Annotated in this window: 47 protein-coding genes and 3 pseudogenes (1 of these 50 only partly in view); 22 read left to right on the plus strand and 28 right to left on the minus strand. The window is 61.0% G+C overall.

Annotated elements, in window-relative coordinates; genetic code table 11:
* The 3 genes in view from ILFOPFJJ_RS26545 to ILFOPFJJ_RS26555 are tightly spaced (at most 37 nt apart) and all read left to right on the plus strand, a layout consistent with a single transcriptional unit that may run on beyond the window.
* Positions 1-397, plus strand: partial view of a GMC oxidoreductase gene (locus ILFOPFJJ_RS26545; RefSeq protein ID WP_173513550.1) — the 3' end only. 1,046 nt of this gene lie to the left of the window's left edge; only the last 397 of its 1,443 coding nucleotides appear in the window; its start codon lies off the left edge, out of view; the stop codon is at positions 395-397.
* 11 nt (positions 398-408) lie between these two features.
* Positions 409-852 (plus strand): hypothetical protein, encoded by a 444-nt coding sequence (locus tag ILFOPFJJ_RS26550; protein ID WP_173513551.1) that lies wholly within the window; start codon positions 409-411, stop codon positions 850-852.
* Between the two features lie 37 nt (positions 853-889).
* The gene (locus tag ILFOPFJJ_RS26555; protein ID WP_173513552.1) at positions 890-1,897 is read left to right on the plus strand and encodes a phosphoribosyltransferase family protein; all 1,008 of its coding nucleotides are present in this window, start codon (positions 890-892) and stop codon (positions 1,895-1,897) included.
* Between the two features lie 132 nt (positions 1,898-2,029).
* Here ILFOPFJJ_RS26555 and ILFOPFJJ_RS26560 read toward each other — a convergent pair whose 3' ends face one another.
* On the minus strand, positions 2,030-3,526 hold the full coding sequence (locus tag ILFOPFJJ_RS26560) for a lipopolysaccharide biosynthesis protein (protein ID WP_173513553.1): 1,497 nt from the start codon (positions 3,524-3,526) through the stop codon (positions 2,030-2,032).
* Between the two features lie 555 nt (positions 3,527-4,081).
* On the opposite strand from ILFOPFJJ_RS26560, the gene ILFOPFJJ_RS26565 reads away from it, so the two are divergent.
* Entirely contained in the window at positions 4,082-5,560 is a 1,479-nt protein-coding gene (locus ILFOPFJJ_RS26565) for a thiol-disulfide oxidoreductase (RefSeq protein ID WP_173513554.1), read from the plus strand.
* 117 nt (positions 5,561-5,677) lie between these two features.
* Here ILFOPFJJ_RS26565 and ILFOPFJJ_RS26570 read toward each other — a convergent pair whose 3' ends face one another.
* The 3 genes from ILFOPFJJ_RS26570 to ILFOPFJJ_RS26580 all read right to left on the minus strand — a co-directional run bounded on the left by ILFOPFJJ_RS26570 (position 5,678) and on the right by ILFOPFJJ_RS26580 (position 7,551).
* A complete protein-coding gene (locus ILFOPFJJ_RS26570; protein WP_173513555.1) occupies positions 5,678-6,100 on the minus strand; it encodes a DCC1-like thiol-disulfide oxidoreductase family protein in 423 nt (140 codons plus the stop codon).
* Positions 6,097-6,285 (minus strand): hypothetical protein, encoded by a 189-nt coding sequence (locus tag ILFOPFJJ_RS26575; protein ID WP_173513556.1) that lies wholly within the window; start codon positions 6,283-6,285, stop codon positions 6,097-6,099. Before ILFOPFJJ_RS26575 ends, ILFOPFJJ_RS26570 begins: the two co-directional genes overlap by 4 nt.
* Before the next feature lie 225 nt (positions 6,286-6,510).
* Positions 6,511-7,551 (minus strand): acyltransferase family protein, encoded by a 1,041-nt coding sequence (locus ILFOPFJJ_RS26580; protein WP_173513557.1) that lies wholly within the window; start codon positions 7,549-7,551, stop codon positions 6,511-6,513.
* 1,145 nt (positions 7,552-8,696) lie between these two features.
* On the opposite strand from ILFOPFJJ_RS26580, the gene ILFOPFJJ_RS26585 reads away from it, so the two are divergent.
* Positions 8,697-9,473 carry a sulfite exporter TauE/SafE family protein gene (locus ILFOPFJJ_RS26585; RefSeq protein WP_173513558.1) on the plus strand — a complete coding sequence of 259 codons (777 nt, stop codon included), beginning with the start codon at positions 8,697-8,699 and terminating at the stop codon, positions 9,471-9,473.
* Positions 9,474-9,642: 169 nt separating this feature from the next.
* On the opposite strand, the gene ILFOPFJJ_RS26590 is transcribed toward ILFOPFJJ_RS26585, so the two are convergent.
* The 6 genes from ILFOPFJJ_RS26590 to ILFOPFJJ_RS26615 are packed head-to-tail and all read right to left on the minus strand — an operon-like array spanning position 9,643 to position 16,210.
* A complete protein-coding gene (locus tag ILFOPFJJ_RS26590) occupies positions 9,643-10,722 on the minus strand; it encodes an ABC transporter ATP-binding protein (protein ID WP_173513559.1) in 1,080 nt (359 codons plus the stop codon).
* Position 10,723: 1 nt separating this feature from the next.
* Positions 10,724-11,920: a glycoside hydrolase family 172 protein gene (locus ILFOPFJJ_RS26595; RefSeq protein ID WP_173513560.1), complete on the minus strand. Its 1,197-nt coding sequence runs from the start codon at positions 11,918-11,920 to the stop codon at positions 10,724-10,726.
* 31 nt (positions 11,921-11,951) lie between these two features.
* Entirely contained in the window at positions 11,952-12,800 is an 849-nt protein-coding gene (locus ILFOPFJJ_RS26600; protein WP_173513561.1) for a carbohydrate ABC transporter permease, read from the minus strand.
* A complete protein-coding gene (locus tag ILFOPFJJ_RS26605) occupies positions 12,790-13,734 on the minus strand; it encodes a carbohydrate ABC transporter permease (protein ID WP_173513562.1) in 945 nt (314 codons plus the stop codon). The genes ILFOPFJJ_RS26600 and ILFOPFJJ_RS26605 overlap by 11 nt, the downstream gene beginning before the upstream one ends.
* A gap of 56 nt (positions 13,735-13,790) precedes the next feature.
* Positions 13,791-15,146, minus strand: a complete 1,356-nt coding sequence (locus tag ILFOPFJJ_RS26610) for an ABC transporter substrate-binding protein (protein WP_173513563.1) — start codon at positions 15,144-15,146, stop codon at positions 13,791-13,793.
* 59 nt (positions 15,147-15,205) lie between these two features.
* Positions 15,206-16,210 carry a LacI family DNA-binding transcriptional regulator gene (locus ILFOPFJJ_RS26615; protein WP_173513564.1) on the minus strand — a complete coding sequence of 335 codons (1,005 nt, stop codon included), beginning with the start codon at positions 16,208-16,210 and terminating at the stop codon, positions 15,206-15,208.
* Between the two features lie 278 nt (positions 16,211-16,488).
* Between ILFOPFJJ_RS26615 and ILFOPFJJ_RS26620 the strand changes: the two are divergent.
* Positions 16,489-16,728, plus strand: a pseudogene (locus tag ILFOPFJJ_RS26620) (MscL family protein); the annotation flags it as partial.
* A gap of 70 nt (positions 16,729-16,798) precedes the next feature.
* Here ILFOPFJJ_RS26620 and ILFOPFJJ_RS26625 read toward each other — a convergent pair.
* The 6 genes and pseudogenes from ILFOPFJJ_RS26625 to ILFOPFJJ_RS26650 form a co-directional block, all read right to left on the minus strand.
* A pseudogene (locus ILFOPFJJ_RS26625) lies at positions 16,799-17,095 on the minus strand (ABC transporter substrate-binding protein); the annotation flags it as partial.
* Complete coding sequence (locus tag ILFOPFJJ_RS26630; RefSeq protein WP_246299793.1) at positions 17,031-17,705, minus strand: hypothetical protein; 675 nt, start codon at positions 17,703-17,705, stop codon at positions 17,031-17,033. The pseudogene ILFOPFJJ_RS26625 and the gene ILFOPFJJ_RS26630, both read right to left, overlap by 65 nt.
* A 95-nt stretch (positions 17,706-17,800) precedes the next feature.
* Positions 17,801-18,073, minus strand: a pseudogene (locus tag ILFOPFJJ_RS26635) (recombinase family protein); the annotation flags it as partial.
* A 25-nt stretch (positions 18,074-18,098) separates the two neighbouring features.
* Complete coding sequence (locus tag ILFOPFJJ_RS26640; protein ID WP_173513565.1) at positions 18,099-18,527, minus strand: type II toxin-antitoxin system VapC family toxin; 429 nt, start codon at positions 18,525-18,527, stop codon at positions 18,099-18,101.
* Positions 18,524-18,772: a FitA-like ribbon-helix-helix domain-containing protein gene (locus ILFOPFJJ_RS26645; RefSeq protein WP_173513566.1), complete on the minus strand. Its 249-nt coding sequence runs from the start codon at positions 18,770-18,772 to the stop codon at positions 18,524-18,526. Before ILFOPFJJ_RS26645 ends, ILFOPFJJ_RS26640 begins: the two co-directional genes overlap by 4 nt.
* 86 nt (positions 18,773-18,858) lie before the next feature.
* Positions 18,859-19,023, minus strand: coding sequence for a hypothetical protein (locus ILFOPFJJ_RS26650; RefSeq protein ID WP_173513567.1), 165 nt, complete (start codon positions 19,021-19,023; stop codon positions 18,859-18,861).
* A gap of 40 nt (positions 19,024-19,063) precedes the next feature.
* On the opposite strand from ILFOPFJJ_RS26650, the gene ILFOPFJJ_RS26655 reads away from it, so the two are divergent.
* Positions 19,064-19,318 carry a type II toxin-antitoxin system Phd/YefM family antitoxin gene (locus ILFOPFJJ_RS26655; RefSeq protein ID WP_173513608.1) on the plus strand — a complete coding sequence of 85 codons (255 nt, stop codon included), beginning with the start codon at positions 19,064-19,066 and terminating at the stop codon, positions 19,316-19,318.
* Between the two features lie 63 nt (positions 19,319-19,381).
* On the opposite strand, the gene ILFOPFJJ_RS26660 is transcribed toward ILFOPFJJ_RS26655, so the two are convergent.
* Positions 19,382-19,768, minus strand: coding sequence for a type II toxin-antitoxin system VapC family toxin (locus tag ILFOPFJJ_RS26660; RefSeq protein WP_173513568.1), 387 nt, complete (start codon positions 19,766-19,768; stop codon positions 19,382-19,384).
* Entirely contained in the window at positions 19,768-20,022 is a 255-nt protein-coding gene (locus tag ILFOPFJJ_RS26665; RefSeq protein WP_173513569.1) for a type II toxin-antitoxin system VapB family antitoxin, read from the minus strand. Before ILFOPFJJ_RS26665 ends, ILFOPFJJ_RS26660 begins: the two co-directional genes overlap by 1 nt.
* Before the next feature lie 205 nt (positions 20,023-20,227).
* On the opposite strand from ILFOPFJJ_RS26665, the gene ILFOPFJJ_RS26670 reads away from it, so the two are divergent.
* The gene (locus ILFOPFJJ_RS26670) at positions 20,228-20,440 is read left to right on the plus strand and encodes a hypothetical protein (RefSeq protein WP_246299794.1); all 213 of its coding nucleotides are present in this window, start codon (positions 20,228-20,230) and stop codon (positions 20,438-20,440) included.
* 182 nt (positions 20,441-20,622) lie between these two features.
* Here the strand turns inward: ILFOPFJJ_RS26670 and ILFOPFJJ_RS26675 are convergent, their stop codons facing one another.
* Entirely contained in the window at positions 20,623-20,826 is a 204-nt protein-coding gene (locus tag ILFOPFJJ_RS26675; protein WP_173513570.1) for a hypothetical protein, read from the minus strand.
* A gap of 238 nt (positions 20,827-21,064) precedes the next feature.
* Between ILFOPFJJ_RS26675 and ILFOPFJJ_RS26680 the strand changes: the two genes are divergently transcribed.
* A complete protein-coding gene (locus tag ILFOPFJJ_RS26680) occupies positions 21,065-21,253 on the plus strand; it encodes a hypothetical protein (protein ID WP_173513571.1) in 189 nt (62 codons plus the stop codon).
* Between the two features lie 340 nt (positions 21,254-21,593).
* Here ILFOPFJJ_RS26680 and ILFOPFJJ_RS26685 read toward each other — a convergent pair whose 3' ends face one another.
* From ILFOPFJJ_RS26685 to ILFOPFJJ_RS26715, 7 genes are all read right to left on the minus strand, one after another.
* Positions 21,594-22,529 (minus strand): MBL fold metallo-hydrolase, encoded by a 936-nt coding sequence (locus ILFOPFJJ_RS26685; RefSeq protein WP_173513572.1) that lies wholly within the window; start codon positions 22,527-22,529, stop codon positions 21,594-21,596.
* Positions 22,526-23,326, minus strand: coding sequence for an SDR family NAD(P)-dependent oxidoreductase (locus tag ILFOPFJJ_RS26690; RefSeq protein WP_173513573.1), 801 nt, complete (start codon positions 23,324-23,326; stop codon positions 22,526-22,528). The genes ILFOPFJJ_RS26685 and ILFOPFJJ_RS26690 overlap by 4 nt, the downstream gene beginning before the upstream one ends.
* A 38-nt stretch (positions 23,327-23,364) precedes the next feature.
* Complete coding sequence (locus ILFOPFJJ_RS26695; protein ID WP_173513574.1) at positions 23,365-23,826, minus strand: DUF4126 domain-containing protein; 462 nt, start codon at positions 23,824-23,826, stop codon at positions 23,365-23,367.
* A gap of 102 nt (positions 23,827-23,928) precedes the next feature.
* Complete coding sequence (locus tag ILFOPFJJ_RS26700) at positions 23,929-24,759, minus strand: alpha/beta fold hydrolase (RefSeq protein ID WP_173513575.1); 831 nt, start codon at positions 24,757-24,759, stop codon at positions 23,929-23,931.
* A 362-nt stretch (positions 24,760-25,121) separates the two neighbouring features.
* Entirely contained in the window at positions 25,122-25,676 is a 555-nt protein-coding gene (locus tag ILFOPFJJ_RS26705) for a type 1 glutamine amidotransferase family protein (RefSeq protein ID WP_173513576.1), read from the minus strand.
* An 88-nt stretch (positions 25,677-25,764) separates the two neighbouring features.
* Positions 25,765-28,557 carry an ATP-binding protein gene (locus ILFOPFJJ_RS26710; RefSeq protein WP_173513577.1) on the minus strand — a complete coding sequence of 931 codons (2,793 nt, stop codon included), beginning with the start codon at positions 28,555-28,557 and terminating at the stop codon, positions 25,765-25,767.
* Between the two features lie 250 nt (positions 28,558-28,807).
* A complete protein-coding gene (locus ILFOPFJJ_RS26715) occupies positions 28,808-29,758 on the minus strand; it encodes a LysR family transcriptional regulator (protein WP_376741454.1) in 951 nt (316 codons plus the stop codon).
* Positions 29,759-29,806: 48 nt separating this feature from the next.
* On the opposite strand from ILFOPFJJ_RS26715, the gene ILFOPFJJ_RS26720 reads away from it, so the two are divergent.
* The gene (locus ILFOPFJJ_RS26720; protein ID WP_173513579.1) at positions 29,807-30,127 is read left to right on the plus strand and encodes a nuclear transport factor 2 family protein; all 321 of its coding nucleotides are present in this window, start codon (positions 29,807-29,809) and stop codon (positions 30,125-30,127) included.
* Complete coding sequence (locus ILFOPFJJ_RS26725) at positions 30,127-30,906, plus strand: SDR family oxidoreductase (RefSeq protein WP_173513580.1); 780 nt, start codon at positions 30,127-30,129, stop codon at positions 30,904-30,906. The genes ILFOPFJJ_RS26720 and ILFOPFJJ_RS26725 overlap by 1 nt, the downstream gene beginning before the upstream one ends.
* Before the next feature lie 21 nt (positions 30,907-30,927).
* On the opposite strand, the gene ILFOPFJJ_RS26730 is transcribed toward ILFOPFJJ_RS26725, so the two are convergent.
* Complete coding sequence (locus tag ILFOPFJJ_RS26730; RefSeq protein ID WP_173513581.1) at positions 30,928-31,395, minus strand: MarR family winged helix-turn-helix transcriptional regulator; 468 nt, start codon at positions 31,393-31,395, stop codon at positions 30,928-30,930.
* Positions 31,396-31,536: 141 nt separating this feature from the next.
* Here ILFOPFJJ_RS26730 and ILFOPFJJ_RS26735 point away from each other — a divergent pair, with 141 nt between their 5' ends.
* Together ILFOPFJJ_RS26735 and ILFOPFJJ_RS26740 are read left to right on the plus strand one after the other, a co-directional pair.
* Positions 31,537-32,331: an alpha/beta fold hydrolase gene (locus ILFOPFJJ_RS26735; RefSeq protein ID WP_173513582.1), complete on the plus strand. Its 795-nt coding sequence runs from the start codon at positions 31,537-31,539 to the stop codon at positions 32,329-32,331.
* A gap of 195 nt (positions 32,332-32,526) precedes the next feature.
* Positions 32,527-34,158, plus strand: a complete 1,632-nt coding sequence (locus ILFOPFJJ_RS26740) for a GMC family oxidoreductase (protein WP_173513583.1) — start codon at positions 32,527-32,529, stop codon at positions 34,156-34,158.
* A 212-nt stretch (positions 34,159-34,370) separates the two neighbouring features.
* Here ILFOPFJJ_RS26740 and ILFOPFJJ_RS26745 read toward each other — a convergent pair whose 3' ends face one another.
* Entirely contained in the window at positions 34,371-35,303 is a 933-nt protein-coding gene (locus tag ILFOPFJJ_RS26745) for a LysR family transcriptional regulator (protein ID WP_173513584.1), read from the minus strand.
* A gap of 95 nt (positions 35,304-35,398) precedes the next feature.
* Here ILFOPFJJ_RS26745 and ILFOPFJJ_RS26750 point away from each other — a divergent pair, with 95 nt between their 5' ends.
* The 9 genes from ILFOPFJJ_RS26750 to pcaD all read left to right on the plus strand — a co-directional run bounded on the left by ILFOPFJJ_RS26750 (position 35,399) and on the right by pcaD (position 43,982).
* Positions 35,399-36,550, plus strand: coding sequence for a muconate/chloromuconate family cycloisomerase (locus tag ILFOPFJJ_RS26750; RefSeq protein ID WP_173513585.1), 1,152 nt, complete (start codon positions 35,399-35,401; stop codon positions 36,548-36,550).
* A 3-nt stretch (positions 36,551-36,553) separates the two neighbouring features.
* Entirely contained in the window at positions 36,554-36,844 is a 291-nt protein-coding gene (gene catC, locus ILFOPFJJ_RS26755) for a muconolactone Delta-isomerase (RefSeq protein WP_173513586.1), read from the plus strand.
* A 73-nt stretch (positions 36,845-36,917) separates the two neighbouring features.
* A complete protein-coding gene (catA, locus tag ILFOPFJJ_RS26760) occupies positions 36,918-37,856 on the plus strand; it encodes a catechol 1,2-dioxygenase (RefSeq protein WP_173513587.1) in 939 nt (312 codons plus the stop codon).
* A gap of 107 nt (positions 37,857-37,963) precedes the next feature.
* Positions 37,964-39,322, plus strand: coding sequence for a Rieske 2Fe-2S domain-containing protein (locus tag ILFOPFJJ_RS26765; RefSeq protein WP_173513588.1), 1,359 nt, complete (start codon positions 37,964-37,966; stop codon positions 39,320-39,322).
* Positions 39,319-39,807, plus strand: a complete 489-nt coding sequence (gene benB / locus ILFOPFJJ_RS26770) for a benzoate 1,2-dioxygenase small subunit (protein WP_173513589.1) — start codon at positions 39,319-39,321, stop codon at positions 39,805-39,807. Before ILFOPFJJ_RS26765 ends, benB begins: the two co-directional genes overlap by 4 nt.
* 41 nt (positions 39,808-39,848) lie before the next feature.
* Positions 39,849-40,874, plus strand: coding sequence for a benzoate 1,2-dioxygenase electron transfer component BenC (benC, locus tag ILFOPFJJ_RS26775; protein ID WP_173513590.1), 1,026 nt, complete (start codon positions 39,849-39,851; stop codon positions 40,872-40,874).
* Entirely contained in the window at positions 40,871-41,656 is a 786-nt protein-coding gene (benD, locus tag ILFOPFJJ_RS26780; protein ID WP_173513591.1) for a benzoate diol dehydrogenase BenD, read from the plus strand. The genes benC and benD overlap by 4 nt, the downstream gene beginning before the upstream one ends.
* A 38-nt stretch (positions 41,657-41,694) precedes the next feature.
* Positions 41,695-43,029: an MFS transporter gene (locus ILFOPFJJ_RS26785; protein WP_210267579.1), complete on the plus strand. Its 1,335-nt coding sequence runs from the start codon at positions 41,695-41,697 to the stop codon at positions 43,027-43,029.
* Positions 43,030-43,157: 128 nt separating this feature from the next.
* A complete protein-coding gene (gene pcaD, locus ILFOPFJJ_RS26790; protein ID WP_173513593.1) occupies positions 43,158-43,982 on the plus strand; it encodes a 3-oxoadipate enol-lactonase in 825 nt (274 codons plus the stop codon).
* Positions 43,983-44,194: the final 212 nt, after the last annotated feature.

A 44,194-nucleotide genomic window follows, 5' to 3' on the forward strand; every position in this document is an offset into this window, starting at 1 on the left:
GACGCTGCCCTTGGTGATCGTCGCCGAAGACCTCTTGGATTCGGAGAATTTTGTCAGCCTCGACGAAAACGACAACGCCTTTGTCAACTACAAGGGACCGGCCGATTATGCAGTGCAAGGCATGGCACGAGCTCGCGAAAAGCTACCCGAACTGCTCGGCCCGTTGCCCGTGGAAAAGATCATCGTTCACGGGCTGCGGGGGACCGAATCGCATGTTCAGGGCACGCTTCGCATGGGCAAGTACGCAAGCGAGTCCGTCGTCGATCGCGACCTCGTCCATCACGACTTCCGAAACCTGCTGGTTGTCGGCACGAGCACCTTTCCCACTTGCTCCTGCGCCAATCCCAGCCTGACCGCGGCAGCGCTCTCGCTGCGAGCCGCCAGTCGAATTGGCTGAAGGAGGGGAGAATGAAGAGTATTTCGAGACGAACGGTGCTTGCCCTGGCAGCCGGCGCGCTTGCGTCGACAGGTCTCGGCTACGCCGCCGCGCGCTCGTTGTCCGACGCGGACCTGGTGCGGGCCACGCTCGCAAGATATCTCGGTGATCTGAACATGTCGGACGATCACCTGCGCGCATTCATCCTGGAATTCCAGAAGCGCAATCCATGGGATTTCCCGACCGGGAAACTGGCGGACGCAGCGACACTTCTTGAAAGGCTGTATTTGGGAGACATGGCGCGCCCGCTCCTGCCCGGCAACGCCTTGATGCGGCTGGAGCGGTTCGAACGGCTGTTGCTGGCCGATTTTCATCTGCTCACAAATTACGCCTGGCGGAGCGGGCGCGACGATCCGATTACCTATTCCGGGAGCCAGCACTGCGTGAACCCGTTTGCAAATTTCGAGTCGGTTTAGCCTCGGCGCAGCAGCGCCCCTAGTGAGGGCAAATCAAATGCAGTATCGATCGATTGCCGATATGAGTGCCACCATAGCCAAGAACCTTCACCGTTTGCCGGGTGACATCGATCTGGTCGTCGGCATCCCGCGGAGCGGGATATTGGCCGCCAACCTCGTGAGCCTGACGGCAAACATTCAAATGACCGATCTCGACAGCTTCATGGCCGGAAAGGTCTTCTCCTGCGGGATCACGAAACGGTCAACCCTCTTGGAACGCCCATTCGATGAGATGCGCCGTGTCCTGGTTCTTGACGACAGCATCAATGGTGGCAGCGCGATGAGGGAAGCCAGGACCAAGGTGGCAACGGCGGGTATAGCCCGCGACAAGGTGATATTTGCTGCCGTATACGGCACCTACGAGCGTTACGAGGAGGCCGATCTCGTCTTCGAGGTCGTGCCACAGCCGCGCCTGTTCCAGTGGAACCTCATGCATCACAAGTTTCTTGAGCAGAGCTGCGTCGACATCGACGGTGTCTTATGTCTCGACCCGACGAACGACGAAAACGACGATGGCCCTGCCTATCTGCGTTTTCTCGCGGAAGCGTGCCCCCTTCATGTGCCGACGCGCAAGATCGCCTCTCTGGTGACCAGCCGGCTGGAAAAGTACCGGCCCCAGACGGAGGCCTGGCTCGCGCGGCGGGGCATTCAATATGGCGAACTCGTCATGCTCGACCTGCCGAGCAAGAAAGAGCGGCAACGCTTGGCCGCCCATGGCCGCTTCAAGGCGGACATCTACCGGCGTTCTGACGCCATCCTGTTCATCGAAAGCGAACACGACCAAGCCGTTAACATTGCAAAGCTCTCGGGAAAACCGGTGCTCTGCCTGGAGACGCAAGAGATGATCACACCGGCTTCAGCACTGGTGCGCGAGCGGCTGAAGGAGGCCAAGACCGCTGAGGGAAGGCATGCGATGTTGAAGGCAGCCGCGCGAGTGATGTTGGGCGAAAGAGGTTACGAGGCGTTGAAAAGCCAAGTGAAAAAGGCCGGCCTGATCTGGCAATGAGCGGCTGGCCGAAGTACGGCAAGTCATCGCATCGCACTTCAACGCAATCGCGCGATGCGCTTTTACGCCTTTGTTTTCAAGCAAGTCATCGTCCCAAGACCGCTGCGCACACTTGGGTGCCATGCACCGCATTCAGGGCCTGGTTTGTCCCCTTCCAGTCGGCTTGGCGGCTCTCGCAAGATTAACAGCCTCCCGCAGCGAGGTGCGGCCGAAAGGAAAGAGAAGTGCGATCGCAACAGTGATCGTGTAGGAGAGAAATGCGGCACCCAGGATCGCGAGGACCGCGTGGTCCGGCAGAACTGGTCTCATGAGCCATACGACCGCCAATGCCATGTGTGATCCCAGCACGAAGGGGCTTGCGGCGCGGATCATGTCGCCGACTTTCAGGGGACCTTTCTTGCCGACATAGATCCAGAGGAAGGGTGTCCGCAAATATTCGCTTGCCGCGTAAACGATCGCGACCCCCAACGCGCCATGCGGCAGCCCGATGACGAACGCCAAAGCCGACGTCGTTGCCGTGACGATGCCCCAGCGCATGAAATCTCCCGATCGGCCCTGGCTGATGAACAGCCAGCCCGCCGGATTGTTGAGAGGCTGCAGCAGGCCGGCAAAACCGAGCGCCCGGAAAATATCGGCGCTCTCCCGCCACTGTTGCCCGAGCGCGAACGGAATGAGCACATCGGCTATCGCCACGGCGGCCGCAACGCCCGGGAGCGTAACGATCAGCATCAGCGGCATCACCCGAAGATAGGCGCTGCGGTATCGGTCAGGCTCGCCGGTCAGCCGTGAGAGCGCCGGCACCATGACTTTCGAAAGCGGATTGGCGATTTGACTTAAGGGAAACAGCAGAAGCTTGTAGGCCCGATCGTAGAGCCCCAGCTGCGCTTCGCCCAAGTACTTGCCGATCAGGATATTGTCGAGATTGCGGGCGAAGAAATTGGCGAAGTTGAAGCCGGTGATCCCGGCGCCGAAGTTGAGCAAGTCGCCGACGCCTTCCACCTTGCGCGGGGTGCCTGGCCGCCATCGCGAATTCGCCCAATAGCAAAGCGTCGGGAGAACCGCACTCGTGAGCGTGCCGGCGTAAAGAGCCCAGTAGGATCGATCGATGATCGTCCAGGCGACGGCAGCGCAGAAGCCGGCAATCGCGCTGGCGATTTCGATGAGCGCGAGCCGGCGGAAGGCCATGCGGCGGTTGATAAGGGCGAGGTGCTGGGCTCCGAGACCGTAAGCCACGATCTGCAAGGCCATCGCGGAGATAAGCGGACCGACCCGAGGCTCGCGGTAAAAGGCGGCGATCAGCGGCGCTGCCCCGAGCATCAGGCAGGCGAGCGTAACACTGACGACGACATTGACCCAGAAGAGGTAATTTACCTCATCATGCGTAATGGCGCTCTTTTGCACGGTCGCCTGGGTAAGGCCGAAATCCTGGAAAAGCGCGATAAAAGCCAAGACCGGTGCGCACATCGCCACGATGCCGAAATCCTGTGGCGAGAGGAGGCGGGAAAGGACAATGACCGAAAGGATCTGGGTCGAAATCTTGACGGCCTGAGCCAGTCCCGTCGCAATGGCGCCGCGCCCCACGGACTTGCGGAGCGTACCTTCGGGTGGATCGAACGCACTGGCTTTCAAATCCTTACCCTCATACCGGTTTCGGTCTACGAGCACCCTGGAATATCGAGATATCTTTCGCCACGCAACGGGAAGGGGCGATTTCCGCCCTCAGGTCCGTAATGAGGCGGCGGGCATCTTGCGTTACACGCTCAGATGGCCGCCGCGACCCTGACGCGGCCAGGGAATGGGCCGCTCTCAAAGCCGCGCAGGCGACATTTCGACGCCTCGGGATGCGGGCCGACGATCGTCTACGGGCAGAATTCCCCATTTAAAACAAGTTGCTGATATTAAACTTCTGCGCGTGGCCGAAATTGGTCGGCCGTGACATGCCCGCGACTGAACTCAGGCGGCAATGCACTCCTGGGTCGCACAAACGTCGCGAAGAGTTAAGGTCGGGGACGACGCGAAGGAGTTTATTAAATACTACAGCGCCGCGCATTCATTCAGATTCTGAAAATGTCGCTGTAACACCTCGAAACTGCGCATTGTTCTGTCCTTGGCTTTCGATTCAAGGCATTACGCCGAAGCTTGTTCCCCGAGGACGATTAACAGTCATTTGAACTGGAATTCATGATGACGGTAAGCGCGATACCTTTCTGGAATTTCGGCCAGAGTAATCCCCCCCGTGTCAAAGAGTTGGCTTACACCTATGACGGCCTGACCGCATTCACGCCCTTCTGGGCGCTGGCCGCGATTTTCAGCATCGCCGGCGATACCCACGGCCTCATCGGATACAAAGGATCTGCCTATATGGCCCTGAGCTGGGCCGTCGTTCTGTTCAGTCTGTTGCTTCTCCTCTACCCACGGCGCACCGGGTTTCTGTTGGCGCTGGTCGCGCTCTCGCTGGCGCTATACGCCCTTCGGCTGCCTGTCGCCTCAAACAACAAGACGATCGCTACCGTCATGAACGGTGCCATCCTGCTCAGTGCCGCCGTGCTCTACGTGAAGGCGGGCCGTCGCGGATCCATAGACCGCGTGGCCCTTTACGACCAGATCCGGGTCGTCGCGCGTGCTCTGCTCGCGATCATGTACTTCTACGGCATCTTTCATAAGATCAACACCGACTTTCTCGATCCTGCCGTCAGTTGCGCTGTGGGACTCTATGTGCCGCTCGCGCGCCCGTTCGGACTTGAGGATAACTTGTTCGGCCGATATCTCGCGATTTACTCCACCTTTGTTATCGAAGCGATCGCCATCGTATCGCTCTATTGGAAACGCTATTTCGCCGTCGGCTTCATCCTTGCGCTGATCTTCCACTACATCATCCCGATCTCCGCCTATTCATGGTACATGGATTTCTCCAGCCTGGTTTTTGCACTCTACGTGCTGAGCATCCCGACGCCCGCCAGCAAGATGCTCTATGGTATCTCGCTCGGCGTCGCCAATGCACTGCGTGAAAACTTCGGACGGATCGGGACGCTCATCCCTGGCGTCTCATTGCTGCTGACGGCGGGCGCCGTCGTCATGATTTTGACCCTTGCCTTCCCGGAACGCTCCTTCGACATGATCGTCCATTCCATATGGGTCCTGGTCTGGGCGGTCGCTGGCGGTGCCGCGATGGTGGTGCTCACCTATGTGGCGCTTTGGAATCTGCCTTGCGAGAACGTTTCCCCGCCCCGCCAGCCGGCCTGGATCTACGCGGTGCCGGCCTTGTTCTTCATTTCCTGTCTGTCGCCCTATGTCGGGCTGAAGACCGAAAGCTCGATCAACATGTTCAGCAACCTGCATACCGAGGCCGGGCAGACCAACCATCTGCTCTTTTCCAAGCCGCCATATCTTTTCAATTACCAGAACGAAGTCGTGAAAGTCGTCGAGGCTTCCGATCCGCACTGGGTGCGCCAATCGCAGGCCGGCAATTTTCACATCCTGCACGACCTGAAGCGGCAGTTGCGATGGAATCCGCAAGCCTGGGTGACCTATGTGCAGGAGGGTGCCACGGTGACACGGGCAACAGCAGCAAGTCTCGCCGCTGAAATGCCGAACATACTTGAACGCAAACTGCTGATCTTCAAGCTGGTGGATTTCTCCCGGCCGAAGGTTTGCACGCATTGAAAGCGCACCACATTCGACGCGCTCATCCAGCGCGGTCTACGTCATTTTCTGTCTATGCCGTCTGCCCTTGGCGACATGGACAGAAGTGCTCTGGTTCAACCCAATTCCTGAACGCGATCACCAACCGTTGCTGGCATCCGGCGACCGATCAAGATCCGTTGGAAGCAGCGGTCGGCCGCGCATACGCAGCGTGACGCGGCGCCCGAATTTGAGCATGGGATAGATGAGCCGCGCGGCCGTCCTGTTGGAAAGAACTGCGCGGTTGAACCAGCCGAATAGCGACGAAGAGGAACTGAGTATCGCCAAAAGGTTGACGGCCTCGTCGCCATGGTAGACGCGATCGTCGAAGACGAAGAGCATTCCTTCATTCAGGTCGTAGCCCTGACGCTGGAAGGTCGCCACGCGCGGATCGCCGGAACGGGCGTCGACCAACTCGACCGCGCCCACAGTCTCGCGCAAGCGCATGAATCGAACATAGCTTTGGCAGAAGATGCAATCGCCGTCGTAGACGATGAGCGCCGGTTTCGCCGCTTCCTTCATTGTTTCACCGGGTCACTGCCAAGATCTGTGGGCGGCTCGGCGACATCGCCCAAGGAGCATTCGCCGTAGAATGTGCAGCCCGAAACAACGGGCAGGTTGGCGAGCGCGTCGAAGACCCCGACAAATGCCAGTGCGATGATACCGATGGCGATCAGCTTTTTGTAAACAGGCATGTCCTGAAGCATTCTGGTTCGTTCCCTGGCCGGGTTCACGTCATCTGACTTGCTTCGTTGACGACCAATGGACACCGCTCGATAGGTGCGACCACGGCTTTATCACCACGGTCCCAGCGGGCCGTCGCCAATCCTGTGCAATGCACAATGTCTCTCGCGACGGGTCAAAAATCAAGAAAATTCTACCTCAGAGTTGCGCCCCGGGCCAGCGTGCGCAACCGAAGGATGCTTAATGGATCATCTCGCGCGACCGGCGAGGCTTCGCCTCATGCGATCGACGCTGATCGACAGCGAGCCATGACCCAGGAACCATGGCGAAAGAATCGTCGACGACTTGAGGAGGCGATAGACGACGTAAGGCAGCCCGACGGACAGGGCGATGAGAGTCAACTCGGAGGTCACGCCTGAATCGCGCAGCGTGAAGTGAACGAACTGGTGACCGAACATGATGACGAGGGAAGCCTTGCCGAGCTCGGCAACTGGGGCGACCGGAGTGTTTCGCGCAGTGACCAGTTGAATGAGGTTGAGCACGGTGACCGAGATGGCCAAGGCGAGCAGCAGACCGAGGATCGGTGGACCGAACTTGGTGTTTTTCATCGTCACCGCAAAGTCGACGCCCGCCGAAGCCAACGCGATTGAAATGCCGAACACGGCAATCGCGGCCACGGCAATCGCACTCGCGGGGAAACTGCGCTCTCGCAGGACATGTCCAAACCAGAAGGCGCCTATGGCAAGCGGGACGTTGGTCAGGGCGAGAGGAGAGCGAACCTCCGGCCAATAGGACTGGATCACATAGGCAAGGACGACGCAGCCGGCGACGAAGATCAGCATCGCAAGGTCGGTCGGCCCGGCGGTTCTGAGCGCGACTTCGTTATAGAGAATCTGCGTCGCGAAGAGACAGGTGACGAACCAGAAGACGCCGAGCTCGCCGGTCAGGTATCTTCCGCCCAGGATAGCGTTCGTCATGAGTTCCCTGATTTGCCAGGGCGCCGGTATTTCGCCTCGAAGGACGTCGACGAAAAGCACTCCGGTGATGACGAGGCCGAGAAAGGCAACGTACGGGATGAGCAGCCCGCGCACCCGCTTCGAAAGCAGGACCTTTCGGTCGGACACCGTGAAGAGATAGCCGGAGATGACGAAGAAGAACGGCATGAAGAAGAGGGAGATCGCGAAATAAATCGCAGGTGCCCATTGCCATTCGCTGTGGAAGAGGACGTGGGCGAGAACGACGAAAACGATGCCCACCCCCTTGGCGACGTCGAGCCAAGTCTGGCGCATTGCGAGCCTCCAATGCCGTGATCGACCGAGATCGGCCTGTCGGCGTTTTCGGATCGCGGCATTGTGCAGCGTTAGGCGGAGTTGACCAACCCCAAAATGGCTCGGGACAGGCAATGCCGACACGAACAGGAAGTCCTTCACGCGGGAAAGGGCCGAAGCAAAAACGCCCTTGAGCGCCAGCATGTCACTGTCAGAGGACCGCAATAGTGTCGCTGCCGTTACCGTTCGGGCGGCAGTCTGATGGTGGCGTCACCGCGCATTTGACTCATTCAAGTTACCGTGAAAGCTGCCGGCCGCGCCTATTTCGGATACCGCCATACCGCAGAGTACCGAAAAAGTTCGGCGCAGTGCGCCGACGTCGACGGTCGATCTCGCCTGCAACGGGCTGGGGCGATGAGTCGAGCGAGTGTCTGGCGGCGATTCTCAACCACAGCGGACGGGTGCGCCCGGTCCGTATCATCGAGAATACTGGTTCCCAGCCCGACGCCTATTGAGAATCCCGCCGTGCGAGATCGCCTGCAAGCGTTTGACGCTCTCCCAAAGAAGTGAGGCTCAGGCGTGAGCGAGTGAGGTGGTCTGTTATCGAGACGGCGGGCCTGAAGGTCGTCTCCTTCTCACGGGCTGACCAGCGGAGGCGGAAAAAATCCGCCTCCGCTTGGTGCCTCTGACGCTTGTCTCTTCCAATGCGTCCCAGACAACCGCAACTCCAAGGGTTCCGTGCGCCGAGATTACTGACCGCGGCCCACGAGAGGGCGAACCGTGAAATGTCAAACTGAGCAGCGAAAACTCGAGGGCACAATGAAGAACGGTCGATGCAGGCGAGGGGGGAGCTAACGTCCTGGACAGCATCAGCCGGTGTCTCGACGATGTTTCTGTTGACCCGGTGTATTTTTCTAATATCCGAGCCGTGTGCGAGTGATGCCGAGCTGCGAGCCTTCGTTGACCATATGCGATGGGCGCTCGCACTATGAGTACACCTAGCTAGCGGATATTCCCCACCGGGGAACAAGCAGGACGCGCGGCCGTTTCCATGATGGCCGAGAGCATCACGACTGAAACTTGGTCGAACATAGAGCCTTCCGTGTCTTATACGCTCGTCAGGCTTTGAACGCGCCATGGCCCAGTGATTCAGCACGGAGGCTTGAGTGGAGGACTTCCTATTGTTCGCAGTCGTCGGGTTCCTGGCCCAGGCAGTCGATGGCGCGCTTGGCATGGCCTATGGCGTGATCTCGTCGACGGTGCTGCTGACTTTCGGAGTGCCACCGGCGCAGGCGTCTGCTTCAGCTCACGCGGCGGAACTGTTCACCACCGCGGCTTCCGGATCGGCCCATCTCTATCACCGCAACATCGATTGGAAACTGTTTTGGCGACTGATTCCGTTTGGAGTAGGCGGTGGCATGGTCGGTGCCTTCGTGCTCACCTCGTTTGAAGGCGATCAGGTCAAGCCATTCGTCACAGCCTATCTCGCGACAATCGGGAGTTGGCTTCTCTACCGCTCCTTTCATCGCATCCCCACAAACCCTGTGAGACTAGGAATCGTGGCGCCCCTCGGTGCGGCTGCCGGGTTTCTCGACGCGGCGGGCGGTGGGGGCTGGGGGCCGGTCGCGACCACAGGGCTTCTTGGCGCCGGTGGACAGCCGCGATTTGTTATCGGCACGGTCAGTGCGAGCGAATTCCTGATCGCGCTTTCGGTTTCCGTGAGCTTCCTTGCTGCGATCGTGACGGGCCATTGGGAGGTAGGTGGCGAATCCCGCGCCTATCTAACGTCTGTTGCCGGGTTGATCCTTGGGGGTGTTCTGGCCGCACCGCTGGCGGGATGGATGGTCAAGGCATTGCCGGAAAAAATGCTTCTGCGGCTTGTCGGATCTCTGATCACGCTCTTGGCCGGCTATCAGACTCTGGAACTCACTGGATTAGTCTGACGATCGCCGCGCGCGGACGATGATGGGGTTAGGGGCAAGCATGATCGGGTCATCCGCTGGCGGCCGATGGCGCGTCTTTCCGATCGACAATTCTCGGTCGAAAACAGCTCCAAATCAGGTGCAGCCTACCCGCCAAAAGCAGTGCATCCGCCCGACAATGGGAAGGGACTCACGCCTTCAGGGTGCCCTTCGTCGCGTCGCCGCTGCCTAGCCGCAGGGTGCTCTGACCGTCGAAGAAGTGGACATCGGCGGAAGCGAAGGCGAGGCCGATCTGGTCGCCGGGTGCGAGGCTGACGCGCTCGCGAAGCAACATCGCCAGCTGCGCTCCGCCGAGCTCCACCAGGAGGTGTGTTTCGTCGCCGGTCGGCTCCACGATCAACACCTTGGCGGCGGGGCCGGCGGCGCCGATTTGCAGCTTGTTGGGCCTTATTCCCGCGATCGCCGGTCCTCGATGGGCCAGATTGGCGGCGGGAATGACGATGCCGCCTGGAGCTCGGAATGTGCCGTCGACGACCTCGCCTTTGATGAAGTTCATCGAAGGACTGCCGATGAAGCTCGCCACGAAGAGATTGCGGGGATGATCGAAAAGCTCGAGCGGCGTCCCTATCTGCTCGACATTGCCGTCGCGCATCACGACGATGCGGTCGGCCATCGTCATGGCTTCGATCTGGTCATGCGTCACGTAGATGCTGGTGGTGCGCAGGCGCTGGTGCAGACCTTTAATCTCGGCACGCATCTGCACCCTGAGCTTTGCGTCGAGATTTGACAGGGGTTCGTCGAACAGGAAGACTTCCGGGCGGCGGACGATGGCCCGACCCATGGCGACGCGCTGGCGCTGGCCGCCCGAGAGCTGGCCGGGGTAACGTTCGAGCAGACCCTCCAGGCCAAGCATGGTAGCCGCTTCGCCTACCTTCTTCTTCTGCTCGTCCTTCGGGAGCCGGGCGAGGCGAAGTGCAAAGGCCATGTTCTCGGCAACAGTCATATGCGGGTAGAGCGCATAGTTCTGGAAGACCATCGATATGTTGCGGTCCTTCGGAGCGACCTCGTTGACGATATCTCCTCCGATCACGACCGCTCCGTCGGAGATTTCCTCAAGACCCGCGATCATGCGCAGAAGGGTGGACTTGCCGCAGCCCGAGGGGCCAACCAACGCCACGAACTCGCCGTCGGCGATCTCTGCCGAGACACCATGGACGACTTCCAGCGCACCATAGCGCTTGACCACATTCCTGATTTCGACGCTGGCCATTTCAGCCTCTCGCTTTCTTCATTGCCGCTTCCATGTTGTGGAATGGGCGGCGATAGGTCGGCACCCGGTCCGCGACATCCGGGAACTTGCCGAAGGGCTTATGCGGCTCCGCCTGGTACCAGAAGGCGACGGAGGAGATATCGTCGGCGCGGCGGTTGGCGTGACCATGTTCGATCGTCACCCGAATGCTCTTCTGGAAGATAGCGGGGTCTTCGATGTGCCAGCGGTAGAGCGTGACCGGCTCGGTCCAGTTGGGGCCGCCGGCCGCGATGATGCCGTGGTAGGGCGCGCTATAGTCCTGGGTCGGGCACCAGGCGGTGTTGAAATAGTCTTCCGTGCCCGTGCCGTGCAGGGTCGGCGGCCAGGCATCATTGGCGCCTGGTTCAGATTCTGGCCGCGGTTCGATCAACGCCGCTTTCGGACCGATGCGCGGGTCGGGCTTGCGAACCGTATCCGGCACCGACAACCCCTGCTCGCCGTCGATGAAGATCATGTCGTCGCCTTCGCCGTACCAATCCCAGACTTCGGACCGGCGCCGCGAATAGACGCTGTAGAGTACGCCAACGTAATGGCCGCGCCCTTCGGCTTCGAGGATCGTGTAATTCTGCCGACCGTCGACGTTCTCGCCGCCGAACAGGAACTGTTCGTTGGTCAGCCCGGCTTCGCTCATACCTGCCGGCCGTGCCTGGCGGTAGTGTGCGTGGAAACGGCCCATGTCCTCCTCGAGGACGTCGTGAAGCTCGAGGTCGATATAGTAGTAGAAGAGGAGGTCGTGTTCCGCCTCGTTGGTGACAGTGAACTTCATGTGCGAGCCGAAGGGCATCGGGAAGTAGCAGTTGAAGGCCTTGCCGTCCTCCGGGCTCGCCTGCATCGGCAGGCTGGCATAGTTGGCGGTGCGGGCGTGGCCCATGCCGAAGAGGTCGCCGATAGGCGCCTCGATGCTCGGCTCCGTCTCCCCGTCCCAGTAGGCCCTGAGAACGATCTTGCGGAGGAAATCCTCGCTCTCGCATGCGAGCGTCGCCCAGATATGGGTGACGATGCCGGCGCCTTCGTGTTCGCCGATCACCGCCGTGGTGCCGGGTTCGATGTGCAGCCTGTCGTCGTTGCCACCGGTGCGGTCATGGCTGGAGAAGCGGCGCGTTTTCGCGTTGCGCAGCTTCGCGAGACCGCGAAGGGGCGAGAGGCCGGCATTGGTCATTCGAATTGCTCCTGTGTAAATCGCTCGCAGCTCACTTGAGGCCGCTGGTCTTAAGGGAATCCATGATCTGCCTCTGGAAGATCACGAAGAGGATGAGGGTCGGGATGGCGACGATAGTGGAAGCGGCCATCATGTAGTTCCAAGACGCGGAATACTGGCTCTTGAAATTCGCAATGCCGAGCTGGACGACCCAGAGATTGGGGTCCGAGGTGATCGTGAGCGGCCACAGGAAGGAATTCCAGTTGGCCAGGAAGAACAGGATCGCTAGCGCCGACATGATGGGGCGGCTGAGCGGGAGGATGACGCTCCAGTAGATGCGCCAGTAACCCGCGCCGTCTATGCGCGCCGCCTCCTCGATCTCTTTCGGCAGCGACAGATAGTACTGTCTTAGAAGGAAGATGCCGAAGGCATTGAAAATCGCCGGGATGATCAGTCCCACGTATGAGTTGAGCATGCCCATCGCTTTTACGATGACGAAGAGCGGTACGATGATCACCGGCAGCGAGACGAGGAATGTCGAGAAGATCGACAGAAACAGTACCTCGCGGCCGGGAAATCTCAGTCGCGCCAGCGCATAGCCGGCCATGGTGTGGAAGAACAGCGCCACGATCGTGACCGTGGCCGACACGAGGAAGCTGTTGACCATGTAGCGGATGAACGGAACGCCGGTCAGCACATAGATGAAATTGTCGAGCGTCGGCGCCTGCGGGATGAGGTTCGAAGAGAACGACTCCGCCGCCGGCTTGAAGGCGATCGACACCATCCAGAGGAGCGGAAAGAGCGTCATGAAAGCGAGGATAGCCGTCACCACCATCCACAGACCTCGGACCAGCGTGACCTGCGAGCGGGAGAAATAGGGCAGGGGGCGCTTACTGCTCATGATTAAAACGTCCTCCGCGGGTCAGAGCAAAGAACACTGCCGTCACGAGCATGAGCGCCACGACCAGGATGGAGGCCATGGCAGCTGCGTAGCCGAAGGCGCCGAAACCGAAAGCCTGCTGATAGATGTAGACGATCAGCACCGACGTGGCGTTGGCAGGCCCGCCCTTGGTCATGACGTAGATGATGTCGAAGGCCTGTGCGCCCGCGACGGCCGCAACCATGGACACCATGACCACGAAAAAGCTCGTGGGTTTGAGAAGCGGCAGCGTAATGAACCAGAAGCGGGCGACAGGGCCGGCCCCGTCGATCATCGCCGCTTCGTAATATTGCCGGGGAATGTCCTGCAGACCGCCCAGGAAGATCAGCATGTAGAACCCCATCAGGAACCAGACGCTGACCAGGACGATGGTGATGAGCGCGAAGTTGGGATCGCCGAGGAAAGAGAAGCCGCCCATGTCGAGCGCGGCGGTCAGCCTGCTGATCACGCCGATCTTGTCGACCACCATGAATTGCCAAACGAGCGCGACGACCACGAGACTGACCATGTGCGGTGCAAAGAACATCGAACGCATGATGGCGTTGAAGCGGTCGGTGCGCTGCACGAGAAGGGCAAGGCCCAGCCCGCACACATAGAGCAGCGGGACCAGCATGATGGCGTAGAGAGCGGTGACCCTCGCTCCCTTCCAGAACAGCGGATCGTTCCACATGCGGAGGTAATTCTTTACGCCGACGAAGGAATAACCGCCGAAACCGTTTACCTCGAAGACGCTGAGCACGAGCGATAATGCCATCGGCACCCCGAGAAAGACGAGCAATCCCAATGCATCCGGCAACACGAAGAGGTAGCCCGCGATCCACTCGCGATGCTTGGCGGAAAGGCGGGTTCGGCCGGCGTGCCTGCGCCGCGCAGCCGTTTCGGCAATCGTTGTCATGACGTCATGTCCAGCTTGCTGAGGCGGCCGCATCATGTGCGGCCGCGGTTTGGCCGTCAAAGGATCGGTGCGCCTTGATAGCTCGAAAGAAACGCGTCGAGCTGCTGAGAGGCGGCCGTCGCCGTGGCTTGCGGATCGGCGCCGCCCAACTGGGTCTGCTGGATCGCATCGGAGATGATCTTGTAGACCTCCGGTGGAACGCGTGGCTCCGCACGGGTTCCGGGATGGATCTCTTCGGCGAATTTGCCGATCATACCTGTCGAGAAGGCCCCGCCGCCAGCCTTCAGCGCGCTGTTGCGCGGCGGCATGTCGGATTTGCCCTTGGTGCACCAGGTGGCGACCCGGTCGACAGAGCCCTGATTCATGGAGGCGAGGGCCCAGGCGCAGAATTCGCCCGCCGCGTCGGAGTTGCGGCCCTTGGCATTGGCGACGAATGCCCATCCGCCACCCACGGTCACATATTTGCCGTTCGGCGGCGTCGGCAGCCGGAAGACGCCATATGGGAAATCCTTGGCATTGCTCTGAAGCTGTGAAATGCCCCAGATGCCGACGTTCTGCATGGCCACATAGCCGGATGCAAGATTGGCGATGGTGTCATGTCCGCCCGCACCCATGATCTGTCTGGGCGCCGCGCCACTGTTGATCGCATCCTGCCAGAATTTGAGCGCTTGCACCGTTGCCGGTGAATCGAAGCTGCTCTTGCCGTCCGCCGTCTGGAATTCGCCGCCGCCCTGCCAGAGGAAGGGATACCAAGTGAAGTTCTGGTAATATCCGGGCTGGGTCTCGAACATCACCCCGAAGCGCTCGGGAGTCGTGAGCTTCTTGGCGACCTCCAGCAACTCCTCCCATGTCTTGGGAACGTCGTTCTCGTTGAGGCCGGCCTCCTCGAAGGCCTTGACGGAATAGTACATGGCCATCGGCTCGACTTCCATCGGGATGCCGAAGATCTTGCCGTCCACCATGCGGTTGGCGATGACGCTTTCGGGAAAGTCCGCCTTGGCCGCCTCGTCGATGAAGGGCGTCAGATCCTTGAGGACGCCGCCATTGTAGTAGCGCAGGAAGTCACCCGGCGAAATGATGAAGATGTCGGGCCCTTCGCCGGAGGCAAAGGCGGTGGCCAGTTTCGGGCCGCTGATATACTCGGAGTTCGGAATGAACTCGAGTTCGATCTTCTGCGGATGGCTGTCGTTCCAATCCGCGACCGTCTTCTCGAACCATTCGACCTGGCTCGCCACCGGTCCGCCGGGTGCGTAGAACTGCCAGAATTTCAGCGGCGTTTCCTGTGCCCGCACCGCCAGACGGTTGATGTAGGGAAATCCACCGAGGCCGACGACGCCGCCGGCTACCGCCGCACCGCCCTTAAGCAGGCCGCGGCGCGTCAGTCTCGGAAAAACCTTCTCTTTGTCACTCATTACTTCCTCCCGGTTTTGCTGGTAAACACCCCCGGCTCCTCTCCGGGGGCGGCTTCGTCTTACGCCGTATCGAAGGCGTGAAGGATGCAGGGGATCACCTCGGAGCGAGGCGGCCCGGAATACTCGCCCGACAGCCGTTCGAGCAGCATGGCGGTTGCTCGGTGGGCGAGCAGCGAAGGGGTGTTGCCGACACGCGCGATCCGCGGCCGCACATATTCGAGCTGTGGCTGATCACCGAAAACGGCAATCGCAACGTCGTCGGGAATGCGGACGCCGCGATCATGGAATTCAGCGATCGCTCCAGTCGCCATGAGATAATTGCCGAAAAAAATGACTGAAGGCAGGCGATCGCCTTGTGTCGCCAGCAACCAGTCTACGGCTTCCTGGCCCGACGGGCTAAGATAGGTGCCTTCGCGCCGCAACTCGGCGAGCGGTTCCACGCCGTGGTCGCGCAGTCCCTGTTCGAAACCCGCCGCCCTTGCCATGGCCTCGGCAAAGAAGGACGGGCCTGTGACATGGGCGATGCGCTTGTGGCCTTTCCTGGCGAGATAAGCGCCCATCTGATAGCCGCCGCCGAAATCGTCGATCTTGACGCTGTCGACGGCTGCATTTGGCAGATCGCCGATGAAGACGGTGGGAACGTCTATGCCGATCAATGTGTCGTGCATGCCATGCAGGGCAAAATCGCCGACGATCAACCCGTCAATCCGGCGGTTGCGTATGTGTCTCAGATATTGCTGGCTATGTTCCTGCGAGTGACCGCCGGGAACGTCGGTGTTGAAGATGAGAAGATCCAGCCCCGTCGCCTCGAGATCCGATTGCGCCGCTTTTACGAGTTCCGGATAGAACGGGTTGCGGATATCCGGGATCAGCATTGCCACCAGGTTGGTCCGCCCCGTGCGCAGGCTCTGTGCCTGGGGGTTCGGCACGTAACCTAACTCGGCTATTGCCGCTTCCACTCTCCGACGCATTTCGGCCGACACGCGGTCTGCATGATTCAACACATGAGAGACCGTGGTCAGAGATACGCCCGCTCGTTTCGCGACTTTGGCAATCGTTGTCATGGTTTCATTGCATAGACGATTACAAATCGTTTTGCAAATCGTTTTGCAAAACGATTTGCAACGCGCGAATACGAAGGCGAAGGCAGGCGGCCTGTCTTCCGGCAGAAGGTTATGGGCGCGTCATAAGGTGGATCCTTCATTTGGCGCCACGCATCGCGGATCGAGGCAGCTGACGAAGGTCACGATCAATCATGACGAAAGTCATATTCGCTTAACGTCGGCTTGCGCTTAACACAGAGACGGCGGCCTCGTTGGGCAGCTGCCAGCCGATGAAAATCGTCACGCCGCAGGATAATCCAGCGGCACGGGAGCAGGGCGCGGTCTCCGCTTACGGTAACTTCATCACCGTGCTCATCAACTTCCTGATCCTCGCCTGGATCATCTTCCTCATGGTCAAGGCCGTAAACCGCGTGCGTGCGTCGATCGAGAAGGAGAAAGCACCGGCACCTGCCGCACCGCCGCCGCAGGACATCCTGTTGCTGTCCGAAATCCGCGATCTCTTGAGGCGCCGGGCGTAAGCTTGGGGAAGGGGCGCAGGGGCGCCCCTCGTACCGTTCCCGCTTCGCGCGTGCGGGCTGGCGACGGTCGCTCGGTCGTCTGAAACACCTCCGAGGGCCGATGCATCACAAAAATGGAGGAGAAAGAGAGGGGCAGATTGGAGATCGCGCCATTCGTCTCGATGAGGACGGTAAGGGGATCGGGTGCCGAGACCGATTTGATGCCGCTCACATAGGAGCGAAAGCCGCCGCTTGGCAGATTGAGGAAGTTCCGGATGCGCTCGATCGTGTAGGCGACGTCATCCGCAGTGAACTCCGAACCGTCATGAAAGCGGAAGTTGTCGCGGAGCTTGAACTCCCACTGCGTGTCGGACAATGGCCGCCAGGAGGCCCCATCCGGTCAAATAGATTTCAGGGGTGAGCGAGTAGGTACCGCGAAAACCGGCCAAGCCGTCTACCCAGGTCGCGTCATCCGTTCTGGAAACCCCGTCGAGGAGACCGCTGCTGAAGGAGAGCTCGCTTTCGACGGACCAGACGCGCAGGCCGGCCGCGATATCGAGGCGCGCGGCGTTGTCTTCGTAGATCGCGTATCCGGCTCCGAGCAGGCCGGCAAAGATCTCGGACGAGAGTTCGACATCGTCGGCAAGGATGCCCCTGGGCGTACCGCTTTGGCCCGAGATCTTAGAATACATCACATCGGCGAAAATGCTGTACGGTGCGTACCGCGCCTCCCCGATCGCCATCGCGCCGAACTCGAGATGGTCGAAGATGTCGCTGAAGCTCGCATCGACATGAGTCTCCGGCAATCCGAACTGCGCGACGTCTCCCGACAGTCCCGTTGCCCAGAAATAGGGTGCGAAGGAAAACGTCCAGCCGGTGTCGGTGGTCCTCTCCTGAATCTCCGGCGTCATCGGCGAATAGATGTCTGCCGCCAGCGCATGATTGACGACAAACAAGCTGCCGGCGGAGGCCAGAGCTGGAAGGAGGCAAGGCTTCATGATTTCCCCCAAGTGTTCGTTGCTGCGACGATTACGGGGGTGGACACCTCGTTTGCGGCATCCAAATCGAGCCCTGAGCCTTATGAAGCAGGCGCTCAAGAGCGAACCAGCCCGAGGCGGCGCGCTTCGTCCAGCAGCGCCCTAACGGAAGACGGCTGCCACTTCCGGCCGCCACGTGGCGGCCGCTCATGCATCTGGTCCAATTGGACGGCAATGTCGCGCAACGACAGATCAGGATCGGCGATCGCAATTCCGGCAACGAGCCTCATCAGCTGATCCTCGGGCGGCCGGCGCGGCGAACGGGTAAGCAGTTCCGGTTCCGCGAGCTTTTCGCGCACCATCCGACGAACCGCCCGGCGCAACCGTTCGTTCCCTTCGATCGGCATCTCGACATCACGAGAGCTGGTGGTCCCAAGGATTGATGATGGCAACGCCGGCACCTTCGAAATCCGCGACATTGCGCGTCGCCAATGCCGCGCCGCGGGAACGGGCGATCGCGGCAATCTGTGCGTCGAACTGGCTGATAGGGCGGCCGGCTTTGCGCCGCTCCACGGCCAGCGTGGCATAGGCGTCTGCAGCTTCGCTGTCGAATGGCAAAATGCGCCCGGCAAGATCCTCGCGAAAGATCGGGACGATCGCCGCCTCGAGGTCGCGCCGGCGGCGTCCATCCGGTAGAAGCCGCAGTCCATAAAGGATCTCGGCTTCGGTGACGGTTGTGGTGAACACCGACGTCGGCGGCCGCTCGGCGAGCCATGCCTCGACAGCCGCGGACGGCGACGGTGTCAGCAATTCCGATAGCACGTTGGTGTCGAGGATGATCACGCGGAGAAGTCCGGCGCTTCGCGGATCGCCTCCCGTGCGGGGGTTTCGAGCGTGATGCCGCCGGTCGGTGCGATGCGGGCGCGAATGGCGGCGGTGAGATTGTCCGGTTGCCGTTCACTCGTCGACAGCGCCACGCGCAGGATATCGCGGGCCTCGGCTTCCATTGACCGTCCGTGTGCGGCGGCGCGCAGCCTGAGCCGCTGCTTGAGACTGTCATCGAGATTGCGGATCGTCATGCTAGCCATCGCAGGCGCCTCCGTTCATCATTGATTGCAATTTAGTCATTGATTGCAGATGTTGCAATGCTCGTCCGCTCGCCCGGCAAGAGCACTCAAGCGCCTAGCTTTGTCGCCTTCAGGGACTCGTCGTCGGTCAGAAGTACGGCGAGCTGGTCGCGGCGGTCGAAGGGCAGGATGGCGTCGAGCGCGTCGAGCTCTTCGGCACGGCGGTGCAACGCTTGGCTGTCTGAACCCGCCACTCTATGTTTGTTGACCACGGAACACAGTCTCCGATCATCCCGGAAAAGGAGCATGAAAATGACCTCGACCGCGACCGCCGCGGCGGTTTCCAAGAATTTCGGGGCCTACCAGGATGCCGCCGCGCGCGAGCCGGTGATCATCACCAAGAATGGCCGGCCACGCACTGTGCTCATCGCTTACGAGGACTATCTTAGGCTGTCGCGGCGCGACCGTCGCTTCGAGGCGATCGCGGAGCTCAGCGACGCCGATCTTGCCGCGGTCGAGCAGTCGGAAATGGAGCCGGGCCTCGATCATCTCAATGCCGAGCTCTGACCGCCAACCATGCTGCCAACTGAAATGCTTGCGGCGGCTTCTGGGGGTGCAACGGATGCAATCTCATGCCGCCTCGATGTCCGTGCGCGCGAAATCATCACCTTTAAAGAGCAGCGGTTCGTTGCGCGCCCTGGCCAACGCATAGGAGAAACAGTCCCCATAGTTCAGACCTGCCGGATGTCGGCCTTTGCCGTAGCTGCGCCAGGCTCGCCTTGCCACCGCGATCTGTTCCGCGTCGACGGCAACGATTTCGACACCCGCCTTGTAAAGCCACAGATCGAGCTCCGCGGCACCTGCCTCGCCAAGGCGCGCCTCGATGACGATGGCGAGTTCAAGGACTGTCGCGGCGGAGATGAAGCGCCGTGGAGCGTCGACGACTTTTTGTTCGTAGGTTTCTGCTTCCGGCTCGTTGAAGGCGATCGCGACGATGGCGGAGGTGTCGATGACCATCAGTTGGGGAGCCCGTTTTCGTCGTACCCCAAAATCTCGTCGGCGGAGCGGCTATCGAGCACCGGCAGCTTCGCCCAGCGTCTGCGGCTAGCGGCAAGCTCCTCGAGGAGAACATCGCGATTTCCCGCGTTTGCGAGGCGCCGCAGCCGTTCCTCCAGTGCCCGGCGGGTCGCCATGGTAATGGTTTCACCGGTTTTCTCGGCCAGTGCCTTTGCGAGGCGTTCCGTCTCTAGATCTTTAATGCTGAGCGCCATTTCTGGTTCCTTGGTTCCTAATTATCTATATTCTACCTCGTTCCGGCGTGGGCGCAAGCGCCTGGATGGCGTAGGACCGGCTCACGTTTGCGCGCGGAATCGCTCCGGTCGGCTGTGATTTGGGGCGAGCTTAGGCGATTTGCGACTCGAATCCATTACTATCGATACTTGATCCCTATCGATAGTGAGGTTGCCATGGATAGCCTTGACAAAGCTCGATGGGTACACGGAAAGCGAAACCGATCACGCCGACATGGAACGACAATGGCCTCAGTTGAAGGGTCAGTTCTTGATCGACCGTGACGGCATCGTCCGCTGGACCAATATCGAGTGCGCTGCCGAGGGCTTGACTGGAGTGGGGAAATTTCCTTCCGTCGATGAAACCCTTACCGCGGCACGGACCCTGCTGCATCCCTGAATGGCGGGACGGGTGGCCGAAGCCAGAGCACAACGCCGCCTCGAAGCCTCTTGCCGCTGACGTCGCCGGTTATTCGCGATCGGTTCGCGCCAATGAAGCGGGAGCGGCGTTCTGCGGGGGGCGAGACACCGCTCCGTGCTAGAGTCGCACAAGGGATGCGACGGTATTAAACGCGGACCCTCTCAATCGGTTCCTGAAGGCGGTTTTGTTTTCCCTGCCTCCCCAGCGTTATTTTCCTCATCATTCAACTGTTGCAGGAGATCGACGAACTTCAGTGGCAGCGGCTGGACTTGGAACACGGGCAGAGATCGGAGGAAATCGATGTTGCGGTCGGATGTCATTATCCGCCGGATACGCCTCGCCAAATTTGTGTGGCGCTTCGTCATATCGCCCGTCCAAAGGGATGAAACATCGTGGGTAGAGTATGGTTCCTCCAGAGCACGAAAAAGGCCAGGAATCCCCCCGTAGTGGAGGCGATTTACTGCCGTTCCTCATCACCATCGTGTAACCGCTGAAACCTTCTCCACCCGCCGCCCAACGACACGACTGTGATTGTTGACCGCCACATTTCCCCGGCTCTTTTGGTGCTATCTTGAGGCACGCTATCTCAGAGAGGATCAATCCATGTGGCTCGAACTGCACGACAGCAATGGACCGATTTTCATCAATATGGACACTGTTACGCACTTCCATCGGGTAGAGGGCAAGCGGCGCACCACTCTCGTCACCTTCGCGCCCAATAACGGGACCTGCGTGATGTTCCAGGTTAACGAGTCACCTGACGAGATCATGGACAAGATCAGCGAATATTAACGCAGATCGACCAGATCCGGCCGGCACGCGTGACCAAGGGTTGGGGGCGCCGTCCGATCGGGCTACTGAAGCCCCGTGTAGCGTTTTTTCGTCGTCTATGGCTCGATCGATCGCCTCGATGCTCATCTGAAATTCAATCACGCCGTTTGCAGTTGCCACGATCTCCAATCCTCGCATCTGATGGAATACCTTTTCCCACAGCCGTAATCGGCCAGCCTCGTGTCGAAACACAAAGCGTCGAGAATTCGCGTTTCAAGCGGTCGCAGCCTTTCACGGCTCCACTGATCTGTTTTCCGTACCAAGCGAAGCGAAGCGCAACTGCGTGGCGAGAGCGTCTGCCTCACGCTCTCACAAAACGATAAGCGTTGTCCTTACGCTCCGCGTATCCGACGCCCGGATAGCTCCAGTGGTAGCCGAGCATCTGGATCTTCTCGGACGCCGCGCGATCCAGGAGCCTTTTCCTGCTCTTGAGCGCGATCTGGGGATTCGTGTCGAAGCCGAAGTGCCAATCCGGGTGTGCGAAGAAGATGACGTCATTGGTGCATGCGTCTCCGGTGACCAGCAGATTGCCATCACCCGCCAGCTCAATGGAGACATGTCCCGGTGTGTGCCCCGGCGTATCCACGACCTGCATTCCGGGTACGATCTCTTGCCCCGGTTTCACGATAGTCAGCCTGTCCTTAACCGCGAATAGGTCTCGCTGCGCGCCGCGCGCGAAGTCGTGCAGGGCGGTTGGCGTATGCGTCTCGAAGGCCTTGTCGGTCCAGAAGCTCCATTCTGCCTCGCTGACGAAATACTCCGCATTGGGATAGAGAACCTTGCCGTCGGAGGTGGACGTCGCGCCCGAGTGATCGGGATGGGCATGGGTGAAGACGACCTTCGTTATGTCCACCGGTTTAATACCGAGGGTCTTGAGGTTGGCCGCCAATCTCCCGGCGCTTGCCTGGAAGTTCGTTCCTGAGCCGTTGTCGATCAGTATTAGGTCGCCTCCATGGCGGATGAGTGGAATATTGGCCTGCACAGGCGCGCCTTGCGCATCGCCGCCGAGCGTCTGAATTATGACCTGCCGCTCCTCGGGCGTGGCGTCCGGCAGGAGTATTTCGGCCGGCAGTGTAATGAAGCCATCACTGACGACGGTGATGTCGAACGCGCCGTGCTTGAACCGATGGAAATCGGAGGCGTACACCGCTGGCGGGAGCATGGCGGCCCCAGCCGCCGCGGCGGTGGCTGAGAGTAGGTCGCGACGCGTGAGAAGCACTGCTCTTGGATCGCTCATCTCGTCTCTCCTCCCGGCCGATATCGCGCAGCCGCATGTTTCAGTGAGAGGTGCGGCCCGAGGTCGCGTCTTGTCCTTTCATGCTGCTCCCAGAGCTCGCTGTCGGCGAGCGAGGGGATCGTCACCACCTCCCCACGATCGAAGCCAGCTAGGGCCGCGTCCACCATCTCGCCCGCATCCATCATCATGTCCGCGGGGATCACGCTGATGTCGATGCCGGCTCTGTCGAATATCTCGGTGCGCGTGAAGCCCGGAAGCACGGCTTGCATTCGGACACCGTGCGGCTCGAGTTCTGCGGACAACGCCTGCGTCAGAGCGAGAACGAACGCCTTTGTCGCAACATAGGTCGCGTTGAAACGCTCGGGCATCAGCGCCACCGCGGAAGCTATGTTTATGATCGCTCCGTTGCGGCGGCGCGCAAAGGCGTTCGCCGCCGTCGCGTTGAGGGAATGCAGGACGTCGACATTGAGCTGGACCATCTTGCTGAGACCGTTAGGGTCCGATGCCAGCAAAGGGCCGTTCGGGCCGATGCCGGCACAGTTCACAAGCAGGGATATCCCGGCGTCCGTCCGAAGCTTCGCCACTACCCGTTCCAGATCGGCCGCGCTGGTGAGGTCTGCGATCAGAGGAGTGACGACCGCGCCGTGCTCGCCCGACAGGCGGTTGGCCAGTGATTTCAGGCGGTCGAAGTCACGGGCGACGAGAATGAGATCGTGACCCCGGCGCGCCAGGCGTTCGGCGTAAACCGCGCCGATGCCGGAGGAGGCTCCGGTGATAAGTGCTGTTCCTTGTGTCATTTTGCTTTCCTATTCGCCTTGAGTAACGTTGAGAGCGGTCATGGCACGGACGCCACGATGAGGAGAGCGCCGCCGATCGCTACGGCATCTTCGATGAGGGCAGCCGGAGTGTCGCGTCGGAACGCTGCGGCGAGTTTGCCTCGGGCGGCAGCGCCCCCAAGCGTCCCGGCAACCGCACCGAAGGTGCCAGCGAGTACGCCTCCGACGATCGAACCCCCGGCCGCGCCTACGGTGGCCCCGGCGAGCGCCCCCATGAGAATGCGAGCGCCGAATTGCATCGGCACTTTGCGGGACGGGGTGTTCGGGAGCTGGTCGGTCACGAGCTCGACGAGCGCCAGCGCCGTGAAAATCCAGGGCGTCCACCTGTAGCCCATGAAGGCGAGCGGCGTCCCGGAGACATCGAACCAGCCGAGGTGGGCCGCCCAGGCGACGGCCGCCGGGGCTGTCATTGCACGGAGGCCCGCGATGATGCCGATGAGCAGTGCAAGGACAGTTGTCACTCGTATTCCCCTCTCTCGATGCGTCTTTGTTGCCCTGTGGCCCAAACGGGAGCCGCACCGAAGCAATAGTCGGGGTGCGGCTCGCCTCGCCAAGGTAGTGGATCAGTCGCGGATGAAGTCCAGGAGGTCGGCGTTGATGATCTCTGGGTGGGTGGTGCACATGCCGTGAGGCAGGCCTTCGTAGGTCTTGAGCGTGCCGTTTTTCAGGAGCTTGACCGAAAGCGGAGCGGAGTCGGCATAAGGGACGATCTGGTCATCGTCGCCGTGCATGACCAGCGTCGGCACCGTAATCCGCTCGAGGTCTTCGGTGAAGTCCGTCTCGGAGAAGGCTTTGATGCAGTCGTAATGCGCCTTCGCGCCACCCATCATGCCTTGCCGCCACCAGTTGTCGATGACGCCCTGGCTGACCTTTGCGCCGGGCCGGTTGAAGCCGTAGAACGGCCCGGCAGGAACGTCGAGAAAGAACTGGGCGCGGTTGGCGACGAGCGCAGAGCGGAAGCCGTCGAAAACCTCGATCGGCAGGCCGCCGGGGTTTTTGTCCGACTTCACCATGACCGGCGGAACCGCGCCGATCAGCACGGCTTTCGACACGCGGCCAGACTTCGCCCGCGCAACATAATGCGCGACCTCGCCGCCGCCCGTCGAGTGGCCGACATGGACCGCGTCCCTGAGATCAAGCGCATCCGTCAGCGCCGCGACATCGGCCGCATAGGTGTCCATCTCGTTGCCGGACCAGGTCTGCGTGGAGCGGCCGTGGCCGCGGCGGTCGTGCGCGATGACGCGATAGCCCTTGTCCAGGAAGAACATCATCTGGGCGTCCCAGTCGTCGGCGCTCAGCGGCCACCCGTGATGGAAGACGATGGGCTGGGCGTCGCGTGGTCCCCAGTCCTTGTAGAAGATTTCCGTTCCGTCCTCGGTCTTGATGAACGACATGATTTGAATCTCCTTTGTAGATGGAGCCGCTCTCGCGGCGGTGAGTGAGCTATTGGGAAGAGCCATCGCGGCGAGCGCGACGCCTCCCGCCAGGAGAACATCCCGTCGCGTGGTTTGCGCCGTGAGTGAAATGGTCCGCTCATTCATGGCTGCGTCCTTTCGTTCCGCGCCTCTTCGACGGGAACAACGTGATGCAGCTTCACCCTCAAGACGAGTTAAGCGTCGTAAATCGGTGCAAATTGGAGCTGAGAAGACCCGCCGTTGCAAAACCTCGCAGCCGTCATCATGCTCGGCCTCGGACGTCGCTGTTGGAGCGGGAGAGCTGGGCTGTGGCTCGTGCGTGGCACGAAAAAAGAGGTAGTTCAGGCCGATCTCGCCATGAGTTCCCTGCGCTCGACCACTACCTTCACGAGCGCGTGCGCCGCCAGAACGGGCGACTGATCGCTGTCCCCGATAATGAGAAGGCCCGGTCCTGCGCCTTCAGGAGCGATGTCCAGTTGCTGGCCGGGGATGATCGCCACGGGCTTTCCGTCTTCCAGAAATGTTTTGATCAAGGGACCTGGACCGCGACTGTGCGTCTCCCAGACGGAGCCGGAAAAGCCGACGCAGAATGCGGCATCGAAGTCGTCAGCGACGATCTGCTCTAGGCTGAGCGTGTCGGCCAAATCGTCCCGCGCTTCCCGGTCAGACAGGAAACGCTGAACAAACGGCTCCTGGTTGGAAGAACCATGCCTAGTCTGGCCGACAAAAGCCGGGAAGCCGCCGAAAGGCGTCGCCAAGGCGACCTCGGCGGGGACTTCTTTGAACAGGTAATAAGGAGGGGCGACCTGTGGTAACCGAACTCCGCTGTCGAAAATCCCATCGCTGTCCTCGACCGCGAGGATGATGAGAAACCGAATGGGTGCATGACCGTCCATTGGCACTCTCCTCTTCCGTCGATCATGCACCGGCTGCGGAATACCGCCGAGTTGAAAGTTGTAAATCCATGTAAATGGACAGTCTTTTTCAAGTCGATATGGCCGGGGAAGCGCCGTCCTGAGATGACGAAAGAGGAGGGGAGGTGCGGAGGTGAGTCTCGTTGCGCGCTTTGACCTGGACAACGTCGGAGAGGCGATGGAGAACCAGGTCGCTGGCGATTCGACGTTCCCAGCCTGCCGCATTGTCCTGCCTGGCGGCTTCGAGGGCGGCTTGAAGACGCGCCAATGCCAGCGAGGAGGCATCAGAAGTTTGCTCTTCCAGGACGATGAGACCTCCGACGCGGTGAAGTTCGGGGAGGCACCACCGCTCTCCGGACAAAGCGCAGTGTGCAAGGGCGGCGTCGATGATCTGGAGCGCCTCGTCGTAGAGGCGTAATCGGGCGAGAGCCTGCGCCTGCACCGCCTGGAACATCGTCTGGAACAGCGTGAAGCCGGACTCCCGCAACACATACATGCTCCGGCGTATTTGACGGAGACAGTCGTCATAGCGCCCGGCTCGCAGATGAAGCTCCGCCTCGAAGCAGTCGGCGTAGGCGTGCCAGACGTCGAGGGACAGCGCCTTCGTGTGATCGCGTAGCAAGCGGATGTATTCCGCAGCCAATTCGTCCCGTCCCGCGAGCAACGCGAGAGGGCAAGCCGCCTCGGCCAGGACGTTGCTGAGCGAAAGATGGTGACGTATGTCGACGGCGTAGCGGACGGTCTCTTCCACCTCACGGAGTGCGGTATCCTCGTCGCCGAGAACCCAGAGGCAGCGAGCCAGAATAATCCTCGCGGTCACCCTCTGATCGAACTGGAACCGAACAGAGTGCCGCCCGCGAGGCACGTGCTCGTATTCGACAAGCATTTGCTGTAGCTGGTCCCGCGCCTCCTCGTGCCGACCGAGCCAATGCAGTGTCGCGCCGCGCATCCGCTTTCCAATGATTGCGTCAGCCGGATCTGAGGAGCGGGGGGCAAGCGCCGCAAACCGCTCGGTGAGTTGGAGACCCGAGCGCGGCTCCGCGCGGTTTATCGCGTCGACCCAGAGCGCCCAAAACGCACGAAGCTGGTGATCGACATCGCCAAGTTTTTCGGCAATTCCCAGAGCCGTCGTCCAGGCCGAGGTGCCATGTTCGCGGGCATCGGTGGATCGCATCTGCGGCCAGCCGAGGGCGGCATAGAGCTTCATCCTGCTTCGTTCGTCGAGATCGGGACGCGAATCCAGGTAGTTGATTGCAAGGGTTACCGCTGCCAGGCATTCGTCTAGCAACGACAGCCGGAAGAACAGGGGCAGGGCGGCGACCGTGAGGCGCACGCCGAGCAGCACGTTGCCAGCCGCCCCGAAGGCCCAGTCGAGGGCGGCGCGGAGACCAGGCACCTGCTGGGCGAAGTCCTGAGACCATTCGTTGGCCGACGCCGAGTACAATTCCTCTTCCGCAGCCTCGAGGAGGCAGCTTAGATAGGTCGCGAACCTCGCCATTGCGGTATGGGCGTCGCCGGATTCCAGGAGTCTCTCTCCCGCATAGAGGCGCGTCGTGTCCAGAAGCCGGTAGAACGGCGTATCGAAAGGCGTTTCTGCGACGAGGAGGGATTTGGCGACGAGGGCGGCGATAAGCTCCGCAGCCTCCGGGTCCGAGAGGACGGCGCTTGCGGCCTCGAGCGTGAAGCGCCCGCGGAAGACGGATAGCTCTCTTAGAGCTTGCTGCTCCTGTGGCAGCAGGAGGAGATAACTCCAGTCCATTGTGGCGCGGAGCGTCTGGTGGCGCGGTAGGGCGGTTCGCCGCCCTCTTGTAAGCACCTTGAAGCAGTCGGTCAGGGAACGGGAAAGCGCATGGACGCCGATCGCCTCGAGACGGCCGGCGGCGAGTTCGATGGCCAAGGCAATGCCATCCAGCCTCGTGCAGATAGCGACGGCATGCGGCGCGTCTTCATCGGTCAGCTCGTAACCACCGAGGCAGGCGTCCGCCCGCTCGACGAACAACTGGACGGCGGGCGATTTCAACGCGATCTCCGCAGTGGCTGCGGGCGACGGCAGATCGAGGGGCGGCAGACGATGGACGCGTTCCCCCTCGGCGCGCAGCGGCTCGCGGCTGGTGGCGAGGATACGCAGGTTTGTCGTGTCCGATAGAAGGTTCTCCGCGAATTCGGCGGCGCTGGCCACGAGATGTTCGCAACTGTCCATCACCAGCAGCATGTTGCGTGATTGCAGGATAGAGGCGATTTCGCGCATGAGGTCGTCGGTTCTGGCGAGGATGCCCAGTGTGGAGGCGACGACGGTCGGGATCAGGCTGCCGTTCCCAAGCTCCGACAGGTCGATCCAGAGGACCTCGTTGTCGCTCGCGGCTCTCGATACTACCGCTCTGGCGACGGTGGACTTCCCCATTCCTCCGGGGCCGGCGACGGTCACCAGGCGTCCCTTGCTAAGCTGGTCGGAGATCGCCGCGATAGCGGGCTCGCGTCCGAAGATTCGGAGCTCGTGACGCTCGGGCCGAAGCTTGTGAGGCACTGTCGCGGAAACGGCCGTCGGGCCGCGGCGCTCCACTGGGGCGATAAAGGTGTACCCACGGCCCGGTACGTTTGCGATGAATCGCGGCTCGCGCTGTGTGTCCCCTAACGCTTTCCTCAGTGCGGAGACGTGCACGCGGAGATTGGCCTCATCCACAAAAGTGTGCGGCCAGACCTGCCTGACAATCTCCGCGTTGGTCTTCAGCTCGCCGGGATGAGAGAGAAGAAACAGGAGGATATCGAGGGCGCGGCTTCCCAGCGGAACCACGCTCCCGTTCCGCGACAGGCTGCGCCTGGCGGGCACTATCGAGAACGGACCGAAATGGAATGCCTCTTCCACGTTAGTGTCCCTCTGCGAGAACGTGCAGGTTGAGCCCAGCGCGGCGGAGATGTCAAATGGCAAATGCCGGTCCAACGGTTTCCTCGCCATCGAGAACTTGCCGGATTCAAGAGGCTGCCTCTCAGGTTCCCCCGCTACCGCCGTTGCCGAAGTTGCGCGATCTTCGAAGCCATCAGCGCTACCAGTCAAGTTCCCGGAGGGGAACGCAAGTCGTCGAGAGCGGCAGCGCTGTTCAGGATCGTCAAAGGTGTTACACCGCAGGCCGCTTGGAAAGCTCACGGGCCAGATCGAGAAGCGCTCTCACGCCAGCCGATAGATTGCGGCGTCCGGGATAGTACAGGCAAAGCCCCGGATACGGCGGCGTCCAGTCTTCGAGGACACGGACAAGGCGCCCCGCCTTGATGTCCGGGAGAACTTCCTGTTCCATGGTGTAGCCTACGCCGGTACTTTCAAGCACCGCAGTCCTCACGATGCTGGCCTCATCGAGTGTGATTGGCCCCCGCACCTCGATTTGCAATGGTTCGCCGTCTTTTTCAAACCGCCATCGAAACAAGGAGCCGTCAGGCAGCCGAACGCGAATGCATCTGTGATTGAGAAGATCCGGAGGAACGATGGGCCTGCTATGCTGCTCGAAGTACTTAGGAGAACCGACCACGGCGTGTCGCTGAGGCCGGCCGAGCGACACGGCAATCATGTCGCTGGGAACGAGACCTGCAACCCTGACGCCGAGATCGAACCCCTCCTCGACAATGTCGACCAGTTTTCCTTCGGTGACGATATCGACATGCATGTCGGGATAACGGCGCAGGAACTCGAGCACGAGCGGTGAGATGATGGCGCGCGCCGCGAAGGGCGCCGCGTTGATCCGTATTGTTCCGGAAGGTGTCTCGCGTTGCGAGCGCACCGAATCCAGAGCGGCATAGAGATCCTGGAGCGAAGGCGCGACCTGCTGCACAAAGAGCCTGCCTGCATCCGTCAGCGACACGCTCCGAGTGGTGCGGTTGAACAATCGCACGCCCAACCCTGCCTCGAGCCTGCCTATTGTGTGGCTCAGCGCGGTCGTGGACATGCCGAGATCGATGGCCGCTGCGCGGAATGTCCCGCGCCGGGCAATTGCGATAACCGCTTCAAGTTCCTTCAGGTTTGCTTCCATTGTCCCGATCTGTTCAAGTCCGTATGCCGTTTTATCCCACTTATCTATGTAATGGTCGAGCGCTAATTAGTGGGTCAGCTCACGAGGAGAAACACGATGGATATGCCCGGTATTGTGAACATGTACTTCGACGCCGACAGCCGCAACGACGCGGATGCGCTGTCGGAAACCTTTGCGCCCGAAGCCGTCGTCGAAGACGAAGGCGCTCGCCATCAAGGCGTCGTCGCAATCCTCAAATGGTGGGTGGCTGCGAAGCAGGCGGCTCAGTACGTTGCTGAACCTTTGGAATCCACGGGAGACGGCGACAAAGCACTCGTCCGAGCCAAGGTGAGTGGTCAGTTTCCGGGGAGCCCGGTGACGCTCACCTACTCCTTTACCATTAAAGACGGCAAGATCGTCAGGCTGGAGATCCGGTGATGACCGAATTTCTCAACCTGAGAGGTAAACGAGCCCTCATTACGGCTGGAACGAAGGGTGCCGGCGCTGCGACCGTCAGCCTGTTTCGGGAACTCGGGGCGCAAGTGCTGACGACAGCGCGGGCGCGTCCAGAAGGCCTGCCGGAAGAACTGTTCGTCGAAGCGGACCTGACCACCGAGGAAGGGTGTGCAATCGTCGCCGAGGCGACGCGTCAACGCCTCGGTGGCGTCGATGTCATCGTCCATATGTTGGGTGGCTCGTCAGCGGCCGGGGGCGGCTTTTCGGCGCTATCCGATGATGACTGGTACAAGGAGCTGTCGCTCAACCTCTTCGCGGCTGTTCGACTGGACCGGCAACTGGTTCCGGACATGGTCGCCCGGGGAAGCGGCGTCGTCGTGCATGTCACATCCATCCAGAGAGTACTGCCGCTTCCGGAATCGACGACCGCCTATGCTGCAGCCAAGGCTGCGCTTTCGACCTATAGCAAGGCGATGTCGAAGGAAGTTTCGCCCAATGGCGTCCGGGTCGTCCGGGTGTCGCCGGGCTGGATCGAAACGGAAGCCGCGGTCCGCCTCGCCGAGCGTCTGGCGAGGCAGGCCGGAACGGACCTTGAGGGCGGCAAAAAGATCATCATGGACGGACTGGGCGGCATTCCGCTGGGGCGCCCGGCGAAACCGGAAGAGGTCGCAAACCTGATCGCATTCCTCGCCTCGGATCGCGCCGCTTCGATCACCGGTACCGAGTACACGATCGATGGGGGTACGGTGCCCACAGCGTAGGCGCCGGCATGCACCTGCAAATCAGGCGGGCGCGTCCCAGCCGCCGATCTGGGAATAGATCGCGTTGCGGAGATGACGCACGTCGCGGTTCAGAGCGGCTAACTCCTGCGGCATCCGGGTCGAGGCTGCAAGCAAGGTGTCGCTGAGACAGCCCGCCTTGTGCTGCAATGCGCGGCCTTCTTCGGTCAACGCGATCACCACCTGCCGCTCGTTGCTCAGGTTTCGGGTCCTGCGCAGCAAGCCGGATGTCTCGAGGCGCTTCAAGAGCGGAGTCAGCGTGCTGGATTCCAGGGCAAGGGCGTGGGCAATGGCGCCCACCGTTTGCCCATCTTCGCTCCACAACACGTTGAGCACGAGATACTGCGGGTAAGTCAGGCCCATCTCGTCGAGGAGGGGCTTGTAGGCGCGCTGGATGGCGATGCCGGCAGTGTAGATTGCGTAGCACAATTGGTCGTGCAAGGGCGGTGGATCGTTGTGGCGTTTGGTCATTGGGAACTCCTGTACGCATCCATATAGCTAATGATACCGCAAAAATAAATATCGCGATAAGAAACATCTTGACCCGCAAACCGATATGAGGCAGCTTACATAGATATCGCGATAATTGTTATCGCAATCAAAGAGAGAGCCATGGCGAACCAAACCGCAACAACCGTTACCGTTACCGTTATCGCAGCCGCATTGTCTGGCGCACTGCCGGCAAACGCCGCCGATCCCATCCCTGCACGTCAGGCTGTGAAGAACGTTGTGCTTGTGCATGGCGCCTTCGCCGACGGCTCAGGCTGGAAAGGTGTCTACGACAATTTGACCAAGCGCGGTTACCGCGTCACTATCGTGCAGAACCCGTTGACCTCTCTCGAAGACGACGTTGCCGCCACCAGACGTGCGCTTGAGCGGCAGGATGGCCCGGCTATTCTCGTCGGACATTCTTGGGGCGGAACGGTCATCACGGAAGCTGGCATCGATACGAAGGTTGTAGGCCTCGTCTATGTCTCTGCTCTCTCCCCGGATGCCGGCGAGACGACGGCCCAGCAATACGAAGGATTTGCTCCCGCATCGGAATTCGTCATCGAAACCACGAAGGACGGTTTTGGATATGTCAGCCCGGAAAAGTTCAAGGCTGGTTTCGCTCATGACGTCAGCGACGCCGATGTTGCGCTAATGAGGGATTCCCAGGTCCCGATCAACATGTCAGCGTTCGGCACGAAGCTCAAAAAAGCCGCCTGGCGCACCAAGCCCAGCTGGGCTGTGATAGCTACCGAGGACAAGGCATTCGACCAGGCCATGCTGATCCACATGGCCGAACGCATAAATGCGAAGATCACAAAGGTGCCGGCAAGCCACGCCCTGTTCGTGACGCAGCCGAAGGTCGTCGCGGATACCATTGATCAGGCCGCCAAGGCCGTCTCGGCGAAGAAGCAATGACGGGCGTAGCGTCATCCGGTCAATCCGCAATGCACCGATGACGCCGAGCAAGGCATGTCGAACCAGGCGCGGTGGGACCAAAGAGAGCACGTAAAAGGCCGCACGAACTCTCACTGAGGTTCTTTGTGCGCCTTCGCTCCTGGGATCCCCAGCACTTTTGCAATTTTTCCTCATTCCATTCACAGAGGTAGTCACGTGAAGCTGAATACTGATTACAAAAACGCACCGGAAAATCCGGCCATTCCGCAGCGCGGGGTCGGCGATGTTTTCGACTTCATCGTTTGCGGCGCGGGGTCCAGCGGCTCCGTTGTTGCAGCGAGACTAGCAGAGGATGGGAACGCGAGCGTTCTGCTGCTCGAGGCCGGCGGAGATGATGCGGCCGAAACCGTTACGAACCCTGGGCAGTGGCCGCTCAATCTCGGCTCAAGCCGGGACTGGAGTTTTGTCGGACAACCGGCACCTGGCCTAAATGGTCGATGCCTTCCTCTCAGCATGGGCAAGGGGCTTGGCGGCGGTTCGAGCATCAATGTCATGGTGTGGGCCAGAGGACACAAGGGAGATTGGGACCACTTTGCGGCTGAAGCCGGGGATGACGCGTGGGGCTATCAGTCGATCCTTGGCTATTATCGCCGGATCGAAGATTGGCGCGGCGCTCCGGACCCAACTCGTCGCGGGGTGGGAGGACCGGCATACGTAGCGCAGCCACAGTCCCCCCAGCCGGTCGCCGAGGCCTTGTTGAATGCGGCATCCGCCATAGGCATTCCCGTCTACGCTACCCCGAACGGTGAAATGATGGAGGGCCCCGGAGGCGCATCGATCGCTGAACTGCGGATCCGGGATGGCAAGCGGGAATCCGTATTCGGATCCTATGTTCGTCCGCTCATGTCGCGGCCAAACCTTACGGTACTAACCGACGCCCTGGTAACGCGCCTCATCTTCGACGGCCAGCGTGTGATCGGGACCGAGATTCTTGTCGATGGCCAGCGGCGTCAATTCTCGGCGCGTTGCGAGACGATTCTGTCACTTGGGGCGATCAATACGCCGAAAGTCCTGCTGCAGTCGGGAATAGGCCCGGAAGAGGAACTGCAATTACACGGCATCCCCGTCGTGCAGCACCTTCCTGGCGTTGGTCGCAATCATCAGGATCATCTTGCATTCGGCTGCACCTGGGCATATCGAAAACCGGAAGGCGTCGGTGGTGGCGGCTGCGAAGCAAAGCTCTACTGGAAGAGCGCCTCCCACCTCGGGCAACCCGACATACTTCAGTGCCAGTTGGAGTTCGCCGTCCCTTCACCGATCGAGACGGGTCTCGAACCGCCGGAACATGGCTGGACGATGTTTACCGGTCTCGCCCAGCCCAAAAGCCGAGGTCGGCTGCGGCTCTCCGGCCCGAATACAAATGACCCTATCCTGATCCAGCCAAATTCTCTCAGCGAGCCGGAAGACATGGCTGCCGCCTTGGCCGCGGTGGAATTGGGCCGCGAACTCGGAAATAGCGACGCCTTCACGCCCTTGGTGATAGGCGAGACGGCCCCGGGTGTGCGCGACAGATCAGGGATGATAGACTTCATCCGGCGTTCGGCCGTCACGTATTGGCATCAATCCTGCACGGCCAAGATGGGACGAGACAGCATGTCGGTGGTTGACAACGAGCTCAGGGTGTACGGTATCGACGGCCTTCGCATCGCAGACTCCTCGATCATGCCGCGTATCACCACCGGCAACACGATGGCGCCTTGCGTTGTCATCGGAGAGCGGGCAGCCGATCTGATCCGGAAGATGCATAGTCTTACGGACTTGAGCGGCGGCCTCGCTCGATCCATCTGAGGAGGTTTATGAAGACTCGGCGGCCAGCATACGTGCGCCGCCGAGCTTTTGCGCACGACGGGCCGACTGTTCTTATCGGTTCAAGGCGGACATCCGTGATTATCGTGAGGGTGGACCTTTGCGGAAAGTTTCTGTTTGGCGCAAAAGCGCGCAACGGAGTTGAGCACCATCTCGGACGTTTTTCAGTGCGGCTGCGGATGCGAGGGGAGGCCTCAGGCTTTATCGAGTTGTACGTTGGATAGTTGCAGCCAAGGCGGGTTGTCGGCGTACATCTCGCGAATGAGGTGCTTGATCTCTTCGATCCTCCCTTTTGCATCGTCGCGCCGGAAGCTCATGATGATCGGCGACGTGGCCTTCTCATCTTTTATGACGCGGTAACATACGTCGTCGGGTCTTTGCCGCTGCGAGGCTGTGGGAATGATGCACAAGCTCATTCCGGCCGCTACGATGCCCAGCGCGGTCTGGATTTCACGGACCTCTTCCACGCTACCAGGAGAAATGCCTTGCTCGCTCAACATGTTGAGGACCTCGTCGGCAAAGCTCGGACGCGGAACGGACGGATAGACGACCAGTGGTTCCCCCTCGAGTTCGGCAAGGGCGATCGGTTCGGTGGAAACCGATTTCGGATGCCCCTTGGGGAAAGCGACGACCAGTCGTTCCTCCCGGAGCGTCAGCCTCTCGATCTCTCTATCATTGAAGCGGACCCTGCCGAAGCCGACATCGATCCGCCTCTCCTTGAGAGCGGTCACCTGCTCGGTCGACATCATTTCCCGGATCTCGATGTCAAGATCCGGCCAGCGCTCGCGCATTCGGCGGACGAGGTCCGGGATGCCGCCATAAAGGGTCGAGCCGACGCAGCCGATGACGTAACGCTCCCGTCGAGATAAGCCGATCTTGCGCGTCTGCTCGCGCATGTGTTCGGTGCGAGCGATGATCTGTCCGGCCTGCTCGTAAAAGAAGCGGCCAGCCTCCGTCAAATCGAGAGGACGGTTCGACCGGTCGATAAGCAGAACGCCGAGCTCGTCTTCCAATTGCTGGATCTGCCGGCTGAGGGGCGGCTGGGCAATATGCAGAATCTCCGCAGCACGCGAGAAGTTCCGCTCGCGCGCGACGGCGAGAAAATAACGCAGCTGCCTCAGCTCCACGATTATACCTTTCAGGTATCAAATCCAACTTTTATAGTTTTGGACGGATTTCAAAGTGGACGCTAATTTCCTCGTAATCAAGGGAGGAAGATCTGGTGTCTACGGGAATCCGTATCAGCGCGATCGAAACAATTATACTCGATCTGCCCACCATCCGGCCCCACCGGCTGTCGATGGTGACCATGAACCGGCAAAGCATGACCACCGTCCGCGTCCGCTGCTCCGACGGCTTCGAGGGGCTCGGAGAAGGGACGACGATCGGCGGTCTCGCCTACGGGGCGGAAAGCCCGGAAGGCATGAAATTGACGATCGACGAGTATATCGCGCCGCTGCTGATCGGCCGTGACGCGACGCGCATCCAGGCAGCCATGGACCTCGTCGTCAAAGCGGTAAAGGGAAATCACTTCGCCAAATGCGCTGTCGAGGCGGCCCTGCTCGATTGCCATGCGCGCCGCCTCGGTCTGCCGATGTCGGAACTGCTCGGTGGCCGGCGCCGCGACAGCCTCCCAATCGCCTGGACGCTCGCCTCCGGCGACACGGCCAGGGACATCGACGAGGCGCAAGCCATGCTCGACCGGCGGCGCCACAAGGACTTCAAGCTGAAGATCGGCGTAAAATCGATCGAAGAGGATGTCCGCCATGTGGGCGCGATCCGCAAGGCACTGCCGGACATGGCCTCGATCCGGGTCGACGTGAATATGGCGTGGCGGGAGCGGGAGGCGCGCAATGCCATCCAAGCTCTGGCTGACGTCGGCTGCGTGCTGGTCGAACAACCGGTGCAGGGGATAACAGCCCTCGCCCGTCTGCGGCGCGCTTCCCCGATCGCGATCATGGCCGACGAGGTTCTGGTTGGACCTGAAAGCGCGCTCGAGGCGGCGACCGCGCGGGCTGCCGACGTGTTCTCGATCAAGATCGAGCAGGCCGGAGGGTTGTTTGCCGCCGCTCGGGTGATCGCAATCGCGGAAGCTGCGGGCGTCAGCGTTTACGGCGGCACCATGCTGGAGGGGCCAATCGGCACGATCGCCGCCTCTCAGTTGATGGCGACCGTCAGGGAACTGGAATGGGGCACTGAGTTCTTCGGGCCGCTGCTTCTGACTGAGGAGCTTTTGGAGGAGCCGCTGCGCTTCGAGAACTTTGAGCTCAAATTGCCAACGGGTCCAGGGCTCGGCGTGATGCTCTCCGAGGAAGCCGTCAATCGCTTCCGCAGGGATGGCAAGCAAGCTTCGACCTTGCGCGTGGTGGGGTGAACAATGCTTTTTCATGTGCGCATGAACGTGAACCTTCCCCATGACCTGCCCGCTGCCGAGGCGGCCGATGTCATCGCCCGGGAGAAGGCCTATTCGCAGGAACTGCAGCGTACCGGCAAGTGGCGGCATATCTGGCGGATTGCCGGTCAGTACGCGAACTACAGCGTGTTTGACGTCAGGGACAATGCGGAGCTGCACGAGGTTCTCTCGGGACTTCCGCTGTTCAAATTCATGGACATCGAGGTGACGCCGCTTCTCAGGCACCCCTCCGCGATCCGCGAGGACGATACCTAGAGCCTTCGTCAGCGGTGGTCCCGGGAGGACGGGAACCACCGCAGTTCAAAACAATCCAAGTGGAGGAATCGACATGAACGTGAAAATTTTCGACAGACCGGATATTCAGGACTTTCTCAAGGTACTGAGCGGTTTGGACAAGACCGACGGCAATCCGCGTGTCAAAGAGGTCGTTCATCGAATTGTGTCCGATCTGTTCAAGGCAATCGACGATCTCGATATCACCCCCGACGAATACTGGACCGGCATCGCCTGGCTCAATGAGATCGGCGCCGCGGGTCAGGCCGGCCTGATCTCGCCAGGTCTCGGTCTCGACCATTTCCTCGACGAGCGTCTCGACGCGATCGACGAGGCCCTCGGCATCGATAATCCGACCCCGCGCACCATCGAGGGGCCGCTCTATGTCGCCGGTGCGCCGGTTTCACACGGCTTTGCCCGCCTAGACGACGGCACCGACGAGAACGGCCACACCCTCATCATGCACGGCACCGTCTTTGGTGCCGACGGCAGGCCGCTGCAGGGCGCCATGGTCGAAGTCTGGCACTGTGATACCCGCGGCTTCTACTCGCATTTCGATCCGACGGGAAAGCAGGCGCCGTTCAACATGCGCCGCACGATCATCGCCGACGCAAACGGATGTTACAAGTTCCGGAGCATCGTGCCGCACGGCTACGGTGTGCCGCCGGGCAGCCCGACCGAGCAACTGCTTTCCGCGGTCGGCCGCCATGGTCAGCGCCCGGCGCATATCCATTTCTTCATCAGCGCCGATGGTCACCGCAAGCTGACGACGCAGATCAACATTGAGGGCGATCCGCTGGTCAACGATGATTTCGCCTACGCGACGCGCGACGGCCTGGTTCCGGCTGTCATCGAGCGGACCGACGAGGCCAGCATCAAGGCCAATGATCTGAGCGGTCCATTTGCGGAGATCAAGTTCGACATTCATCTTACGGCCATGGTGAACGGCGTCGACAACCAGGTCAACGAACTGCGCAGGCGCGCAGCCGCCTGACAGGCAATGCCGGCGGCCCGCGCGGGCCGCCAACACCCCTTACCGTCAGTATCGACACAGTTGCAGGGCAGCGCCGGTCGGCGCGCGCCTTCTGCGGGAGATAACCCATGTCTGCGATTATCGACAAAGCCCGGGACCTCGATCATCTGCTCGCCACTGCCGTGCAGGACGACAAGGAGGCCGGCATATTCCGCTGCCGCCGCGACATCTTCACCAACGAAGACCTGTTCGAACTGGAGATGAAGCACATCTTCGAGAGCAACTGGGTCTATCTGGCGCATGAAAGCCAGATTCCGGAGAACAACGACTACTACACGACCTATATCGGCCGCCAGCCGGTGGTCGTCACCCGTGACAAGAACGGCGAACTCAACGCTGTCATCAATGCCTGCGCCCACCGTGGCGCAATGCTGTGCCGGCGCAAGCACGGAAACAAGGGCAGCTTCACCTGTCCCTTCCACGGCTGGACCTTCTCCAACACCGGCAGGCTGCTCAAGGTCAAGGACGAGAAATCCACCCAATATCCGCCCCAGTTCGCGAAAAACGGCTCACACGACCTGAGGCGGGTGCCGCGTTTCGAAAGCTATCGCGGGTTTCTGTTCGGCAGCCTGAAGGAGGACGTGGCGTCACTCGAGGATTTCCTCGGCGAAACGAAGGTCATCATCGACCAGATCGTCGATCAGGCGCCGAACGGGCTTGAAGTGCTGCGGGGCAATTCGTCCTACATCTACGACGGAAATTGGAAGCTGCAGATGGAGAACGGCTGCGACGGCTATCACGTCAGCTCCGTGCACTGGAACTACGCCGCGACGATGGGCCGGCGCAAGGAAGAGGGTACGAAGGCGGTCGACGCCAACAGCTGGAGCCGCTCCGTCGCGGGCGTCTACGGTTTCGAGAACGGCCATATCCTGCTGTGGACGAACACGATGAATCCGGAGGTCCGTCCGATCTACAACAGCCGGGACGAGATCAAGGCACGAGTCGGCGAAGACAAGGCGGATTTCATCGTCAATCAGACCCGCAATCTCTGCATCTATCCCAACGTATTCCTTATGGACCAGTTCTCGACGCAGATCCGCGTGACGCGCCCGATCAGCGTCGACAAGACTGAGATCAGCATCTTCTGTTTCGCGCCGAAGGGCGAAAGTGCCGCGGATCGCGCGCTGCGCATCCGCCAATACGAGGATTTCTTCAACGTGTCCGGCATGGGCACGGCCGACGACCTCGAAGAATTCCGTGCCTGCCAGGCCGGTTACGCCGGCACGGCGGCGCTGTGGAACGACCTGTCGCGGGGCGCGCCGCTCTGGATCGATGGTCCCGACGAAAACGCAAGGAGGATGGGCATAGTGCCGCTTCTTTCCGGCGAACGCAGCGAAGACGAGGGGCTGTTCGTCCGCCAGCACGAATACTGGGCCAAGGTGATGTGTCAGGCGCTGGCCGCCGAAAAGGAAGGGGTCGTCGCATGAGCATTTCCTATGAAGCCGCGTGTGCATTCCTCTACCGGGAAGCGCGCCTTTTGGACGACCGCGAATGGGATGAATGGCTCACCTGCTATGCACCTGATGTGACCTACTGGATGCCGGCCTGGGACGACGACGATCAGCTCACCGAGGATCCGCAGACGCAGATCTCGCTGATTTATTATCCGAGCCGTCACGGCCTGGAAGACCGGGTCTTCCGCATCAAGACCGAGCGTTCGGGCGCCTCCACGCCGGAGCCGCGCACCAGCCACAACGTGACCAATGTCGAGTTCGTGGAGATCCGAGGCGACGAGGTCGACCTTCGCTACAACTTTCACACGCTCAATCACCGCTACAAGGTCACCGACCACTTCTTCGGCACTATGTTCGTCACGCTGCGCAGGAGCGACGACCGCCTGGTGATCTCGCGCAAGAAGATCGTGCTGAAGAATGACTACATCCGCCAGGTCATCGACGTCTATCACATCTGACGGCGTCGCCGGACGGCACAGGGACTGGTGAGGAGGGTTCCATGGCCAGCTACAGCATCGCTTTGAACTTCGAGGACGGCGTTACACGTTTTATCGAATGCAAGGACGGCGAGAAGGTTCTCGACGCTGCCTTCCGCAACAAGATCAACCTGCCAATGGACTGTTCCGACGGCGTCTGCGGTACCTGCAAGTGCCGCGCCGAGAGCGGCAGCTACGAGCTCGGCGACGACTATATCGATGATGCTCTGACTGCCGACGAGGCGGAGAGCGGCCTCGTGTTGACCTGCCAGATGAGGCCGTCCTCCGACTGCATTATTGCGGTCCCAACCACCTCGATCGCCTGCAAGACCGGGCAGCAGACCTTCGCCGCCACCGTCGCCGCTGTGGTGCCGCACAACGATGCGGCGATCGTGTTGGAACTGGATGCCGACGCTGAGGCACCCGCGTTCCTGCCCGGTCAGTACGTCAATATCGGCGTGCCGGGCAGCGGCGAGCACCGTTCCTATTCCTTCAGCACGGCGCCCGGCCAACAGCGCATCGGTTTCCTGATCAAGAAGATCCCCGGCGGCGTCATGAGCGGCTGGTTGGAGCGCGCCGAAACCGGGACCAAGCTCGAGCTGACCGGTCCCTTGGGCAGTTTCTACCTGAGGGAGGTCGAGCGACCGCTCCTGTTCCTGGCCGGCGGCACGGGGCTTGCGCCGTTCCTGTCAATGCTCGAGGTGCTGGCGCGCGAGAATTCGCAAGAGCGGGTTCACCTCGTCTACGGCGTCACCCGGGATCTGGACCTGGTTCTCGTCGACGAGATCGAGGCTTATGCAAAACGGCTCGCCAACTTCACTTGCAGTACCGTCGTGGCCGAGGAGTCGTCCAGCCACCCGCGCAAGGGCTGGGTGACCCAGCATATGCCGGCCGAGGCGCTCAATGGCGGCGATGTCGACGTTTATTTGTGCGGCCCGCTGCCGATGGTCGACGCCGTGCGTACCTATTTCGACGACAATGGCGTGAAGCCCCACAGCTTCCACTACGAGAAGTTCACGCCCAATGCGTCAGCGAAGGTGGCTGCATGAGCACGGCGCGTTTCGAAGGCCGTTTCGCGGGCAAGGTGCTGGTCGTCACGGGTGCCGCGCAGGGTATCGGTCGGGCCGTGGCGATCCGCGCGGCGGAGGAGGGCGGCCAAGTGTTGTTCGTCGACCGCGCCGACTTCGTCGCCGAAGTGGCGACGGCGGCCGGCGAGAATGCCGCGGCTTTCAAGGCCGATCTCGAAACCTATGAGGGGGCGGCGGCGGCGATGCGGTTTGCGGCCGAACAGTTCGGCGGCATCGATATCCTGATCAACAATGTCGGCGGCGCGATCCGCATGCGTCCCTATGCTGAGTTCGAACCGCAGCAGATTGACGCCGAAATCCGCCGCTCGTTGATGCCGACGCTTTACTGTTGCCACACCGTGCTGCCGCATTTCTTCGCCCGCGGCGGCGGCACGATCGTCAACGTGTCCTCGAACGCCACCCGCGGCATCCATCGCGTGCCGTATTCCGCGGCCAAGGGCGGCGTGAATGCCATCACGCAGTCGCTCGCCATGGAGTTGGCCGAGCGCAACATCCGCGTGGTCGCAACGGCGCCCGGCGGGACGGAGGCGCCGCCGCGCCGCATTCCCCGCAACACGGAAGGCGACAGCGAGGCCGAGAAGGCGTGGATGACCGATGTCGTGAGCCAGGTGAAGCAGTCCAGCTTCATGAAGCGGTACGGAACCATCGAGGAGCAGGCCGCGCCGATCCTGTTCCTGGCGTCCGACGAGGCGTCTTACATCACTGGCAGCGTGCTGCCGGTCGCCGGAGGTGATCTCGGCTGAAACCATTTTTTCCATGCGTAACAACTCGGGGAGGAGTCATGATGCGCAACATCGATGTCAACGAAGCAATAGACAATACGCCTTTCGGGCCCTTCCAGTGGACGGTGGTCGCTCTCTGCGGGCTGCTGCTGGTTGTCGATGGCTACGACGTCTTCGTCGCCGGCACCGTGCTGCCGACGCTGATTGCTGAATGGGGCCTGAGCAAGCCACAGGCCGGCGCGCTGCAGGCATGGGCGCTGTTCGGCATGATGTTCGGCGCGCTCATTTTCGGCCCGCTGGCGGACAAGATCGGACGGAAGAAGGGCATCGCGATCAGTTTCATGCTGTTCACCCTGTCCACGCTGCTCACCGGCTTCGCCAATTCGCCGGAGCAATTCAAGATCTTTCGCTTCTTCGCCGGCCTTGGCTGCGGCGGGCTGATGCCGAATGCCGTCGCGCTGATGAACGAATATGCGCCGAAGCGCCTGCGCGGTACCATGGTTGCGCTGATGTTCTCCGGATATTCGGTCGGCGGCATGGTTGCGGCCGGACTCGGCATCGGCATGATCCCGCAATACGGCTGGAAGCCGATGTTCTTCATCGCCGCCGTGCCGCTGCTGATACTACCCGTCATCCTGTGGAAGCTGCCGGAATCGCTGGGTTTCCTCATCCGTCAGGGCAAGCAGGAGCAGGCAAAGCGGATCTACGGAAAGATCAATCCCTCCGCGCCTCTCGGCCACGACGACAAGCTGGTCTTCTCCGAGACCAAGGGCGCGTCGGCCTCGATCGCCGAACTGTTCCGTCACCAGCGTACGCTGCGCACGCTCATGCTTTGGGTTGCTTTCTTCTGCTGCCTGCTGCTCGTCTATCTGTTGTCGTCCTGGCTGCCGAAAGTGCTGCAGGAAGCAGGCTATGCCGAAAAGGCCAGCCTCTTGAGCCTGTTCTCGCTGAATTTCGGCGGCATGGTCGGAGCGATCGCCGGCGGCCGGCTGGGCGATCGGTTCGGCCTGCCGAAGGTGGTTGTCGGCTTCTTCATCGCCGCCGCCTTGTCGATTGCGCTGATCGGCTTCAACCTGCCAGCAGGGCTGCTGTTCCTGATGGTCTTCGTCGCCGGCGCCACGACTATCGGCACACAGATCCTGCTCTATGCCAGCGTCGCACAGCTCTACAATCTCTCGGTGCGTTCGACCGGGCTGGGCTGGGCCTCGGGCGTGGGCCGCATCGGCGCCATCGTCGGGCCGACGCTTGGCGGCGTCCTCCTGGCGCAGGACCTTCCGCTCCAGCATAACTTCCTGATCTTCGCCATCCCGGCGGCAGTCTCGGCTCTGGCGATGCTGGTGTTCGCGGTCAGCAATGCGCGGCGTGCAAGCGACGTGCAGCTTGTCCCGGCATAACAAAAGTGATCGGCGGCGGCCGCGAACAGCCTAGCGCGGCCGCCGGCGATTCCCATCCATGCTGACCTGCAACACGTGCTTGAAAGGCCGGTGTTCAACCCGCTTACGGCTTATAGAGGCATTCGCCCATGTCTTATCTCGATCTTGCCACCCATCGCCTCCACTATCGTATCGACGGCGACACGGACGGTAGCCAAAACAAGGCGTGGCTTATGTTCTGCAATTCGCTAGGCACCGACCTGCACATGTGGGACGCGCAGGTAGCCGGACTGTCGCGGGATTTCCGCGTGCTGCGCTATGATCGTCGCGGTCATGGACTGTCGTCGGCTCCACCGCCGCCATACTGTTTGTCCGACCTCGGCAACGACGTGCTCGCGCTGCTCGACGCGCTGGAGATAGAGCGGGCGCATTTCTGCGGTCTCTCTATCGGCGGCCTCACGGGGCAGTGGCTGGGTATCCATGCCGGAGAGCGCTTCGGCAAGATCGCTCTGTGCGCGACATCCGCGAAGATCGGTACCGCGGAAAGCTGGACCGCGCGAATGAACACCGTCCGGGAGAGGGGTCTGGCGCCACTGACCGCCGCCACCGTCGAGCGCTGGTTCACGCCCGGCTTCGAGGCAGTTGAACCCGGCACTGTCGGCAAGGTGCTAGACAGTTTTGTCACGACCTCGATCGACGGGTACATCGGCTGCTGCGCTGCTTTGGCCGGAGCCGACCTGCGGGAGGATATCGAAAGGATCGTCAACCCTCTGCTGGCCATTTCCGGCGATGATGACCCGGTGTGCCCGCCAGCCGACTTGGAAGATATTGCTAGCTGCGTGCTGCAGGGACGGTATCTATCGTTGCCTGGCCGCCATGTAGTTAACATCGAGTCTTCGCAAGCATTCAATGCGGCGCTGTTGGCGTTTCTCCGTTCCGAAGACAGCTTTGACAAGCAACTCGAGCAGGTTTGATCTCGGCGAGAGCTGCATGCGAGACAGTGTGTCTTTGGGCCAGGCTGGGGAGAGCCCCCTCCGGCTTCATGGATTTGCTTGCCCAGGCCGGTTCGAAGCGACCGTTTTCAAATCATTCTTTCGTTCCAGCGGTGAGCGCTTGCGGAAGACTTCCGCGGGCGTTCGGTAGCCCAGGCACTTCCGCGGCGTCGAGTTGAGCCGGTCGCAGATGT

The organism is Sinorhizobium psoraleae (genome assembly GCF_013283645.1).
In the GTDB taxonomy this organism is placed as follows: domain Bacteria; phylum Pseudomonadota; class Alphaproteobacteria; order Rhizobiales; family Rhizobiaceae; genus Sinorhizobium; species Sinorhizobium psoraleae.

What these genes read in the sequence shown, in the direction of transcription:
- ILFOPFJJ_RS26550 (WP_173513551.1), top strand. Translation starts at nt 409, where the DNA reads ATGAAGAGTATTTCGAGACGAACGGTGCTTGCCCTGGCAGCCGGCGCG.
- ILFOPFJJ_RS26555 (WP_173513552.1), top strand. Translation starts at nt 890, where the DNA reads ATGCAGTATCGATCGATTGCCGATATGAGTGCCACCATAGCCAAGAAC.
- ILFOPFJJ_RS26565 (WP_173513554.1), top strand. Translation starts at nt 4,082, where the DNA reads ATGACGGTAAGCGCGATACCTTTCTGGAATTTCGGCCAGAGTAATCCC.
- ILFOPFJJ_RS26570 (WP_173513555.1), bottom strand. Translation starts at nt 6,100, where the DNA reads ATGAAGGAAGCGGCGAAACCGGCGCTCATCGTCTACGACGGCGATTGC.
- ILFOPFJJ_RS26575 (WP_173513556.1), bottom strand. Translation starts at nt 6,285, where the DNA reads ATGCTTCAGGACATGCCTGTTTACAAAAAGCTGATCGCCATCGGTATC.
- ILFOPFJJ_RS26580 (WP_173513557.1), bottom strand. Translation starts at nt 7,551, where the DNA reads ATGCGCCAGACTTGGCTCGACGTCGCCAAGGGGGTGGGCATCGTTTTC.
- ILFOPFJJ_RS26590 (WP_173513559.1), bottom strand. Translation starts at nt 10,722, where the DNA reads ATGGCCAGCGTCGAAATCAGGAATGTGGTCAAGCGCTATGGTGCGCTG.
- ILFOPFJJ_RS26595 (WP_173513560.1), bottom strand. Translation starts at nt 11,920, where the DNA reads ATGACCAATGCCGGCCTCTCGCCCCTTCGCGGTCTCGCGAAGCTGCGC.
- ILFOPFJJ_RS26600 (WP_173513561.1), bottom strand. Translation starts at nt 12,800, where the DNA reads ATGAGCAGTAAGCGCCCCCTGCCCTATTTCTCCCGCTCGCAGGTCACG.
- ILFOPFJJ_RS26605 (WP_173513562.1), bottom strand. Translation starts at nt 13,734, where the DNA reads ATGACAACGATTGCCGAAACGGCTGCGCGGCGCAGGCACGCCGGCCGA.
- ILFOPFJJ_RS26610 (WP_173513563.1), bottom strand. Translation starts at nt 15,146, where the DNA reads ATGAGTGACAAAGAGAAGGTTTTTCCGAGACTGACGCGCCGCGGCCTG.
- ILFOPFJJ_RS26615 (WP_173513564.1), bottom strand. Translation starts at nt 16,210, where the DNA reads ATGACAACGATTGCCAAAGTCGCGAAACGAGCGGGCGTATCTCTGACC.
- ILFOPFJJ_RS26630 (WP_246299793.1), bottom strand. Translation starts at nt 17,705, where the DNA reads ATGAAGCCTTGCCTCCTTCCAGCTCTGGCCTCCGCCGGCAGCTTGTTT.
- ILFOPFJJ_RS26645 (WP_173513566.1), bottom strand. Translation starts at nt 18,772, where the DNA reads ATGGCTAGCATGACGATCCGCAATCTCGATGACAGTCTCAAGCAGCGG.
- ILFOPFJJ_RS26655 (WP_173513608.1), top strand. Translation starts at nt 19,064, where the DNA reads ATGACCTCGACCGCGACCGCCGCGGCGGTTTCCAAGAATTTCGGGGCC.
- ILFOPFJJ_RS26660 (WP_173513568.1), bottom strand. Translation starts at nt 19,768, where the DNA reads ATGGTCATCGACACCTCCGCCATCGTCGCGATCGCCTTCAACGAGCCG.
- ILFOPFJJ_RS26665 (WP_173513569.1), bottom strand. Translation starts at nt 20,022, where the DNA reads ATGGCGCTCAGCATTAAAGATCTAGAGACGGAACGCCTCGCAAAGGCA.
- ILFOPFJJ_RS26675 (WP_173513570.1), bottom strand. Translation starts at nt 20,826, where the DNA reads ATGACGAAGCGCCACACAAATTTGGCGAGGCGTATCCGGCGGATAATG.
- ILFOPFJJ_RS26680 (WP_173513571.1), top strand. Translation starts at nt 21,065, where the DNA reads ATGTGGCTCGAACTGCACGACAGCAATGGACCGATTTTCATCAATATG.
- ILFOPFJJ_RS26685 (WP_173513572.1), bottom strand. Translation starts at nt 22,529, where the DNA reads ATGAGCGATCCAAGAGCAGTGCTTCTCACGCGTCGCGACCTACTCTCA.
- ILFOPFJJ_RS26690 (WP_173513573.1), bottom strand. Translation starts at nt 23,326, where the DNA reads ATGACACAAGGAACAGCACTTATCACCGGAGCCTCCTCCGGCATCGGC.
- ILFOPFJJ_RS26700 (WP_173513575.1), bottom strand. Translation starts at nt 24,759, where the DNA reads ATGTCGTTCATCAAGACCGAGGACGGAACGGAAATCTTCTACAAGGAC.
- ILFOPFJJ_RS26705 (WP_173513576.1), bottom strand. Translation starts at nt 25,676, where the DNA reads ATGGACGGTCATGCACCCATTCGGTTTCTCATCATCCTCGCGGTCGAG.
- ILFOPFJJ_RS26720 (WP_173513579.1), top strand. Translation starts at nt 29,807, where the DNA reads ATGGATATGCCCGGTATTGTGAACATGTACTTCGACGCCGACAGCCGC.
- ILFOPFJJ_RS26725 (WP_173513580.1), top strand. Translation starts at nt 30,127, where the DNA reads ATGACCGAATTTCTCAACCTGAGAGGTAAACGAGCCCTCATTACGGCT.
- ILFOPFJJ_RS26730 (WP_173513581.1), bottom strand. Translation starts at nt 31,395, where the DNA reads ATGACCAAACGCCACAACGATCCACCGCCCTTGCACGACCAATTGTGC.
- ILFOPFJJ_RS26735 (WP_173513582.1), top strand. Translation starts at nt 31,537, where the DNA reads ATGGCGAACCAAACCGCAACAACCGTTACCGTTACCGTTATCGCAGCC.
- catC (WP_173513586.1), top strand. Translation starts at nt 36,554, where the DNA reads ATGCTTTTTCATGTGCGCATGAACGTGAACCTTCCCCATGACCTGCCC.
- catA (WP_173513587.1), top strand. Translation starts at nt 36,918, where the DNA reads ATGAACGTGAAAATTTTCGACAGACCGGATATTCAGGACTTTCTCAAG.
- ILFOPFJJ_RS26765 (WP_173513588.1), top strand. Translation starts at nt 37,964, where the DNA reads ATGTCTGCGATTATCGACAAAGCCCGGGACCTCGATCATCTGCTCGCC.
- benB (WP_173513589.1), top strand. Translation starts at nt 39,319, where the DNA reads ATGAGCATTTCCTATGAAGCCGCGTGTGCATTCCTCTACCGGGAAGCG.
- benC (WP_173513590.1), top strand. Translation starts at nt 39,849, where the DNA reads ATGGCCAGCTACAGCATCGCTTTGAACTTCGAGGACGGCGTTACACGT.
- benD (WP_173513591.1), top strand. Translation starts at nt 40,871, where the DNA reads ATGAGCACGGCGCGTTTCGAAGGCCGTTTCGCGGGCAAGGTGCTGGTC.
- ILFOPFJJ_RS26785 (WP_210267579.1), top strand. Translation starts at nt 41,695, where the DNA reads ATGATGCGCAACATCGATGTCAACGAAGCAATAGACAATACGCCTTTC.
- pcaD (WP_173513593.1), top strand. Translation starts at nt 43,158, where the DNA reads ATGTCTTATCTCGATCTTGCCACCCATCGCCTCCACTATCGTATCGAC.